General features: G+C 62.5%; 48 protein-coding genes. 25 read left to right on the plus strand and 23 right to left on the minus strand.

Annotated features, from left to right (window positions below; all coding sequences use genetic code 11):
• Positions 1-40 precede the first annotated feature (40 nt).
• Positions 41-2,788 (minus strand): DUF4175 domain-containing protein, encoded by a 2,748-nt coding sequence (locus B7449_RS13995; RefSeq protein WP_039735167.1) that lies wholly within the window; start codon positions 2,786-2,788, stop codon positions 41-43.
• The gene (gene lysA / locus B7449_RS14000) at positions 2,785-4,155 is read right to left on the minus strand and encodes a diaminopimelate decarboxylase (RefSeq protein ID WP_039735168.1); all 1,371 of its coding nucleotides are present in this window, start codon (positions 4,153-4,155) and stop codon (positions 2,785-2,787) included. Before lysA ends, B7449_RS13995 begins: the two co-directional genes overlap by 4 nt.
• Positions 4,156-4,233: 78 nt before the next feature.
• On the opposite strand from lysA, the gene B7449_RS14005 reads away from it, so the two are divergent.
• A complete protein-coding gene (locus B7449_RS14005) occupies positions 4,234-4,632 on the plus strand; it encodes a cytidine deaminase (RefSeq protein WP_039735169.1) in 399 nt (132 codons plus the stop codon).
• Positions 4,633-4,641: 9 nt separating this feature from the next.
• Here B7449_RS14005 and B7449_RS21365 read toward each other — a convergent pair whose 3' ends face one another.
• Positions 4,642-4,803 (minus strand): hypothetical protein, encoded by a 162-nt coding sequence (locus B7449_RS21365; protein WP_010514558.1) that lies wholly within the window; start codon positions 4,801-4,803, stop codon positions 4,642-4,644.
• Positions 4,800-6,239, minus strand: coding sequence for an argininosuccinate lyase (argH, locus tag B7449_RS14010; RefSeq protein ID WP_039735170.1), 1,440 nt, complete (start codon positions 6,237-6,239; stop codon positions 4,800-4,802). Before argH ends, B7449_RS21365 begins: the two co-directional genes overlap by 4 nt.
• Before the next feature lie 224 nt (positions 6,240-6,463).
• Here argH and B7449_RS14015 point away from each other — a divergent pair, with 224 nt between their 5' ends.
• From B7449_RS14015 to B7449_RS14060, 10 genes are all read left to right on the plus strand, one after another.
• The gene (locus B7449_RS14015) at positions 6,464-7,279 is read left to right on the plus strand and encodes an N-formylglutamate amidohydrolase (protein ID WP_039735171.1); all 816 of its coding nucleotides are present in this window, start codon (positions 6,464-6,466) and stop codon (positions 7,277-7,279) included.
• Between the two features lie 43 nt (positions 7,280-7,322).
• On the plus strand, positions 7,323-8,189 hold the full coding sequence (locus tag B7449_RS14020) for a shikimate dehydrogenase (RefSeq protein WP_039735172.1): 867 nt from the start codon (positions 7,323-7,325) through the stop codon (positions 8,187-8,189).
• Between the two features lie 11 nt (positions 8,190-8,200).
• The gene (gene coaE, locus B7449_RS14025; RefSeq protein WP_039735173.1) at positions 8,201-8,830 is read left to right on the plus strand and encodes a dephospho-CoA kinase; all 630 of its coding nucleotides are present in this window, start codon (positions 8,201-8,203) and stop codon (positions 8,828-8,830) included.
• A complete protein-coding gene (gene dnaQ / locus B7449_RS14030; RefSeq protein ID WP_039735209.1) occupies positions 8,827-9,510 on the plus strand; it encodes a DNA polymerase III subunit epsilon in 684 nt (227 codons plus the stop codon). The genes coaE and dnaQ overlap by 4 nt, the downstream gene beginning before the upstream one ends.
• Positions 9,511-9,608: 98 nt before the next feature.
• Positions 9,609-11,954: an adenylate/guanylate cyclase domain-containing protein gene (locus B7449_RS14035; protein WP_039735174.1), complete on the plus strand. Its 2,346-nt coding sequence runs from the start codon at positions 9,609-9,611 to the stop codon at positions 11,952-11,954.
• Positions 11,951-12,841 (plus strand): MlaE family ABC transporter permease, encoded by an 891-nt coding sequence (locus B7449_RS14040; RefSeq protein WP_039735176.1) that lies wholly within the window; start codon positions 11,951-11,953, stop codon positions 12,839-12,841. Before B7449_RS14035 ends, B7449_RS14040 begins: the two co-directional genes overlap by 4 nt.
• Before the next feature lie 2 nt (positions 12,842-12,843).
• Complete coding sequence (locus tag B7449_RS14045; RefSeq protein ID WP_039735178.1) at positions 12,844-13,539, plus strand: P-loop NTPase family protein; 696 nt, start codon at positions 12,844-12,846, stop codon at positions 13,537-13,539.
• Positions 13,539-14,492: an MlaD family protein gene (locus B7449_RS14050; protein WP_010514546.1), complete on the plus strand. Its 954-nt coding sequence runs from the start codon at positions 13,539-13,541 to the stop codon at positions 14,490-14,492. The genes B7449_RS14045 and B7449_RS14050 overlap by 1 nt, the downstream gene beginning before the upstream one ends.
• A complete protein-coding gene (locus tag B7449_RS14055; protein ID WP_039735179.1) occupies positions 14,489-15,376 on the plus strand; it encodes a hypothetical protein in 888 nt (295 codons plus the stop codon). Before B7449_RS14050 ends, B7449_RS14055 begins: the two co-directional genes overlap by 4 nt.
• Positions 15,377-15,514: 138 nt before the next feature.
• A complete protein-coding gene (locus tag B7449_RS14060) occupies positions 15,515-16,087 on the plus strand; it encodes a GNAT family N-acetyltransferase (RefSeq protein ID WP_244465763.1) in 573 nt (190 codons plus the stop codon).
• 234 nt (positions 16,088-16,321) lie between these two features.
• Here B7449_RS14060 and B7449_RS14065 read toward each other — a convergent pair whose 3' ends face one another.
• The 7 genes from B7449_RS14065 to sucC form a co-directional block, all read right to left on the minus strand.
• Positions 16,322-17,782: a SulP family inorganic anion transporter gene (locus B7449_RS14065; RefSeq protein ID WP_039735181.1), complete on the minus strand. Its 1,461-nt coding sequence runs from the start codon at positions 17,780-17,782 to the stop codon at positions 16,322-16,324.
• A 34-nt stretch (positions 17,783-17,816) separates the two neighbouring features.
• A complete protein-coding gene (locus tag B7449_RS14070) occupies positions 17,817-18,344 on the minus strand; it encodes a 6-pyruvoyl trahydropterin synthase family protein (protein WP_039735182.1) in 528 nt (175 codons plus the stop codon).
• The gene (queC, locus tag B7449_RS14075; RefSeq protein WP_039735183.1) at positions 18,337-19,074 is read right to left on the minus strand and encodes a 7-cyano-7-deazaguanine synthase QueC; all 738 of its coding nucleotides are present in this window, start codon (positions 19,072-19,074) and stop codon (positions 18,337-18,339) included. Before queC ends, B7449_RS14070 begins: the two co-directional genes overlap by 8 nt.
• Before the next feature lies 1 nt (position 19,075).
• The gene (gene queE / locus B7449_RS14080) at positions 19,076-19,711 is read right to left on the minus strand and encodes a 7-carboxy-7-deazaguanine synthase (RefSeq protein ID WP_039735184.1); all 636 of its coding nucleotides are present in this window, start codon (positions 19,709-19,711) and stop codon (positions 19,076-19,078) included.
• 85 nt (positions 19,712-19,796) lie between these two features.
• Positions 19,797-20,816 carry a biotin synthase BioB gene (gene bioB, locus B7449_RS14085; protein ID WP_010514538.1) on the minus strand — a complete coding sequence of 340 codons (1,020 nt, stop codon included), beginning with the start codon at positions 20,814-20,816 and terminating at the stop codon, positions 19,797-19,799.
• Positions 20,817-20,923: 107 nt separating this feature from the next.
• The gene (gene sucD, locus B7449_RS14090; protein WP_039735185.1) at positions 20,924-21,796 is read right to left on the minus strand and encodes a succinate--CoA ligase subunit alpha; all 873 of its coding nucleotides are present in this window, start codon (positions 21,794-21,796) and stop codon (positions 20,924-20,926) included.
• Positions 21,797-21,800: 4 nt separating this feature from the next.
• On the minus strand, positions 21,801-23,000 hold the full coding sequence (gene sucC, locus B7449_RS14095; protein WP_039735186.1) for an ADP-forming succinate--CoA ligase subunit beta: 1,200 nt from the start codon (positions 22,998-23,000) through the stop codon (positions 21,801-21,803).
• 184 nt (positions 23,001-23,184) lie between these two features.
• Here sucC and B7449_RS14100 point away from each other — a divergent pair, with 184 nt between their 5' ends.
• The 10 genes from B7449_RS14100 (at position 23,185) to mltG (ending at position 32,076) form a co-directional block, all read left to right on the plus strand.
• Positions 23,185-24,009: an acyl-ACP desaturase gene (locus B7449_RS14100; RefSeq protein ID WP_039735187.1), complete on the plus strand. Its 825-nt coding sequence runs from the start codon at positions 23,185-23,187 to the stop codon at positions 24,007-24,009.
• A 54-nt stretch (positions 24,010-24,063) separates the two neighbouring features.
• Positions 24,064-24,681 (plus strand): Dabb family protein, encoded by a 618-nt coding sequence (locus B7449_RS14105; RefSeq protein WP_048883736.1) that lies wholly within the window; start codon positions 24,064-24,066, stop codon positions 24,679-24,681.
• A 37-nt stretch (positions 24,682-24,718) separates the two neighbouring features.
• Positions 24,719-25,477 carry a glycine betaine ABC transporter substrate-binding protein gene (locus B7449_RS14110; protein ID WP_039735188.1) on the plus strand — a complete coding sequence of 253 codons (759 nt, stop codon included), beginning with the start codon at positions 24,719-24,721 and terminating at the stop codon, positions 25,475-25,477.
• Positions 25,478-25,486: 9 nt separating this feature from the next.
• Positions 25,487-26,761: a class I SAM-dependent methyltransferase gene (locus B7449_RS14115; RefSeq protein ID WP_039735189.1), complete on the plus strand. Its 1,275-nt coding sequence runs from the start codon at positions 25,487-25,489 to the stop codon at positions 26,759-26,761.
• A gap of 2 nt (positions 26,762-26,763) precedes the next feature.
• A complete protein-coding gene (locus tag B7449_RS14120) occupies positions 26,764-27,291 on the plus strand; it encodes a YdcF family protein (RefSeq protein WP_039735191.1) in 528 nt (175 codons plus the stop codon).
• Positions 27,292-27,356: 65 nt separating this feature from the next.
• A complete protein-coding gene (fabD, locus tag B7449_RS14125; protein WP_039735211.1) occupies positions 27,357-28,334 on the plus strand; it encodes an ACP S-malonyltransferase in 978 nt (325 codons plus the stop codon).
• A 74-nt stretch (positions 28,335-28,408) separates the two neighbouring features.
• Positions 28,409-29,164: a 3-oxoacyl-[acyl-carrier-protein] reductase gene (gene fabG, locus B7449_RS14130; protein WP_039735212.1), complete on the plus strand. Its 756-nt coding sequence runs from the start codon at positions 28,409-28,411 to the stop codon at positions 29,162-29,164.
• Positions 29,165-29,421: 257 nt separating this feature from the next.
• Entirely contained in the window at positions 29,422-29,661 is a 240-nt protein-coding gene (locus B7449_RS14135; protein ID WP_003618476.1) for an acyl carrier protein, read from the plus strand.
• Positions 29,662-29,731: 70 nt separating this feature from the next.
• Positions 29,732-31,015, plus strand: coding sequence for a beta-ketoacyl-ACP synthase II (gene fabF / locus B7449_RS14140; protein ID WP_082084886.1), 1,284 nt, complete (start codon positions 29,732-29,734; stop codon positions 31,013-31,015).
• 62 nt (positions 31,016-31,077) lie between these two features.
• Positions 31,078-32,076 (plus strand): endolytic transglycosylase MltG, encoded by a 999-nt coding sequence (mltG, locus tag B7449_RS14145; protein WP_039735193.1) that lies wholly within the window; start codon positions 31,078-31,080, stop codon positions 32,074-32,076.
• A gap of 26 nt (positions 32,077-32,102) precedes the next feature.
• Here the strand turns inward: mltG and B7449_RS14150 are convergent, their stop codons facing one another.
• The 8 genes from B7449_RS14150 to B7449_RS14185 form a co-directional block, all read right to left on the minus strand.
• Complete coding sequence (locus B7449_RS14150; RefSeq protein WP_039735194.1) at positions 32,103-32,927, minus strand: lipid-binding SYLF domain-containing protein; 825 nt, start codon at positions 32,925-32,927, stop codon at positions 32,103-32,105.
• 126 nt (positions 32,928-33,053) lie between these two features.
• Positions 33,054-33,842, minus strand: a complete 789-nt coding sequence (locus B7449_RS14155) for an inositol monophosphatase family protein (RefSeq protein ID WP_039735195.1) — start codon at positions 33,840-33,842, stop codon at positions 33,054-33,056.
• Between the two features lie 31 nt (positions 33,843-33,873).
• Positions 33,874-34,374 (minus strand): MmcB family DNA repair protein, encoded by a 501-nt coding sequence (locus B7449_RS14160; RefSeq protein ID WP_039735196.1) that lies wholly within the window; start codon positions 34,372-34,374, stop codon positions 33,874-33,876.
• Positions 34,375-34,390: 16 nt separating this feature from the next.
• Positions 34,391-35,158: a nucleotidyltransferase family protein gene (locus B7449_RS14165; protein ID WP_039735213.1), complete on the minus strand. Its 768-nt coding sequence runs from the start codon at positions 35,156-35,158 to the stop codon at positions 34,391-34,393.
• 8 nt (positions 35,159-35,166) lie between these two features.
• Complete coding sequence (locus B7449_RS14170) at positions 35,167-35,949, minus strand: sterol desaturase family protein (protein WP_039735197.1); 783 nt, start codon at positions 35,947-35,949, stop codon at positions 35,167-35,169.
• On the minus strand, positions 35,946-37,055 hold the full coding sequence (locus B7449_RS14175; RefSeq protein ID WP_039735198.1) for an LptF/LptG family permease: 1,110 nt from the start codon (positions 37,053-37,055) through the stop codon (positions 35,946-35,948). The genes B7449_RS14170 and B7449_RS14175 overlap by 4 nt, the downstream gene beginning before the upstream one ends.
• On the minus strand, positions 37,052-38,284 hold the full coding sequence (locus tag B7449_RS14180; RefSeq protein WP_039735199.1) for an LptF/LptG family permease: 1,233 nt from the start codon (positions 38,282-38,284) through the stop codon (positions 37,052-37,054). The genes B7449_RS14175 and B7449_RS14180 overlap by 4 nt, the downstream gene beginning before the upstream one ends.
• Positions 38,281-39,198 carry a metallophosphoesterase family protein gene (locus B7449_RS14185; RefSeq protein WP_039735200.1) on the minus strand — a complete coding sequence of 306 codons (918 nt, stop codon included), beginning with the start codon at positions 39,196-39,198 and terminating at the stop codon, positions 38,281-38,283. The genes B7449_RS14180 and B7449_RS14185 overlap by 4 nt, the downstream gene beginning before the upstream one ends.
• 159 nt (positions 39,199-39,357) lie before the next feature.
• Here B7449_RS14185 and B7449_RS14190 point away from each other — a divergent pair, with 159 nt between their 5' ends.
• Together B7449_RS14190 and B7449_RS14195 are read left to right on the plus strand one after the other, a co-directional pair.
• Positions 39,358-40,338, plus strand: a complete 981-nt coding sequence (locus B7449_RS14190; protein ID WP_039735201.1) for a diacylglycerol/lipid kinase family protein — start codon at positions 39,358-39,360, stop codon at positions 40,336-40,338.
• A gap of 12 nt (positions 40,339-40,350) precedes the next feature.
• Complete coding sequence (locus tag B7449_RS14195; RefSeq protein WP_039735202.1) at positions 40,351-41,319, plus strand: hypothetical protein; 969 nt, start codon at positions 40,351-40,353, stop codon at positions 41,317-41,319.
• Here the strand turns inward: B7449_RS14195 and spt are convergent.
• From spt to B7449_RS14215, 4 genes are all read right to left on the minus strand, one after another.
• Positions 41,303-42,505, minus strand: coding sequence for a serine palmitoyltransferase (gene spt / locus B7449_RS14200; RefSeq protein ID WP_039735204.1), 1,203 nt, complete (start codon positions 42,503-42,505; stop codon positions 41,303-41,305). The genes B7449_RS14195 and spt overlap by 17 nt on opposite strands.
• 6 nt (positions 42,506-42,511) lie before the next feature.
• On the minus strand, positions 42,512-42,763 hold the full coding sequence (locus B7449_RS14205; RefSeq protein WP_007400085.1) for an acyl carrier protein: 252 nt from the start codon (positions 42,761-42,763) through the stop codon (positions 42,512-42,514).
• A 199-nt stretch (positions 42,764-42,962) separates the two neighbouring features.
• On the minus strand, positions 42,963-44,702 hold the full coding sequence (locus B7449_RS14210; RefSeq protein ID WP_199858358.1) for a fatty acyl-AMP ligase: 1,740 nt from the start codon (positions 44,700-44,702) through the stop codon (positions 42,963-42,965).
• A 53-nt stretch (positions 44,703-44,755) separates the two neighbouring features.
• On the minus strand, positions 44,756-45,889 hold the full coding sequence (locus tag B7449_RS14215; RefSeq protein ID WP_039735206.1) for a hypothetical protein: 1,134 nt from the start codon (positions 45,887-45,889) through the stop codon (positions 44,756-44,758).
• Between the two features lie 379 nt (positions 45,890-46,268).
• Between B7449_RS14215 and B7449_RS24330 the strand changes: the two genes are divergently transcribed.
• The gene (locus B7449_RS24330; RefSeq protein WP_141654781.1) at positions 46,269-46,544 is read left to right on the plus strand and encodes a hypothetical protein; all 276 of its coding nucleotides are present in this window, start codon (positions 46,269-46,271) and stop codon (positions 46,542-46,544) included.
• A 37-nt stretch (positions 46,545-46,581) separates the two neighbouring features.
• The gene (locus B7449_RS14230; RefSeq protein WP_039735208.1) at positions 46,582-46,815 is read left to right on the plus strand and encodes a hypothetical protein; all 234 of its coding nucleotides are present in this window, start codon (positions 46,582-46,584) and stop codon (positions 46,813-46,815) included.
• Positions 46,816-47,021 lie beyond the last annotated feature (206 nt).

The following is a 47,021-nucleotide window of genomic DNA, read 5'->3' on the forward strand; positions in this document are numbered from 1 at the left end:
CAAGAACTCTGGATATGCATCAATCTAATCACAGAATGCTCTAAAAAGCGCGAAGCAGCCGGTCGAGATATTCCAGTTCTTCTGGCGGGCGGGTGCGGTCAGCATCGCGGCGGCGCAGTTCCTGCTCAATTTCACGCGCGCGTTCGCGGCTGACATTGTCAGGCACATGGGTGTCGTTATCCATGCCCGCATGGGTGCCACCGGTCTTGCGACCCAATGGGTCACGATCGCCCTTGCCTTCGGCCTGCTGGTCGGTGTCGTCCTCATCATCCTGGCCGCCGGGGTGGTTGCCGCCACTGCCATGGCTGCCCTTGCCATTCTCCTGCGACATCATGGGCAGGAACACGGTCATGCCGCCATGCGCACTCTGGCTGCGCATGGACTGGCGCATCTGCTGGTCGCCCTGCTGCAGGTCCGCCAGAACCTTTTTCTCGGCCGCTGCCGCATCGGGGTCCTTGCCCGCGCCAAGTGCTGCGCGTACGGCCTTCATGTCCGTCTGTGCCTTGTCCAGCGCGGGCATGTCCTTGCCGCTGGCCTGCCGGAATTCGCGTTGCAGTTCATGCAGCGCGCGGGACAGGGCGTGCTGCATGGCCCGGTCGGCATGCTGCTGCGCCGTGTGGGCTTCCGGCGTCATGCTTTCCGGTGGCGGGGGGGCGGCCTGCTGTTGCGGCTGGGGCGCACCGCCGGATGGCGTGATGCCAAGCTGGCGCAGCAGGTCGGCTGTGGACATGGAGGACAGGTCGCCGCCTTCCTCATCCATATCGGTCTGGCGGCTGGCGGCGTCACGGTCCTGCTGGCGCTGGGTCTGATCCATGCGGGACTGGGCGTGGTCCAGCAACTGGGACTGGCGGCTGATCAGATCACGCAATGCGTGGCGCAGTTCCTTCGCCTGCTGGCGGGCCTGCATCTGCTGCGCCAGCTGCATCATGTCCTGCGGGGTGGCGTTGCGGATGCCGTTGGCCATGTCCTCCATCTGCTGCAGCTTCTGCATTGCATCGGCATTGCGGCCATTGGCGGCGTCGTCCTGCAACTGCTGCATCATCCGGGCCATGTTCTGTTCACCGCGTGATGTCATTTCCGGCATGGCGGGAATGGCCGAATGCTCGCGCATTGCCTGTTGCGCCAGCGCCTGCATCTTGCGCGAAATCGCGTCCTTCAGCGCCTGCATGCGGTGCTGCAGTTCCGCCTGCTGTTCCGGTCCCTGTCCCCTGGGGCCCATGTCGCGCATGTGTTCAAGCTGTTCGCGTACGGCGTCCTGTGCCGCCTGAACGCCAAAGTCAGCCTGCTCGTTACTGATGTCCCGTCGGTTGTGTTCGATATCCAGCGCAAGGAACCACAGCCGTCCGGTGGCCTGCGTAATGGCGTAATCATCGGTCACGTCATCCGCGTCACCCAGCACGGCGGCCACGCTGGTCAATGCCAGCAGCAGGCCGACATGATGGGTCAGCATCGTGTCGGCCTGACCCAGCGCCAGCAGTTCACGCGCTGCCTGTGCCCGGTTTTCGCGGTGCAGGGCTACGCGCTTGCGGATATCCAGTATCGCCTTGGCCAGTGGATTGCTGAAGGGCCGTGCCCCCATGCGCAGCCGGATGGAGGCGGAGGTCGCGGTCATGCCGCTGGTGCTGGTGGCGACCAGGCGCGCGGTCACGTCCTCACCCGCCCACGGATTTTGTGACAGGTCGGGTGTTGCCACGTCATCTGCCACATGTGGGTGGCCATTCAGCGGGATCGGCACCGTCAGGACATCCTGTGGGCCGTCGGGCATGACCAGCTCCGCATGCATTGCGGCAATCCCGTAAGGCTGGGCCACGTGGTAGGGCAGGCGGGTGCGCCATTCACCTTCGCGGCTGCCGGGATCCTTGCCCCACGCGATGTCCGGCGCGGGATTGGGTGTTACGGTCAGGTTCCATTGCCCCAGCGTACGTCCGCGTCCGCGCAGGCGCAGCGTGCCACTGGCCAGAAGGGTCGCCTGCGCATTCCAGCTTGCATTGCCCAGGGCGTGAAAATCATGGGGACCGATCGCGGGGGATGGCCCGCTGGCATGCATGCGCAGGGCGGGACGGCCATTCAGCCCGTTCAGCGTTATGGTCAGTTGCGCGCCCGCGGGGACGGTGGCGCTGGTATGTGTTGCATCCAGAAAAACCGGCGCGCCGGGCGCGTAGTCGGGCATGGTGATCCATGCATTGATCTGGGGGGCAGGGGTATCGGCATCATCCGTGCCGGGCAGGAAGGCTGCCGTAACCCGGCTTGCGGCATGGTCGCCGCTCCATATCATGCCGCCAGCCAGCAGTAAGGCAAGGACCGGCGTGGCCGCCCACCATGTGGCGCCACGCAGGCGCGGGCGCGGCCACCCACCCCGCAGGCGGCCCAGTGCCGCCGTGGTGCGGTGCAGGTGGACCTGCCACAGATAGGTGGTTTCGGGCGTGATGGCGTTGGCGGGCCGGTCATGCAGCGTGCGGAGCGGCTGGCCGGTCAGGCCGGATGCCTGTTCCACCCGGCGGTCGGTTTCGGACGCGGTGGGGGGATGGATGCCACGCCACTGCCGCCACGTGGCATAGAGTGTTCCGGCTCCTGTCCCTGTCAGGAGGGCAGCATGCAGGCTGTCGGGCATGTGCTGGGGCAGGCGCGCAAGCCCCAGCAGCGCAACCCCCATGGTGGCATCAACCGCAGGCAGCATGAGCGGCCATAGCTGTTCCACCCACAGGGCACGGCGCGCCTGCTGGCGGGCACGGGCCAGGCGTCGCGGCAGGCTGCCGCCGGGCTGGGTGCTGTCCTGCCCGGCTGTCATAGGCCTCCGCCAGCGGGGAGGAGGGTTGCCTCCACCCAGTCGGGAATACGGTCGGAGGCCCACAGGTCCTCGGGCTGCTGGCGTTCACGGATGACGGACCAGCGGTTTCCATCCACCATGACCTGTGCCGCCAGCGGGCGGGCGTTGTAGGTGGAACTCATGACCATGCCATAGGCCCCGCAATCCAGCAGCGCCACGCGCGCCCCGGCATCCATATGCGGCAGGGTACGGTCATGGCCGAAGGTGTCGCCGCTTTCGCATACCGGCCCCACCACATGCACCTGTTCGGTGGGGGCCGTGGCGGTCGTGGCGGACAGGGGCACGATACCATGCCATGCATCATACAGGCTGGGACGCATGAGGTCATTCATCGCGGCATCCAGCACAAGGAACGGCGGCATGCCGTCATATCCCGTCTTGCGCAGGATCACGGTGGACAGCAGCACGCCGGCGGGGCCAGCCAGCCAGCGCCCGGGTTCAATGGCAAGCCGTGTGCCCAGGTCACCCAGTTCGGCATGGATGGCGGCGGCGAGGGCTTCGGGTGCGCCTTCGGTTTCATCACGATAGGAAATGCCCAGTCCTCCGCCACAGTCCAGGGCTTCAACCGTCAGCCCCCGCGCGCGGATCGCGCGGACAAGGTCAGCGAGTCTGGCATAGGCGGTGCGGTAGGGTTGCATGCGCACGATCTGGCTGCCGATATGCATTGCCAGCCCGACGGGCCGGATACCCGGTAAAGTGGCGGCGCGGGCATAAAGTTCAACCGCGCGGTCATAGGGAATTCCAAATTTGTTGGTGGCGAGGCCGGTCGTGATCTTGGCATGGGTGCCGGCATCGACATCGGGATTGATGCGCAGCGCCACGCGTGCTTCCAGCCCTTCGGCTTCCGCCACGGCGGAGAGAAGCTCAAGCTCCTCGGCGCTTTCCACATTGATCTGCGCGATGCCCGCCTGCAGGGCGCAGCGCATTTCCTCCAGCGTCTTGCCTACGCCTGAAAAGACGATTCTGGCCGCAGGGATGCCTGCCATCATGGCGCGGCGCAGTTCACCGCCGCTGACCACGTCGGCTCCGGCTCCTTCGGCGGCCAGCACGCGCAGTACCGCCAGGTGGTCGTTGGCCTTGACGGCAAAATGAATGGAAACAGGGCGGCCCGTGGCCGCAAGGGCCGCGGCAAGCCTGCGGTACCGTGCGCGCAGGGTCCCCGCACTCATGACCCAAGTGGGCGTGCCAAGCGCATCGGCAATGGCGTTGAGGGGAACGTCTTCCAGCACAAGTCCATCCATGGCATGCATGGATAGCGCCGGACGGACGGCCAGCAGGGCGGCAACGGATGGGTCCTGTCCACGACAGGTAGGGGTAGCATCAGCCATGATGTCCGCACGATACCGCCTTGCCCCGTTGCTTCCAAGGTGCTTGACGCATGAAAGAACGAGAAGGAGAAGCCGGTTATGAACAATGATCCCCTGATACAGGCTGCCGTTGATATCCGGCTGCGTGCCTATGCGCCGTATTCACGCTTTCTGGTGGGGGCGGCGGTGGAAACCACGGACGGCCAGATATATTCAGGCTGCAATGTTGAAAATGCGGCCTACCCCGAAGCCACCTGTGCCGAAGCCGGGGCCATTGCGGCCATGGTGGCGCAGGGCGGTCGGCATATCCGCCGTGTCGCAATATCTGGCGGCGTGGATACCGCCTGTCCCCCATGCGGGGGATGCCGGCAGAAAATCAGGGAATTCGCAAGCCCTGACACGCCCGTCACCATGGCGTCGCCCACAGGGGAGATCCTGCTGGTCCGCACGCTGGCGGAACTGCTGCCAGACAGTTTCGGGCCCGATAATCTGGCCTGAATGCAGGTATCAGCGCTGCGGGTTGGGGTAGGTCATGTAATAGTTCCGCGAACCCGCAGGCTGGTGCGGCGGCCCGATGCGCCCGCACGCGCCAAGCGTGGAGGCGGCAACCAGGCCGAGCAGTGTCAGCAGCATGATGCTGCGCCCGCGCGTGCGAAGGTGGATGTTCATCTGTCGTTTCCTTCCGTCCCCAGGGTATCAAGCCAGCGCGTGGCCTGCGCACGCACGTTGCCCGACGCCGTACCGCCATGGCTGGTGCGCGAGGCGATGGAGGAATCGACATCCAGCACGGTGAAGATGTCGGCGGTGATGCCCGGCTCTTCCGCCTGCATTTCCTCCAGCGTCAGGTCAGACAGCCCGACGCCCTTCGCTTCCGCCCTGCCAACCAGGCGGCCGGTCACATGGTGGGCCGTGCGGAAGGGGACCTTCAGCACCCGCACCAGCCAGTCGGCCAGGTCGGTTGCGGTGGAAAAGCCCGATCCGGCATAGGCGCGCATCTGATCCGCATTGACGCTGAGGTCGCGGATCATGCCATCCATCGCCGCAAGGCTGAGCGCGGCGGCATCGGTCGCGGCGAAGACGGGTTCCTTGTCTTCCTGCATGTCCTTGGCATAGGCCAGCGGCAGGCCCTTCATCACGGTCAGCAGGCCAACCAGCGCGCCGGTAATGCGTCCGCCCTTGGCGCGGACCAGTTCCGCCGCGTCGGGGTTGCGCTTCTGCGGCATGATGGACGACCCGGTCGTGAAGGCATCGGACAGGCGGATGAAGGAGAAGGGGGCGGAACACCAGATCACGATTTCTTCCGCCAGCCGCGACAGGTGCACGGCCATGATGGACAGCGCGGACAGGTATTCCAGCGCGAAATCACGATCCGACACCGCATCGAGCGAATTGGCCGTGGGGCGGTCGAAGCCCAGCGCCCGTGCCGTCATGTCCCGGTCGATGGGGAAGGACGTGCCCGCAAGGGCTGCCGATCCCAGTGGGGATTCGTTCAGCCTGCGCCGTGCATCCGCCAGCCTGCCACGATCACGCGCCAGCATTTCCACATAGGCCAGCAGGTGATGGCCAAAGGTCACGGGCTGCGCGGTCTGCAGGTGGGTGAAGCCGGGCATGGGGGTCGCGGCATGTTCCGTCGCCCGCCGCGCCAGCGCGCGCATGAGGGACGCCGCCTGCTGGTCCAGCCCGTCGATCGCGTCGCGCACCCACAGGCGGAAATCGGTCGCAACCTGGTCATTGCGCGACCGTGCGGTGTGCAGGCGCTTTCCCGCCTCGCCAATCCGGTCGGACAGGCGGGCTTCGATATTCATGTGAATATCTTCCAGCGCGGTGCTGAATTCAAAGGTGCCAGCCGCGATTTCACGCCCGATCTGGTCCAGCCCTTCGGTAATGGCGCGGGCATCCGCATCGGAAATGATGCCGGTTTTCGCCAGCATGGCGGCATGGGCCTTTGATCCGGCGATGTCCTGCCGCCACAGGGCCCTGTCAAAACCGATCGAGGCATTGATGTCCTGCATGATCGCCGCCGGTCCCCCGGCAAAGCGGCCGCCCCATTGTGCGTTCGCCTTCTGCGCGTCGTGATCGGTCGGCGTTTTTGCGTTCCCCGGCATCCTGTGTTCCAGCTACCCCAAGTGTGAAAAGGATCGTGTCTCGTGCATTGTGGCATGACGCCATCACATGCGGCGCACCCTACCCATCTGGCGCGGCAGATACAATCGTTCGCGTGGCGGGCAGTCCGTCCCATGCGATGGATGGGCGGCAGGGGTCTTTCACTCCCGCGGCGGGACCTGTAACATCGGGGCGAACCCGCCCATGGCACAGGATGTCCCGCACAATGCAGCATACAGCCCTTGCGCAGGAGCCGTTACGGTTGCTGACGCAGGATGATCCGGCTCCCGTCATCCAGTATGGCACCTCCGCGCTTGATGGCGTCATGCCGCCCGGCCTGCCGTTCGTACTGGTCAGCGATCATGCAGGGCGCGGCATCCCGTCCGCGCTGGGGGATATGGGGGTCAGCGCCGCTGATCACGCACGCCATATCGCCTGCGACCTGGGAATGGCCGAAACCGGGCGGCTGCTGGCGCGGGAACTGGACTGCGTGCTGATCGAACAGGCCTATTCACGCCTTGTGATCGACTGCAACCGCGCGCCGGGGCACCCGACATCCATCGTGCGTGAAAGTGACGGCACGCGGGTTCCGGCCAATATCGATATCACGGCAGCGGAAGAAGGCAGCCGGGTGGAGGAAATCTTCCTGCCATACCACGACCGGATCAGCCGCGAGATCTCGACACGGCTGGAGGCCGGGCGGCCTGTGGTGCTGGTGTCCCTGCACAGCTTTACCGACCGCATGAACGGCATGGCGCGGCCATGGCATACGGGTGTGCTGCATAATCGCAACCCGGCCTTCGGCCTGCGGGTGCGTGACCTGCTGGCGGCGGAAGACGGGCTGGTGGTCGGCAGCAATGAACCCTATGCCCTGACGGATGTCAGTGATTATACCGTGCCGGTCCATGCTGAAGGGCGCGGGGTGCCCTATCTGGAAATCGAGATACGCCAGGACCTGATCGCCACCGCGCAGGGGCAGGCGGAATGGGCGCAGCGCCTGGCCCGCATCCTGCCGCAGGCATGGGAAGATTTCAGGCACTAGCCACCCGTATCAACATATCCGGCATTTGATGGATTGGAAGACAATGGAACGCAGGCCACGCATTGACGGGCATACCCTTCTGGCCGGGGTGATCGGCTGGCCGGTGGCGCATTCGCGCTCGCCGCTCATGCATAATTTCTGGCTGGGACAGCGTGGGATCAACGGGGCATATGTTCCATTGCCCGTGGCGCCGGGTGCGTTCGATGTCGCGGTGCGGGGGCTGCAGGCGGCAGGATTCCGTGGCGTGAACGTGACCATTCCGCACAAGGAATCGGCCTACCGGATCGTGGACCGCCTGGACCGTTCGGCCCGACGTTCGGGATCGGTCAACACGCTGGTTTTTGCATCCGATGGCAGGATCGAAGGATATTCCACCGATGGCGACGGGTTCGTGGCCAATGTGGAGGCGCATGGAATTCCCGTTACAGGTGGTCGCGCCCTGCTGCTGGGGGCAGGCGGGGCGGCGCGCGCCATTGCCGCAAGCCTGCTGGACCGGGGGGTGGATGTTGTCGTGGCCAACCGCACCCGCGCACGGGCGGATGCACTGGCGGCACAGCTTGCGGGCATTACCGTCATTGACTGGGTCGCAGCAGGAGAGATGCTGTCATCGTGCCAGTTTCTGGTCAACACCACGTCCATCGGCATGGAAGGAGGGGCGGACGCCACGCTTCCGCTGGATCTGGCGCGTGCGGATGCCGGGCTGGTTGTCTGTGACATCGTTTATGTGCCGCGCCAGACCGCGCTGCTCAGGCAGGCGGCGGAACGTGGGCTGCGTACCGTCGACGGGCTGGGCATGCTGATCCATCAGGCCGGGCTGGGGTTTGAAAAATGGTTTGGGGCGACACCGGATATCGGGCCGGAGGTCGAAGCCCTTCTGGATGCCGACCTGCACCGCACGCACGCGGACTGAACGGGGCCGCCATGCGCGTGCTGGGGCTGACAGGCGGGATCGGCATGGGCAAGTCCACGACGGCCGCCCTGCTGAAACGGGCGGGCATACGGGTGTTCGATGCCGACGCCACTGTTGCCGCCCTGCAGGCCCCGCATGGGGCGGCCCTGCCTGCCATCGGGCGGCTGGTGTCCGGTTCGGTGCATGATGGCGTGCTGGACCGCGCGGTATTGCGGCAGGCGGCGCTGTCCGATCCTGTGGTCATGCGTGGTCTGGAGGGAATTATCCACCCGCTGGTGCGCCGGGCGCGTCAGCGGTTTCTGGCGCGCGCCCGGCGCGATGGCTGCCGGTGGATCGTGCTGGATGTCCCGCTTCTGTTTGAAACCGGAACCGACCGGATATGCGACCGCGTGGTGGTGGTCAGCGCGCCCGCGGCCATACAGCGCCAGCGCGTGCTGCGGCGGGGGCGGATGACGCCGGCCCAGATCGATGCCGTCATCGCCCGGCAGATGCCCGATGCCGTAAGGCGGCGCCGGGCCGACGTGATTATTGAAACCGGCCTGTCGCGCCACGAAACGGTGCGGCAGGTCAGGCGTTTGCTGTATGCACTGCGCGAAGGAAGTCCCGCCGCATGGGCGGCAGCCGGGGGGAAGCGAGCATGAAACGTACCATCCTGTTTGATACGGAAACCACCGGCCTTGATCCGCTCAAGGGGGACCGGGTGATTGAAATCGCGGCCCTTGAACTGGTGGGTGACCTGCCCACGGGGCGCAGTTTCCATGTCCTGATTGACCCGGAACGCGACGTGCCGGAAGAAGCGTCGCGCGTGCATGGCTTCACGCGGGCGGATCTGGAAGGGAAGCCGAAATTCGCGGAAATCGCCCCGGATTTTCTGGAATTTGTCGGCACTGATCCCCTGATCGCGCATAATGCCCGCTTCGACTTTGGCTTCATGAACGCGGAACTGTCGCGCGCGCGCCTGCCGGAACTTGATATGGGGCGGATGGTCGATACGCTGGATATGGCGCGGGAGCGTTTCCCGGGCATGCCCAACAGTCTCGATGCCCTGTGCCGCCGCTTTTCCATCGACCTGTCGGAACGTACCACCCATAACGCGCTGCTCGACTGCAAACTGCTGGCGGCGGTCTATCTGGAACTGACCGGCGGCAGGCAGCGCGGATTCAGCCTGGCGGTGGATGATAATGGCGGCGGGGGGATCGCAACCTATACCTATGCGCGTCCCGCCGGGCATGTTCCGGTGCGCGTCAGGCCCGATCCGGTGGAACTTGAAGCCCATCAGGCGTTTGTCGGACATCTGTCGGACCCGCTGTGGCTCGCCTGAATGGGCGGTATGTAACAATGGGAGTGGTCCCGCCGGGACGTTTGGTCTAACCTGCCACGTATTATTCGTACCTGACGTATTGAAACAGGAAGAGAGCATTGGCCACGGACGAGATTGTCGATCCCACGATTGCCCCTTCCGACCAGTTCAGACGCTTCCTGTTTCATATCGGCATTCCGGTGGCCGGTGTGGTTTCGGTCATTGCCGTCATTGCTGGTGTGGGGTGGCATTCCTACCGGACTGTTCGCACTGGCGCATTGACCCTGACGCATGACCTGCTGGTCAGCCAGCAGGATTATGTCGCCAAGGAAGTCAGTTCCTTCCTCATGCCAGCCTCTGCCGGGGCGATCGTGGCGCGCGACATGCTTGAACATGGCGCGCCAGAGGTGGAGCAGAAGATCTTCACCGGCTACAGCAGCACCATGATGCGGAATGTTCCGCAGATCCAGTCCTTCTACATTGCCGACAGCGACGGCAATTTCAGCACGCTGGAACATGGGGAAAAGCAGGGCGAGACCGCGCTGACCACCCTGCATGGCGTCGGCACGCCCCAGGCCAGCTTCAGCCATGAACTGCGTGACGACAATGGCAAGCTGCTGAAACAGTGGCAGACCCCGGCGGGCACGTACGACCCCCGCGGGCATGGCTGGTTTGCCGATACGGTCAAGGCGGGACAGGAATTCTGGACCCGTCCCTATATGGTGGAGGTGACCAAGCAGGTCACCATTACGGCGGCGGTTCCGTACAAGGGCAGTAATGACAAGACGTATGTCTATGCCATCAACATGTCCCTCAATCATCTCAACAGTTTTCTCAATTCGCTGAAAATTGGTGAAAGCGGTACCGCGATCCTGCTTGATCAGGACGGGCATGTCGTCGCCGGCCACGGCATGCAGGAAACGCAGACCAAGGCGCATGGCGATCCGTCAAAGATGACGCTGGACCCGGGGAAATTCCCGGTCATGACCAAGGCGTTCGATGAATATCGCGTCCATGGTTATGGGGCCCGTACGGTCAAGGTAAAAGGCCGGCAGTATGTCACCATCACCGCCAACCTGCCGGTTGGCAAGGATAGCTGGGTTCTGCTGCTGGTCGCGCCCGAAGACGATTTTTCGCGCTTCGCCATGGCGGACGGGCGGCAGAACCTGCTGTTCTTCGTCCTGGTGGTGATCATGGCGCTGGGCTTCGGGCTGCTTCTGTTCCTGCAGGCGCGGCGCAGTGACCGCCTGCGCAACAGGATCCGTCAGAGCGAAGCCGTCGCCAATTACGAAAGCCACGCCCTGCAGTCGGTCGCGGCCTATCCTGACCTGTTCAATCCGGAGGACAACGCCCTTGTCCTGACCGAGACACTGGCCGACCAGTCCCATGCCCGCCGCGCCGCCATATGGCGTATCCTGCATGACGGGCATACGCTCATGTGCATTGATTCCTATGACAGGCAGCAGGACGTGCATTCCGGTGGCTTCGAAATGGCCACCACGGACCTGAAGAAGTTCTTTGATGCCGTTTCCCATGGTGATGCGCTGGTCGCAACCAATGCATCGACCGATGACCGAACGACAGCCTTCTACCGCGTGTACATGCGGGCCTTTGGCAGCAGTTCGCTGTTCTGCAACCCGATCCAGGGAAGTAGCGGTCCCGTAGGTGTCATTACGCTGGAAGACGCCCCCCGCGCGGAAATGGTCTCCCACTTCGTGGACATGATCGCAGGTGTCGCGGCGGCCCGTTTCTCCGCGCAGCATTATACGGCGGTGGCCGCCGCGCGAGAGGAACTGGAATCAGAGCCCGCCACAGGCGAAGAGGAACCCCAGGACCCCAGTCAGGGTTTCCTGCTGTCGCCCGGTGCGCTGTCCATTAACGGGCAGGCCGGCAGCGTGGACCTGACGAAGCTGGACGGGTTCTATCCCGCCGTCACCATCATGGTCATCAGCCTGTCTGACATGATCATGACGGCCCAGAATGATCCGGCCGCGAATATCAAGCTGATCGATACGATGGCCGGCACGCTGCAGGATATCGCCCACCAGTGCGGGCTGTATTCCATCCGCATGCTGGGGCACCGGGTCGTCTGCGTCGCGGGGTGTTCGCGCACGCCGGACAAGGGGGCGGTGTTCCGTATGGCGAATGCCGCGCTCATGATGCGTGAAAACGTGCTGGCCATGCTGTCGCAGGCCGATCTTGACCCGGTCTTCCGCATCGGCATTGACGTGGGGCCGGTATTCGGCGGCATGCTGGGCAAGAACCCACAGGCATTCAACCTGTGGGGCGATGCGATGGGCATGGCCGAGATGATGGCGCAGGGCGCGCCGGATGTCGGCACGATCCAGGTGTCGGAAAATGTCTATCAGCGCCTGCGTCAGTATTTCCTGTTCCGTGAACGTGGCCGGTTCTTCATTCCCGGCATGGGGCTGACACGGACCTATGTGCTGGCCGGACGGCGATGACCGATACGCCACCCCTAGCCCCTGATCACACGGCACCGCAGACGAACCCGTTTTCCGGCCCACAGCCGGACGATGCCGGTCGCTTTGTCCATCTGTTGCGGCGTTTCGCGCCGTGGCTTGCCGCCATCGGGCGCCTGACGCGCCATCAGATCCGGTTCACCCTGCTGGTGATCGGGGCCGGATGGGGCACCATCCGCGAAAGCCTGCGGCCCAATTCATGGCGCAGGCCGGTTATCTATGAATTCCGTGCATCACTGAGGCAGGTTGTCAGTGGCGGGTTCCTGAGCATCGTGGTCACCGCGACGCTGACGGGTCTCATGGTGGTGTCGCAGGCCGCGTACTGGCTGGGGTTTGCAGGCATGGCGCAGATGACGGGGTCTATCCTCGTATCCGTGCTGGTGCGTGAAATCTCGCCCATCCTTGTCGGTATCATCCTGATGGGGCGGAGTGGCATGCTGTCCCTGACGGAAATCGGCATGATGGTGCTGGGTGGGGAAGTACGTGCCCTGCAGGCGCGTGGTATCGACCCGTTTCTGGCGCTGGTCATGCCGCGTACGTTTGCCTTCACGCTGGGCGGCTTCACGCTGGGCATGATCTTCGCGGTCGTGTCGCTGCTGATGGGGTTTGTCATCGCGCATTCCACGGGGGCGATCACGACGTCAGTCTGGACGTTCTTTTTCAATGTCCTTGCGGCGATGACTACGTGGGATTACCTGATCATTCCGCTTAAATTCGTGCTGGTTGGCTTCTTCGTCGGGCTGGGGTCCTGCATTTCGGGGCTGACCGTCAGCAGTAATGATACGATGGCCACCATCATGCCACGCGGGTTCGCGCGCGGGATCATGCTGGTGCTGGTGGTCAACGTCCTCTTCATGCTGGATTTCTGACCATGACAGCCAACGCTCCCCTGCTGGAACTGCGTGATGCCGTCCCGTCATTCGAGGAAAGCGGCCTGATGCCCGCGCCCTATAACCTGCGTATCATGCCCGGTGAGTGCGCGGTGATCGACTGCCGTGATTTCGAACGCGCCGCCATGTTCGCGGACCTGTGCTCGGGCATGATTTCGCTGACGCAGGGCAGTATCAAGTTCATGGGGCTGGACTGGAGCACGCTGCGCGACCGGCAGCTGAACGCGCTGCGGGGGCGTATCGGCCGCATTTCACGCAGCAGCAGCTGGCTCAACCTGTTTGGCACGCATCTCAATATCATGCTGCCGCACCTGTACCATACAACGGACCCGTTTGATCGTGTGGTCCTGTCCGCCACGGAACTGGGGCACCGGTTTGGTTTTCCCGGCCTGCCCACCTCGACGCCTGACCGGCTGTCGGGGGCGGATCTGGCGCGGGCGGCATGTGTGCGGGCCTTTGTGGGGCGGCCGGACCTGCTGGTGCTGGAGGATATATCCGACACGCTTCCAGAGGAGAATATCCTGCCGTTCCTTGAAATGATGACCGCGGCGCGGGATCGCGGCTGTGGCGTGTTATGGTTCGTGCGGTCAGCAGCAGCGTGGCATGAATATCGCAAGGCGGTGAATATCCACATGCGCCTTCTTGATGAAGGTCTTTTTCCCATGCGGGTGGTGTAATGGTCCAGAAACAACAGTCAGACGGAATCCGGCAGCTTGTGCGTGTCCGTTACGCCGATGAATGGGTGGGGATACTTGTCCTTGTGTCCCTTGTCATCCTGCTTGGGGCGGTGATAGAAGCTGGCGTGCTGCGTGACTGGCTAACCCCTGCGGGCAAGCTGCGGATTGTGCTGCCTGAAAACGGGGTCAGTGGCCTGTCGGTCGGTGATGACCTGCAGGTGATGGGCATCCATGCCGGCACCGTGCGGCGCGTGCGGATCAACCCGGCGGGCGGCATGTACGCCATTGCCGAAATCGATCCCGACATCGAACCCTATATCCGCCGCGACAGCACGGCCATCATCCGCAAGCAGTTCGTCGTGGCCGGGGCCAGCTACATCGATATTTCACGCGGGACAGGGGACAAGCTGGACTGGAGCTATGCGGTGCTGAGCGCCACCAACGCCCCGAACCCGGCTGATACCATTACCCAGACCTTCAGTGACATCCGTGACCGTGTCATTCCGGTTCTGGATAATGCCCAGCATATGATGGCGACGCTGGACGCCACCATTACGGACATGCATGCGGGCAAGGGCTCCATCGGGCGTCTCATGACCAATGATGACCTGATCCGCCAGGCGGAACAGATGATCACCAGCCTGAACGCGACGGTCAGCCAGCTGACGCCGATTGAAAAACAGCTTGCCGGCGTCATGGACAAGGCCAGCGCCAGCATGACCAACGTGCAGAAGGCGACAGGTGATCTGAGCAACGCCTCCCCGGCCATTACCCAGAACCTGAAGGATGCCAGCCAGCAGTTGCCGGTGCTTCTGGTGCAGGCGCAGACGACCGCCAGCAGCCTGCAGAAGCTGGTCGATCAGATGCGTGGTCTGTGGATACTGGGCGGCAACGGCAACAAGACGGCGAAGCATGCCCATGCCCGTCTTCCGGCGCAGAAGGTGCAGCCATGAGAATGAAGAAGGAATACGCCACCCTCGGCCTTGCCCTGGCGCTGGCAGGATGTGGCGGGGGGCAGGCTGTCACTCAGCCGAGCGACACCACCCTGTCGCAGGACATGGATACAGCGAAGGATGCCGTGGGGCTTGAGCGTCTTGCCGTGGCGGAGCAGCAGTACCGTGCAGCCGGGCAGCGGGCCATTGCACGCGATGATGTGACGGCCATAGGTGATGCTGGCTACAACCTTGCGACGGTGCAGTTGGATGAAGGCAAGCCGCAGGATGCGCTGTCCACGGTAACCGCGACGCGTTCGGCCCTGGCGACGCGTGGCCAGACGGGCGATGATGCCGGTCTGGATCTGGTGCAGGCAGGCGCGCTGCACCGGCTGGGGCGGGAGACCGAAGCGGCTGCGGCTGCAGCACGCGCCGCAGGCGCGCAGGACACCGATATTGTCGAGAAAGCCCAGCTGATCCGGGGGCTGATTGCCGATGACAGCGGGGATCAGGCCACGCTGGCTTCTGTTGATGCCTATTTTGCCAACCTGACCGGAAAGCTGCCGGATGGCTGGACGGCGGACGCGAAGGAAATCGCCGCCCGTAACCTGCTGCTTACTGGTGGCAGCACGCAGACCGCGATGCAGGACGCGATGCAGGCGGCGACCATTCGCCAGACACAGGTGGATTACCGTGATATGGCCCGCGCCCTTGGCGTTGCCGGTCGTGCAGCGGCCAAGGCAGGAAATACGCAGGCTGCCGCACAGCTTTATACCCGCGCCAGCCAGAGCTCGCTGCAGGCGGGAGACAAGACGACAGCCGATCAATGGGCGAAACTGGCGGGCACCACCACTGCCGTTGATCCCTTTGCGCTACCTGCGACAGCAACGACGAAGAAAAAATAAAGGGTCACGCCGCGCATGTGCGGCCGACCCGGCTGTAACACTTTTCCGTATGATTCCATCCACAGGGTTCAGGACACATGGGCTGCGTCTTGACCCGTTCCGTATCCCGATCAATGCTGGGATATGGAACAGGAGCAGGTGAAAGGCGCGGGGTTGCCGATCCTGGAAACCCCACGCCTGTATTTACGGCCGCTGGGGGTGAAGGATGCCCCTGCGCTGCAGCAGACCTTTCCCCGGTGGGAAATCGTGAAGTATCTGTCCCGTCGCATTCCCTGGCCTTATGGCCCGGATGCGGCGCTGACCTACATACGGGATATTTCCCTGCCCGCCATGGTGCGTGGCGAACTGTGGGAATGGTCGATCCGGCCGCGTGAGGCCTCTGACACGCTGATTGGCGTGATCACCTTGATGAAAAGTGAAAAAAAACCGCAAGGGGATAACCGGGGGTTCTGGCTTGCGCCGGAATGGCAGGGACAGGGCCTGATGACCGAAGCGGTCGAGGCCGTGACCGATTACTGGTTCACCGTACTGGCGCAGCCAGTCCTGCGCACTGCCAAGGCCGAGGAAAACCGGGCCTCGAGCGCAATCTCACACAAGACGGGCATGCGGCTTGTCGAGCGGTTCCACCGTGATTTTCTGTGCGGCGATCAATTGCCAGCTGAGCGATGGGAAATAACTCGTGAGGAGTGGCTGGCCCGGAAAATCGCCTGAAGACTGTCTGACTGTGAATCTGATAAACGTTTTTGGTGACGTTTTTTTTTCAAAATGCCTCGGGAAACGGCACTTTTTTAAAAAAGTGCCATCCAGAAACTTTTATTATTTTTTATCAATTCTTTATTCGGAATTAGCCACTCAGTTTCCTTCCGCAGGGGGGCTGGTCCTTGCAGCAACCACACCCACTGAACGCCTGATCGGTGGTCGCCTGATACGACCACCATCGCGTTTTCAGTCCGCTGGTTGCAGGCGTGTATGGCGTGCCAGCAGTTTTGTGCTGGCACCGTTCAGGCCGATCAGCTGTACGTCCATGCCCTGCGCCTCCATCTTGCCAATCAGTTCTTCCAGCATGCCGGCAGCCGTCATGTCCCATATATGGGCATGCGTCAGGTCGATCGTGATGTGACGGGCCGTATCATGCAGGTCGAACGCATCGGCAAACCCGTCGGATGATGCGAAAAAGACCTGTCCGTTCACGATATAGGTGCGTCGCGTGCCGTCATCGGACAGCGTGCTGCTGACCGACAGCATGCTGGATACCTGAAAGGCAAAGAACAGTCCGTTCAGCAGCACGCCCACGGCCACCCCGGCGGCAAGGTCATGCGTGCCAACGACAACCGCCACCGTCGCCAGCATGATGACGCTGGTGGTGCGCGGGTGATGGACAAGGTCACGCAGCGAGGACCAGGAGAACGTACTGGCCGAAACCATGATCATGATGGCCACAAGGGCGGCCACCGGCACCTGTGCAACCCACGGACGCAGCACCACCATAAGCAGCAGCAGGAACGCGCCCGCAACAAAGGTGGACAGCCGCCCCCGTCCGCCATAGCGCAGGTTGCCCACTGTCTGTCCGATCATGCCGCAGCCCGCAATCCCGCCAAACAGGCCGACTGCGATATTGGCGACCCCCAGCCCCATGCATTCCTGTCGCTTGCTGCTGTGGGTTTCCGTCAGGTCGTCCACCACGCGCGCCGTCATCATGGATTCCAGCATGCCTACGCTGGCCATGGCCAGTGCGTAGGGGGCGATGATGTTCAGGGTATCCAGTGAGAACGGCACATCCGGCCAGACCAGATGCGGCAGACTGTCAGGCAGGCGGCCAAGGTCCGCCACCGTGTGCAGCGGCATGGGGCACAGGACCGATACCACGGTCAGCACCAAAATGCAGATCAGCGGCGACGGGATGGCCGAAAAAAGACGCGGCAGGGTATAGATGATCACCAGCCCCAGCGCGATCATGGCATAGGTATGCCATGTCACATGCAGCATGTGCGGGACCTGTGCTGAAAAGATCAGGATTGCCAGCGCATTGACGAATCCGGTCCGCACCGGGCGCGAGACATACCGCATCAGCACATGCAGGCGCAGGACGCCGAAGACGACCTGCAGCAGCCCACACAGCAGGGTCGCCGCCAGCAGGTACTGAACTCCGTGTCCACGCACCAGGGCTGCCGCCACCAGCGCCACGGACCCGGCTGCGCCCGAGATCATGCCCGGCCTGCCACCGGTAAAGGCAATGACCACGCTTATGACAAAGGACGCATAAAGCCCGACTGCGGGATCGACCCCGGCGACAAAGGAAAAAGCAATGACTTCGGGGATCAGCGCAAACGTGCCGACCATACCGGCCAGAGTGTCACGCGTAATGTTGCCGAACCATTCCTGACGGTAGCGGGCGAGTGCAGACATGAAAAAGACGGGGCCTTTCGGGGCAGAAGGATAATCAGGTATCGGAAATGGTCGTGTCCGCACGTCGCCACCAGCAGTGCGGGGCAGTGCGGGGCTGGGGCAAAACTGCCAGCGGGTCGCCACTGTAACGGACCGTGTTGGTGGGCGTTTCCTCGATTTCGATGCTGGCGCAGGTCAGCGCCCCGCCATCAGCCGCAAGGAAGGCGTTCAGTTTGGCCATGAGCAGACAGGCCAGCAGTTCGGTCGTGGGATCGCCGGGTGTGACCAGTATGCGCCGTGCACGCTGTGGCTCATTCCCGGCAAACCATGCAAGTAGCGGATCGTTTTCCGCCAGTTGCAGGGCATGATCGACATGGTTGTCAATAAAACCATGCCACACACCCTTCGCGCGCTGGAAGGGCATGACCATGTTGGCGTGGCCATCCAGCGCTGTGGGGTTCGTGGCGCGCAGGTGTGCACGGATATATTCATTATGGCCGTGGGGCAGGGCGCAGCGTTCGCTATCACCGGACAGCAGCCGGTGCGCCATGGAAAAGCGCCGGGTAAAAACCAGTTCAAACATGCTGGCGCGCCGCCATGAACTGCTCCCACCCCGCCTTGCGCAACTGGCAGGCGGGGCAGGTGCCGCAGCCATGTCCCCATGCATGCAGCGTGCCGCGCGTGCCAAGGTAGCAGCTGTGGCTTTCACGGTTGATCAGGCGGACAAGCGCATTACCGCCCAGCTGGCGGGCCAGTTCCCATGTCTGCGCCTTGTCGATCCACATAAGCGGCGTGTGCAGCACGTAATGGCTGTCCATACCCAGGTTGAGCGTGACCTGCAGGGATTTGATCGTGTCGTCGCGGCAGTCCGGGTAGCCGGAATAATCCGTCTCGCACACGCCGGTCACGATATGGCGGATATGGCGGCGCGCGGCCAGGGCTGCCGCAAATGTCAGGAAAATCAGGTTCCGGCCGGGCACGAATGTATTGGGCAGGCCGTTTTCATTCATCGTGATTTCGGCTTCGCGCGTCAGCGCCGTGTCCGAGACGGTGCCAAGGGCCGCAAGGTCGAGCGTATGGTCCGCGCCCAGGCGCTGCGCCCACTGGGCATTTTCTGTCGCCATTCCATCACGCAGCGCGTCACGGCATTCCAGTTCGACTGCATGGCGCTGTCCGTAATCGAACCCCAGCGTTTCCACCCGGCCAAAACGCGACAGCGCCCATGCCAGACAGGTGGCCGAATCCTGTCCACCGGAAAACAGCACCAGCGCCGCTTCGTTTTCAGGATGGGAAGGGGGAGGGGAAACGCTCATGTCAGGGGATCCCGATCAGCTTGTGGGTCTGCAATGACAGTCGCCATTGTGGATGGTGCATGCAGTATGTGACCGCATCATCAGTGTTCTGGGCACGGCGGGCGTTATCCATGGGCTGGAGCCAGAACTGCCGGAAATCAAGCCCGGCCACCTGATCGGGCATCAGGTCGGGCTGGGGAAAGACCAGCTTCAGTTCATGCCCGCGCGTCTGGACCAGTGGCGCGCCCGCTTTCGGACTGACGCATATCCAGTCGATACCATCGGGCGCGGGCAGGGTGCCGTTGGTCTCCACCGCAATTTCAAAGCCACGCGCATGAAGGGCCGCGATCAGCGCGTCATCCAGCTGCAACAGGGGTTCGCCGCCGGTAAAGACGACAAAGGCGGCATTTCTGTCCGGTGTCGGCCACTGCTGTGCAATGGCGTCAGCCAGATCGTCAGGACTGGCGAAACGGCCCCCACCGGCGCCATCCGTGCCAATAAAATCCGTATCACAGAACCGGCAGGTCGCCCGGTCGCGGTCGCGTTCCAGGCCGGACCACAGGTTGCAGCCTGTAAACCGGCAGAATACCGCCGTACGGCCCGCCTGCGCGCCCTCACCCTGCAGGGTGGGGAATATTTCCTTTACGGTATAGGACATGTTCCAGATTTCATACTGCACGCGGCCAGCAGCGGGCCGCGCGTGGGAACTGCCCCAGCCGGTCCCGCGCCCGGCTGCGTCGGGTTCAGCCCTGTCTGTGTGATGTATGCATGCCAAGGCGGTCCAGCAACTGCCGGTCGCGCAGGGCGGCGGGATTGGGGGTTGTCAGCAGGCGTTCGCCATAGAAAATGGAGTTGGCGCCAGCAAGGAAGCACAGCGTCTGGGCCTCATCGGTCATGTCCTCGCGGCCTGCGGCAAGACGCACGCGGCTGGCGGGCATGGTGATGCGGGCGGCGGCAATGGTGCGGACGAATTCGATCGGATCGACCGTTTCGTCCGACCTGTCCGCAAGCGGCGTGCCCTCCACCCGGACCAGCATGTTGATCGGCACGCTTTCGGGGTGGCGGGGCAGGCTGGCCAGCGCCGCGATCATGCCGGCGCGGTCCGTGCTGTCTTCTCCCATGCCGACAATGCCGCCACAGCAGACATTGATCCCGGCGTCGCGCACGTTTTCCAGTGTGTCCAGCCGGTCCTGAAAGGTGCGGGTGGAAATGATGTCGCCATAATATTCGGGCGAGGTGTCGATGTTGTGGTTGTAGTAATCCAGCCCCGCGGACTTCAGCTTATGTGCCTGCGTGTTGTCGAGCATGCCCAGCGTCACGCAGCTTTCCAGTCCCAGCGCCTTGACGCCCTCGACCATGGCGCACACGGTGTCCAGATCATGGTCCTTGGGGCTGCGCCACGCGGCCCCCATGCAGAAGCGCGCGGCCCCGGCAGCCTTGGCCGCACGGGCTTCCTTCAGCACTTCCTCCACCGCCATCAGGCGGCTGGCCTTGACGCCGCCATCTTCATGCATGGCGCTCTGCGGGCAGTAGGCACAGTCTTCGGGGCACCCGCCGGTCTTGATCGACAGCAGGGTGGAAATCTGCATTTCCGTGGGATCGAAGCGGGCGCGATGCACAGTCTGCGCCCGGTAGATCAGGTCCGGGAATGGCAGGGCCATAAGGGCCGCAACTTCATCACGCGTCCAGTCTGTCCTTATGGGGGGCAGGCTGGTGGCCCCGGCGTGCATGGACAGGGTGTCCGGGCTGCTCCCATCGGGCATCGGTCTGGATCCTCTGGTGGTCAGGTGGAAAACGCTTCCGGCTGTGCCATACAAAGCCGACGATGACCACACTTTTATTGTTATGGGGCCATCGCCGGAAGCTGGGGTCAGCCCAGCACGCGCGCCAGTGTCGTGCCCAGTTCGGCCGGGCTGGGGGCGACATGGATGCCCGCTTCACGCAGGGCCTCGATTTTGGCTCTGGCGGTTTCGTGGCCGCCGGTAATGACGGCGCCCGCATGGCCCATGCGGCGGCCCGGCGGTGCGGTGGCGCCTGCAATGAAGCCCACCACCGGCTTGCGCGTGCCGCTGGCACGGATCAGTTCGGCGCCATCAATTTCGGATGTGCCGCCGATTTCACCGATCATGACGATGGAATGCGTGTCCGGGTCCGCGATCATGCGTTCCAGCACATCGGTAAAGTCCATGCCCTTGACCGGGTCGCCACCAATGCCGACGCAGGTGCTCTGCCCCTGCCCGATGGCCGAGGTCTGCGCCACGGCTTCATAGGTCAGGGTGCCCGAGCGCGAGACGATGCCCACATGGCCCCGGCGGTGGATCGGACCGGGCATGATGCCGATCTTGCATTCATCGGGGGTGATGATGCCGGGACAGTTCGGACCGACCAGCAGGCTGTCGGAGCGGTCGAGGGCAGCACGCACGCGCACCATGTCCTGCACCGGAATGCCTTCGGTAATGCACACGATCAGCGGGATACCGGCGGCGATCGCCTCAAGGATCGCATCCGCCGCACCGGCGGGCGGCACGTAGATGACGGAGGCGTCGGCCCCTGTGGCCTCACGTGCCTGCGCCACGGTGTCGAATACCGGCAGGCCAAGGTGCAGGCTGCCGCCCTTGCCCGGCGTGACGCCGCCGACCATGCGGGTGCCATAGGCAATGGCCTGTTCGGTATGGAAGGTGCCCTGCGCGCCGGTAAAGCCCTGCGTGATCACCTTGGTGGACTGGTTGACAAGAATGGACATTCACTCAGGCTCCCGCATTACGGACGGCGGATACGATCTTGCGGGCGGCATCGCCCAGATCATCGGCGGGGATGATGGTCAGGCCGGATTCAGCCAGCAGCGCCTTGCCGCGTTCGACATTCGTGCCAGCCAGACGCACGACCAGCGGCACGTTCAGCCTGGTTTCGTGCGATGCGGCGATGATGGCCTCCGCAATCACGTCGCAGCGCATGATGCCGCCGAATATGTTGACCAGGATGCCACGCACCTTGGGGTCGCCAATCAGGATGCGGAAGGCTGCCGCCACCCGTTCCTTGGACGCGCCGCCACCGACATCAAGGAAGTTGGCGGGTTCCTCGCCTTCCATCTTGATGATGTCCATCGTCGCCATGGCCAGGCCCGCGCCGTTGACCATGCAGCCGATATTGCCGTCCAGCCCGACATAGGCCAGCCCGTATTCGGCGGCTTCACGCTCACGCGGGTCTTCTTCGTGCACGTCGCGCAGTTTTGCGATGTCCGGGTGGCGGAACAGCGCGTTCTCATCGAACGACATCTTGGCGTCCAGCGCCAGCAGGTCGCCCGTCCCGGTCACGACCAGCGGGTTGATTTCCACGATCGCGGCATCAAGCCCGGTAAAGGCGCTGTAGGCGGAACGCACGACGTTCTGGAACGCTCTGATCTCGCGACCTTTCAGGCCAAGGCGCACGGCCACGTCACGTGACTGGTAATCACACAGGCCCTTGGCCGGGTCGATATATTCCTTGAGGATACGTTCAGGCGTGCGGGCCGCCACGTCCTCGATCTCCATGCCGCCATCGGGGGAGGCAACAATGACGATCTGGCCCGTGCTGCGATCGACCAGCATGGAAAAATACAGTTCGCGCGCGATATCGCAGCCGGATTCGATATACAGCGTACGGACAAGGCGGCCCGCGGGGCCGGTCTGCTTGGTGACCAGCACTTCGCCCAGCATGGCCTGTGCCGCGTCAGTCACGTCGTCCGCGCTGCGGGCCAGGCGCACGCCGCCCTTGCCCCCGGGCTTGCCCGCGAAATGCCCGGCGCCGCGGCCACCGGCGTGGATCTGCGCCTTGACCACGGTAACGGGCGCGTTCAGGGCGCTGGCGGCGGCAGCAGCTTCCGCAACGGTGGTGGCGGCACGTCCTTCAGGCACGGGCATGCCGTAGGAGCGCAGAAGCGCCTTTGCCTGATATTCGTGAATATTCATTTGGCGACCCAATCTGTCGTTCTTATTGGCGGTGTCGGGCTACGCCCCTAGCACGATATGGCCCCGGAATGACAGGGGTGGGATGGATGCGGGATTGGCGTAATCATGAAACATGTGTCATGTCCTCTCCAGCAGTGGCACGCGCGGCGCGCCGTCATGGAGAAAATGCAGAAGACAGGTAGCGATGAAACACTGGCGCATTGAACAGATGAACTGGGACCGTTTCGATCCGCGACGTGTGGACCCTGACATTGTCCCCTTGGTCAAGGCCGCATCGGTCGTGGAACGGAATGGCCTGGATTATGCCTGTTACCTGAAAAATGTGTTCGCCGATGACCCCGATTTCAGCAGGGCGGCGGACAACTGGGCGCAGGAAGAAGTCCAGCATGGTGACGCGCTGGGCCGGTGGGCCATGCTGGCGGACCCGTCATGGGACTACATGGCGGCGTTTGACCGGTACCGGCAGTCCTACCGGCTGGATCTGGATGTCGATGCCTCCATCCGCGGGTCGCGCACGGGGGAACTGATCGCGCGCTGCATGGTGGAAACGGGCACATCGTCATTCTATACCGCACTGGCCGATGCGACGGACGAACCGGTGCTCAGGGCGATATGCCGCCAGATCGCGGCGGATGAATACCGCCATTTCAAGCTGTTCTATGACCACATGCACCGCTACCTGCAGCGCGAACACCTTGGGGTGTGGCAGCGCACGCGCATCGCGCTGGGGCGGGTGACGGAAAGCGAGGATGACGAACTGGCCTCTGCTTTCCATACCACCAATGAACCCAGCACCGTGCCCTATGACCACAAGCGCTGCATTGCCGCCTACATGTCGCGTGCGCTGCGGTTTTACCAGCCGCGCCATGCCGTGCGGGTGACGGGTATGATCCTCAAGACCATCGGCTGGACGCCGCACGGGCGGCTGCATGCGCTGATCGCGCGGGCGGTGTATCGCCTGCTCATGATGCGCCAGCGCAAATTTGCGCGGGTCATGGCCGTAGCCTGAGCGCATCCCACACGACAGACAGGAATGAAGACAGACATAATGAAGGTTCGGGACATGAAGACGGGGTATCTTGCCCTTCTGGCGGCAGGCTGCCTGCTTGTGGCGGGCACGGCGCGGGCCGACGCACCCGCCGCCCCCGATGCGGCGGGGACGGATACCCCGCCCGAAGCCCAGATCAGCGACGCCGCCCATGCCGAGCGGCTGATCGCATCCCAGGTCGGGCTGCTGCACTTCACGGCCCCCACGTTCCATCCGGGCACGGTGCGGCATATCGTCATGTTCCGTTTCCTGCCCACCATTACCGACGCCCAGCGCGCGGAGGTCGTGCGCCGCTTCATGGCGCTGCGCCAGATTTCCCGGCGCAGCGATGGCAGCCCGGTCGTCACTTCCATCGAGACGGGCGCGCAGATGAGTGGCGAGGGTCTGGATGAAGGGCTTCAGCAGGCCTTCGTGGTCACATTCCGTTCGGAAGGCGACCGCAATTATTATGTCGGTCGTCCCGTCGTGACCGATCCGGCCTATTTCGATCCCGCGCACGAAGCCTTCAAGAAATTCGCGGCCCCCTTCATCGTCAGCACCCTCGTGTTCGATTATGCCCTTCCTTCCGGGCATCCCCAGCCCAAGGCCCCGGTCCGGACCGGTCGCCTGCGCGTGCCCCTGCAGCAGGGCTGACACGCCGGGCGCATTCCCATTAATGGAGTAAGATTACATGACAACCGTGACCCTGGGTCATCTGGACAACACCCTGCAGCAGGCATCGGCGGCGGCGGTGGCGCGCGTGCTGGAAGCCTACGAACTTGAAATCGAATACGTCGTGGCCACCCGTGACGACATGGTGGAACACATGCGCCGTGGCGATGTGGACCTGTTCGTGTCCGCATGGCTGCCCGATGTGGATGCGGCCTTTCTTGCCCCCGACCTGGGCATGGAGGCGTTTGGCCAGCTCTACCGTCCCGCCTTTGGCTGGTGCGTGCCTGAAGCCGCGGCGACCGGCATCGCGTCGGTGGCCCAGCTGGCGGGTGAGGGCTGCCCCATCGGCCGTGAGATCGTGACCCCGGAATCCATCCTTGACCGCGTGCGTCAGGTCGTCGCCGCCTACAACCTGACGGAAGCGGGATACACCATCGCCAGCCGTCCCGACGCGGAAGCCTGTGACCACGCGGCCCATGTCCTTGCCGGTGGCCTGCCTGAAATCATCCCGACCTGGCAGCCGTCCTTCCTGCATTACGGGCAGCGCCTTGTGCAGCTGGATGATCCGAAGGGGGCATTCGGGGCCGAACAGGACGCCCGTATCCTGCTGCGTTCCGCCATCAAGGGGGACATGGATCAGGATCTGCTGGATGAACTGGATGAACTGACGCTGGGCAACAAGGTGGTCAGCGCGCTGGATCACGCCATGCGCTTTGACGGCATGAGTGCCGATGACGCGGCCGAGGCATGGCAGCGCGGCAAGCTGCTGCCGCGCTGAGGCCCCGCCATGAGCCAGCATGAAACCGACGCCCTGCCCGCCCATGATGCACGTGACGCAGGCCTTCAGGCCCAGTACGAGCAGTATCCCTATCCCGCCCGCGACCCGCGTGAGGAAAAGAGCCGCCTGCTGATCGGCAGTCCCAGCCACCTGCGCGAAATCGATTACTGGGTGTTCGGGGCGACCCGACCGCAATCACTGCCGCTGCGGGTGCTGGTGGCCGGGTGCGGCACGGGGGACGGGGCCATCATGCTGGCCACCCACATGGCGCGCGCGGGACGGGCGGGGGAGGTGCTGTGCCTTGACCGTTCCACCGTTGCGCTGGAAACGGCGCGGGCGCGGGCACAGGTGCGTGGTCTGGAAAACATGCGCTTCGTGCGCGGTGACCTGACCTGCCTTGCTTCGGTGGCGCCCGGACCGTTCGACTATATCGACTGCTGTGGCGTGCTGCATCACCTGCCGGACCCGGATGCCGGGCTTGCGGCGCTGGAGGGCGTGCTGGCCCCCGGTGGGGGGATGGGCCTCATGGTCTATGCCCCGTACGGGCGCACGGGCGTGTACATGCTGCAGGACGCGCTGGAGCGGCTGGCCCCGGTGGGGGATGCGCCGGGGCAGCGGCTGGACGTGGCGCGCCGTGTCATGCGGCACCTGCCCGCCACGGCATGGCTGCGGCAGAATGGCAATTTTGGCGATCACCTGACCGGGGGGGATGCGGGGCTGTATGACCTGCTGCTCAACCCGCGTGACCGGGCGTATGACATCACGGCCTTCCACGGCCTGCTGGACCGCGCGGGGCTGGCTGCCACATGCCTGATGGAACCGGCCCGTTACGATCCCGCCCTGCTGCTGCCCGACCCGCGCCTGCGCGACCGGATCGCAGCCCTTCCCGAACGCGTACGTCAGGCCGTGGCGGAGGACGTGGCGGGCAACATGGCCACCCATGTCGCCTATGTCCGCCGCGCGGACGAACCCGTGACCCGCGCCGACGCCATGGCGCCGGATGCGGTGCCCATCATGCGTGAAATCCCGGGCGTCGAGCTCGCCCGCATGATCGGCGGCAATGATCGGTTGCCCTTCGCTTTTGGTACGTTGCAGGTCGCAATCGCCGTGCCGCCGCAGACACGCGGCATCCTGCCCCTGATTGATGGGGAGCGCACGGTGGGCGAAATCGGTGCGATCATGGAAACGCGTGGCCTGTCCGCCAGCCGGTTTGCAAAGGTCTGGGAACAGGTCTTCACCACGCTGGAATCACTGAACCGGGTGCTGCTGCGCGCGCCAGGCTGACCATGGCGGGCCATACGCTGCCGGTCATCATATTCGGCGCGAGGCTGAAACCTGATGGCACGCCCACGCGTACGTTGCGACTGCGGGTGGCGGCGGCGCGCGCCTTTGGCGCGCGGCAGGGCAGGGTGGTGTACGTGCCCACGGGAGGGCCCTCACAGCCCTCGGGGCGGAGGGAGGCAGCCGTCATGGCCGATATGCTGCACGCTGCCGGCGTCCCGCCCGATGACGTGATGGTGGAGGATACGGCACCGGATACGCTGGCCTCGGTCATCCGGTGTTCGACGCTGTTGCGGCGGCGGGGATATGCGGGGCCGGTGGCCGTGGCCAGCAGCGCCTACCACCTGCCGCGCTGCCTGCTGCTCATGCGCATGATGGGTTGGCGGGTGGTGCGTGTGCCCCCGCCCCTGGTGCCTGCGGCCCGTGGGGTGGGCAGGCGGTGGTTCTGGCGCCTGCGCGAAGGGGCGGCGCTGCCGTGGGATGCGCTGCTGCTGGCCTGTCACCGGCTGCGCGCATGGCGGGATGGTGATTGACACTGCCTGCCGCAACCCGCATCACGCGGATGAACCGAAAAACAATATGAGTGTGGATGGAAGTCATGCCTGTGCAAGCCTTTGTTTTCCCCGGTCAGGGAAGTCAGTCTGTTGGAATGGGACGCGATCTGGCCGAGGCATTCGCCCCTGCGCGGGAAGTGTTCCAGGAAGTGGATGACGCGCTGGGACAGCATCTCTCGAAGCTCATGTTCGATGGCCCGATGGAGGACCTGACCCGCACCGACAATGCCCAGCCCGCGCTCATGGCGGTCTCGCTTGCCGTCCTGCGGGTGCTGGAGCGTGAGGGAGGCGTGGATCTCAAACGTGACGTGGCGCTGGTTGCCGGTCATTCGCTGGGCGAATATTCGGCCCTTGCGGCGGCGGGCGCGCTGGGCGTTGCCCAGACGGCTCGCCTGCTGCGTCTGCGCGGCAACGCCATGCAGAAGGCCGTACCGCCGGGTGTGGGGGGCATGGCGGCCCTGATCGGTGTGGGCATGGATATGGAACGTGCCACCAGCCTGTGCGCAGAAGCCGCGATCTTTACCGATGACGCGGGCAGGACCCATACGCAGGTACTTGAGGTCGCCAACGACAATGGCGGTGGCCAGGTGGTCGTGGCGGGGGAAATGGCGGCAATTGACCGCGTGATCGTGCTGGCCAGGGCGCAGGGCGTCAAGCGCGCGCTCAAGCTGCCGGTGTCCGCCCCGTTCCACTGTTCGATGATGGCCCCCGCTGCAGAGGAAATGCGCGTGGCCCTTGCCGACACGGACATAAAGGCCCCGCTCGTGCCCGTGGTGGCGAACGTGACGGCGGCCAAGGTCACGGACCCGGCCACGATCCGCGACCTGCTGGTGCGTCAGGTGACCGGCACCGTGCGCTGGCGTGAAAGCGTGGATGCGATGGTGGCCATGGGCATCGACAGCTTTGTCGAAATCGGGTCGGGCAAAGTACTGTCGGGTCTGGTGAAGCGGATCAATGGCGATGTGGCCACCCGTCCGGTCGGGACCCCGGCCGATATCGAGGCCTATCTGGCCGCGCGCTGAAAGAGGCGTCTGTCCCACGGCCCCGGCCGTGGGATCGTGTTTTGTTGATGGATACCGAAGGGAACGGACAGGTCATGTTCAGGCTGGACGGAAAGGTTGCTCTGGTTACCGGGGCATCGGGTGGAATCGGGCGCGAGATCGCGCGTGCGCTGCATGCGCAGGGCGCAGTCGTGGTGCTGTCGGGCACCCGGCAGGCGGTGCTGGAAGACGTGGCGGCGGCCATCGGCGCGGAAGGTGGCGCGGAGCGGCTGCATGTGTGCCCCGCCGACCTGTCGGACGCGGCCGCTGCCGATGCGCTGGTGGCCAGTGCTGAGGACAAGGCCGGCGCGCCACTGGCCATTCTGGTCAACAATGCGGGGCTGACACGCGACACGCTTGCGATTCGGATGAAGGATGACGACTGGAACCGCGTGCTGGATGTTGACCTGGCCGCCCCCTTCCGCCTGTGTCGCGCGGCGCTGAAGGGCATGCTGCGCCGTAGGGCGGGGCGGATCGTCAACATTGCCTCGGTCGTAGGGGTGACGGGCAATGCGGGGCAGGCCAATTATGCCGCCGCCAAGGCCGGGATGATCGGCATGGGCAAGTCGCTGGCGCAGGAAGCGGGCGCGCGCGGCGTGACCGTCAATACCGTGGCGCCGGGCTTCGTGCAGACCGCCATGACCGATGTGCTGCCTGATGCGCAGAAGGAAAAGCTGGTGGGTTCCATCCCGCTGGGGCGCATGGGCCAGCCTGACGACATTGCCCCGGCCGTGGTTTACCTTGCGTCAGACGAGGCCGGGTGGATCACCGGGGCCACGATCCACGTCAACGGCGGCATGGCGATGGTCTGACAGATGTGATATTTTGCTGGACAGCAGGCCGGAAGTGACAAAAAAGATAGTCCTGACAGCCGCGCTGTCCCCTTAATTGCGGGGCAGGCAGACAGGAAATGCATTCGCCGCCTTGGCGATCGCATCAAAACCGTGCTAATCGCCCGCAGCTTCGTCCGAAGCGGGCTGGTGTGCAACACTGGTTTGCAGGGACGTTACACGACGAACACGTTTCGAACCGCCCGTTTCTTTCAGGGGCAGACAGGAAGCAGAGACAGATGAGCGAAATCGCCGATAAGGTTAAGAAGATCGTAGTCGAGCACCTTGGTGTGGACGAAAGCAAGGTCACCCCCGACGCCTCTTTCATTGATGATCTGGGCGCCGACAGCCTGGACACGGTTGAACTGGTCATGGCGTTCGAGGAAGCGTTCAGCGTCGAGATCCCCGAAGACGCAGCCGAAAAGATCACGACCGTGAAGGACGCGATCGACTACATCGAGAAGCAGAAAGCTGCCTGATCGGTCTGTTTCCGATCATAGTTACACGAATTCAGTCAGGTATCGTTACTTTCAGGAGCAGGACGGGTTGATGCAGTCTACCGGATTAACGTCTGGACAGCGGCGCGTTGTCGTAACCGGTATGGGCATTGTCAGCCCTCTCGGACTGGGTGTGGAGCGGAACTGGTCACGCCTTGTGGCCGGGGAAAACGGCTTTGGCCGCATTTCTTCGTTCGACGCGTCCGACCTGCCGGCACAGGTTGCGGGTGAAGTGCCCGCAGGGCCAACGGAAAGTGGCGGCCTGACCCTTTCGGACTGGATACCGGTCAAGGACCAGAAAAAGATGGATCGTTTCATCCATCTTGGTCTTGTCGCCGCGACCGAGGCGGTCGAGGATTCGGGCTGGAAGCCGGAATCGGAAGAAGACCGCTGCCGCACCGGCGTCATGATTGGCGCGGGTATCGGTGGTCTCCAGACCATTTACGAGGCATCCGTGACGGTGAAGGAAGGACGGGCGCGTCGCCTGTCGCCTTTCTTCATTCCGTCCGCCCTGATCAATCTGGTCTCGGGGCATGTCTCCATCAAATACGGATTCAAGGGACCGAACCATTCGGTTGTTACGGCCTGCGCCACGGGCGTGCATGCCATTGGCGACGCTGCCCGCATGATCATGCTGGGTGATGCGGATGTCATGGTTGCCGGTGGCGCCGAAGCCGCCGTGTGCCCTCTGGGCATTGCGGGATTCTGCTCCGCCAAGGCGCTGTCCACCCATTTCAACGACACCCCGGAAAAGGCATCCCGTCCGTGGGACCGTGACCGCGACGGTTTCGTAATGGGTGAAGGCGCCGGTATCGTGGTGCTGGAAGAATACGAACACGCCAGGGCCCGTGGCGCCAAGATCTATGCCGAGGTCATCGGTTACGGCATGTCAGGTGATGCGCACCACATCACGGCCCCGGCAGCAGGGCATGAAGGTGCCTTCCGCGCCATGCAGAACGCCATGCGCAGCGCAGGCCTGACGCCTGCTGATATCCAGTATGTCAACGCCCATGGCACATCGACCATGGCCGATGACCTGGAACTTGATGCGGTTGAGCGCCTGTTCGGTGATGACGCGCGCAATCTGGCCATGTCGTCCACCAAATCCGCCACGGGGCACCTTCTGGGTGCGGCTGGCGCTGTGGAAGCGATCTATTCCATCCTGGCCATTCGCGACAATGTCGCGCCGCCAACGCTCAATCTGGATAATCCGTCGCGTGAAAGCGTGATCGACCGGATTGCGCATACGGCACAGGAACGCAGGATCGATACGATCCTGTCCAACAGTTTCGGGTTTGGCGGAACCAATGCCAGCGTAATCCTGCGCGGCGTGTGAAACCGGGGCGCCTGCAAGGCGCCCTTTTCATTTCAGGAACATCTCAGGGGTAAGGAGAGGGCGTGCGCAGGGTTCTGGCTGCACTTGGACTGGCGTTTCTGGTGCTGGTCGTGTCTGCTCTGGGTATCGCCTTCGTCGGGATGCGACAGTATGAAGCCCCCGGTCCCCTGACTGAACAGCGCACGGTCGTCATTCCGCACGGGGGCACGGAACAGGTCCTGCTGACATTGCAGCAGGCGGGTGTTCTGGATCCCGGAATGCTGACCCGGAACGTGTTTGAAACCGCAACCGCCCTGACCCGCGTGGATGGGGCATTCCATGCCGCCGAACTGGTTTTTCCTGCCCATGCATCCATACAGCAGGCATTGTTCGTGCTGCGCCATGGCAGGCCGGTGGTGCACAGGCTGACGGTACCCGAAGGCCTGTCCGCGATCCAGATCGCAAACCTGCTGGAACATGCACCGTATATGGATGGCAGCTTTCCGTTTCCTGCCGAAGGGTCGGTCATGCCGCTGACCTATGATTATGAATGGGGCATGCCGCGCGCGCAGATGCTGGCCCGCATGCAGCATGCCATGGATCATGCGCTGGATCAGGCATGGGAGGGGCGGGACGTGGACCCCACCATCATGAACCGCCATGACCTGCTGGTTCTGGCATCCATGATCGAACGGGAGACAGGAAACCCGGCGGAACGACCAATGGTGGCGCGCGTATTCCTGAACCGTCTGCATCAGGGCATGAAACTGCAATCCGATCCGACCGTGGTGTATGGGCTGAATCAGGGGGCCGGGCCGTTGGGTCATGCCCTGACACATGCCGACCTTGCACAGCCTACGGCCTATAACACGTATGTGATTACGGGACTGCCGCCGGGACCGATCTGTTCACCGGGGCTGGCTGCACTGCAGGCAGCAGCCCACCCGGCTCCCGGTGAACAGCTGTATTTTGTAGCGAATGGCCATGGTGGCCACGATTTCGCGGCGACGCTGGGGGATCATAACCGCAACGTATCCGCATATCGGGCCGGCAGGCATCTGCAGGCGGCTCCCCCCCGGTAAAGGGGGGGGCGGCCTGTTGCGATCCGTTACTGGGGCGGCAGGCTCTGGCTGCTGACCGATCCGGACGGGGCCGTGGCAACAGGCTGTGTCTGGGTGGTGGTTGTATTTGTGGTGGTGGTCTGGCCGCTGCTCTTGTCCGGGCGGCTCTGGGCCGTGGTCAGGACTTCACTCAGGGCGGAGCGCAGCGGGTCTGCACCGGAATTGTTGACACGCATGGAGATCACAATGTCTTCCGGCCCGACAATCTGGTTGTAATAGGCCCGGTTGGCGGCACTGTTGACCCGCATCTTGGACCCGCCCAGTGCGGCACCTGCGAACAGGCCCTTGGATTTCTGCACGCCGCGGATGGACGTGTTATGTTCACCCGCCGTGCCAGTTTCCAGCCCCGACCCGGAGGATGCGAAGGACGTGCCGACATCCGCGCTCAGCTTCATCTGGCTGTCCAGCAGGGACTGCACGCCATCATCAGTCATGACGAACAGCATGACCTCGACATCCTGCATGCCCAGCTGGAGACCGAAATTGGCCGAGGACATGCGATAGAACGCCGGATCGGACCATGACCCATGGGCATCACGCGTCAGGAAAACACAGCCGCCGCCGCCGCCGCCAAAGGCGATCGACATACGGAAGACGGACGGGCAGACAATGACCCCGCGCGCTTCGGCCAGGTAACGGGTCACCTTGCTGCCTGCGGTTGCGGTGGAAAACATGTCGCGAACGGTCAGGGTGGCGCGGTCCACCAGGCTCTGTTCTTCTTCCATGCTGGCGGCCATGGCCGTGTGCAGCGGTATCATCAGGGCCAGGGTGGCGAGTGATGTCCTGATGAGATGAAACTTGTGCAAACCCATGCTCCCTTTCCGATTCGTAACGGCAGATCCACCAAAACGGCCCGTGCCTTGGAGTGGTCCGTTTTCATGGCTGAATCATGGTCCATAAGGCAAGCCCGTGTGGCGCGATACAGCCATATATTGCGGTTATTTAAGGGAGACCCCGACCGCGTCCGACAGCGCATCGGCAATGCCCGGCGCGGCGGCGAGGATACAGACGCCCCCCGTCAGTCCACCGTCACGCAGGAAGGGCGATACACGCGCCCCTGCTTCATCCAGTAGCACGAGGGCCGCGGCCACATCCCACAGGTTGATGCAGATTTCCAGATACCCGTCCTGACGCCCGCAGGCGACTTCCGCCAGGGCAATGGCACCGGACCCGCCCGAACGCGGCATGGCGCCAAGGTTCAGGATCGCGTCGATTTTCTGCTGGAATACGCCGGGGGGCACGCGGTTGCTCCATCCCATCTCGATCAGGGAGGATGTGGTGTCGGTAACCGGGGAGGCATGGATGCGCTGACCATTGAGGAACGCGCCATGCCCGCGCACTGCCGTATAGGTTTCGCCCAGCATGGGGGCTTCGATAATACCGGCAACAGGTGTGTCGCCATCCATCAGGCCAAGCGAGATGCACCACCGGTTGCGGCCACGCGCGTAATTGGATGTGCCATCAATCGGGTCCACCACCCAGCGCAGGCTGCCGGTGCGGGTGCGCCCCTCCTCCTCGCCCTGGAAGCCGTCTTCGGGGAACAGCATGCCGATTCGTTCGGATATGAAGGCTTCCACCGCGCCGTCGGTTTCCGTCAGCCAGTCCTGCGCGCTTTTCTGCGTGCCCTTGGGGCCGCCGGGGGCGGGACGCATTTTCATGGCGAGGTCTGCAGCATCGCGCACGACCGAACGGGCGGCTTCAAAACGGGTCAGAATGGCCTGTGTCATCGGTTCACCTTACTTTCAGGGTCTGAAAATCCTAGTCCACGCGTAACGCCGTTTTCACCGCGTGTTCCACCTGGGGCATTTCCATCCTGCCTAACCGTTCAGCGGCCTGCATGGCAAACTGTAACGTAAGCTGCTTTCGTCGCGCCGGGGCCAGCATGGCAAGCGGGGAGGGGCGGATGATGGCACAGTCAACGCATGCGGCCATCCCGTCCACGCCGTGATCCGTTGCCGCCATGATCAGGCCAGTGGCCTGTGGCAGGACGGTCTGGGGAAAGTCCTGGTTGACGGCAAAATATATCTGGTCGCACCACGGCACGTAATCCTGCCATTTCTGGTCGGCACGGAAATCGGGCAGGCCGGATTTGATCTCGATACAGATGAAATGGCCTTTGGGCGTCAGGGCCATGATATCGGCGCGCCTGCGGTCCGGCAGGGTGAATTCATGCAATATCGCCCAGCCATGCAGCCTGCACATCCGGCTTGCGCCGGTGCGGATGGCGGACTGGACCTGTGGCGCAGGCGGGCGGGACATGGGATGCCCGAACGGGTCAGGCAGCGGGGGTGGCGGATAGCAGCCGGGTCACCAGCTCCAGGTCGGCAGGTTTATCCACATCGACTGCGGCACGCCCGTCCGGCAGGGGAATCATGGCGACCCGCGCATGCGACAGTTGCCCGATGCGTCGGCAGACATCTGCGCGCGTCAGGCGCCTCAGGATGAACCGCAGCAGGATTCCCGCCCCCAGGGTGCGCGCCATCCTGAACGGGTGCTTGCGGTCGGCTTCCAGTTTCTGCCACAGCCGGATCACGCCACAGGCGGCAGGCGTGCGGAACAGGAACATGTTGCAGCCCGAAAATGCGCCATCCGCCAGCCGGATCATGGTGCGTCTGGTACCCGGCACATCGCGCAGGATATCCGGCTCCATCGCGATACCGGCGGCGACGTCACAGCCGCTGTCCTGCGCCCCCTGCACGAAGGCACGGACCCAGTCGGGCTGCAGCAGGGCATGGTCGGCGGTGGTGACCAGCAGCGGGGTACCCAGTGTGTCCAGCGCCCGCATGACACTGGCGCTGGGGCCTGCTGCGGGGGGGATGAAGGTCACATTGTCCGGCACAGCGCCGGACAGCACCTCAGGCCGTTCGATACAGACGGCAATCCTGCCGATGCCCGCCACTGCCTGCAGGGCCGTAATGACCCGACTGATCATGGGAACGCCGCATACCGGCAGCATGGCCTTGTGGGAAATCCCTGCCGCCTGCGCCATGGGGTCGGGGCGCCCCGGTCGGCTGCCTGCCAGTATGAGAACATTCAGCCCCATCTGCGCGTTCACGCCGCGTTACGGGTGGTGTTTGCGCCATCAGGCCGGTCGCGGGGGGGGGAACCGGTTTCCTCCATCACCCACGGATACTGCTTGGCCTCTTTTACGTCATAACCAAGATTGAACACCGTCGGGCTGCGGGGGCAGCCACGGGCATCAGTATAATAGCTGCGGAACAGGCGGTCCGCCACAAAGCTGGTAATGCCGTAATTGCCATTTTCGTTATGAAAATGATGCAGCACGTGGCGCTGCTTCATCCGCTGGATCCAGCTCATGCGCGGCTTGTAGTTCAGGTGCTGGATGCAGTGGAAGAATTCATAGATGCACGTAATGGTCAGTCCCGCGCCAAAGGCCGCCGACGCCCCTGCCGCGCCGCCAATGGCGTAACCGATGGGAATGGTGACGATGGCAATCGTGGGAATGGTGTTCAGCGGGGAACCGAACAGCACGTCAAGCAGGTGGGGATCCTGGTGATGATCGAAGTGGATGCGCTTCCACAGCGTGGCGCTCCATTTCATGCGATAGAGAAACCGTCCGTGCAGGATGAAGCGATGAATGGCGTACCACACCAGCGGGTAGACCAGTATGACGGACACGATGCTGATCGCAACCGGTGCCAGCGAGGTGAAATTATAGACCATCAACGCATAACTGGCGATTGCCAGCGCAAAATACAGCAGGATGGTGGGATAGGTCAGGTAGGCAATCCAGAGCTGACGCAGGTTCATCTTGCCCAGGTCGAAACTGCGTCCTGTTCGGATGGAACTGTTTTTGAGGGTATTCGTAATCATCGCTCTTCGATCCTCAGTAGCACGGTGATGACGCCAAGGATGAAAATCAGGATCCCGACGAATATCGCCATAAGCGAGGGCAATGTTCCCGCATTTCCCAGTGCGCGCAATAGCCCCTGAAATACGATAAATAGCAGGCCCGCGCCCAGACACCAGATTGGCAGCCAACTGCGCGTTCCGGCCCGCGGTGGGATATAGACCACCGGCACGGCCAGTAACAGCATTACCGTGAACGTCACGGGTAACATGATGCGTCCCAGTATTTCCGTCAGGAAAAAGGACGGGGACTGGCTGGAAGGCAGCGCGCCACGCTGTTCCTCCAGCATTGTGTTGATGGACTGTGTATAGCTGACCGTCAACTGGATGAGGTATTCTGGCGTCAGGGACGCAGGCCAGTCCAGACGTATGCTCTGCCCGGGCGGGGTGTCCAGCAGGTCCACGCGCGTGGGACTGACCACGCTGAGGACACGGGTCGGCGTGCCATACCAGCGACCATGGATATAATGCACGTCCGCCAGCGTCGTGACTTTCTGCAGCAGGTTGCGGTGATCGCGGTGATAGACGGTCACCTGCTTCATCATTGCGCCGCCAGCACTGAGAAAGTTTATGTTTATCAGGTCATTATGAGCCCTGATCCAGTAGTTGCGCCAGTCATTCGGCGCATTGGGGGACGTGGCGTTCCACCATTGCGCCAGGGCCTGTTCCGTTCTGGGGGTGATCTGGTCATCGACAATGCCGCACAGCACGCCCAGGGCGATGACGGTAGGCAGCAGCAGCTTGATCAGTCCCGGCGTGGACAGGCCGGCCGCGCGCATGATCGAGATCTCGTTCGAGGTGGTCAGTTGCAGCAGCGTCAGCAGTGTGCCGATCAGCACGGCAATGGGCATGGCGTTGCCAAACAGCAGCGGCATGTGCATCACCGCGTAGTAAAGCACCCCCGTCAGGCCAAGGTGGCGGTGCATGATTTCCGTCACCTGCTCCAGCAGCGCGAGGATTTCCATAAGCGCCACCACGATGATGGTGGTTGTCATCACCTTGGACAGCAGTTCACGCGACAGATAGCCCAGCAGGACCGTGCCGCTGGCCAGGCGTAGCCGGAATTTCATGCTCCGGCTTCCGTAATGCGGCGCGGCAGTCCATCGGCCGACAGTTCGCGCGGCGGCAGGGCGGGACCACGGGTCAGCAGGATACGGATGCCACCGGCCTGATGGATCAGCATGCAGATACAGATCACGGCGAACGCCAGCGTGGGCAGCCAGATCACCAGCAGCGGGGACGTATGCATGTTGGCGACAAAACTCATCCCCATCTGCAGCGTATGGTCAAAGCCGACCAGCGTGATCGCGGCGATGGCCAGGCCGGGGTTGCCCTTCTGTCGCTTGCGCACACCGGCCAGCGCACAGGCAAGGATGGGGATGAACGGGATCGCCGCCGTACGGGCCAGACGGAAATGCAGTTCGGCAATCATGTAGGAATGGCTGATGGTCGGGTTGCCGTGCCGTATGCCGTAATACAGTTCCGGCACGGTCAGTTCGCGTTCAGTTTCTCCCCGGCGGCGATAGGCTTCGTCATCCAGCTTGGCTTCAGGGGAAATGAGGCGGGTGGTGCGCGTGAATTCCGTAATGGAGGGAGATTTGTCGGCGCTATCCGTCACGATCGTGCCATCGACCAGGTCAAGGCGTATCTTCGAGCCATCCGCAGGGATATAGATATACCCTTTCTGTGCAGAAATAAGACGGACATGCGCCTTGTCCGTCTGGTCACGGATAAAGACATTCCACATGCGTGATCCGGCGTGATCGACCGTTTCAGCGGTCAGCAGGATATTGTCCGATTCCGCGAACATCTTGGACTGCAGGTGCGGTGTCCAGCCCGCATGGCTGGCGAAATAGAAGGCCGAGCGGTAATCGTAACGCGCGTATGGCTGTATGAATCCATACAGCGAAAAGGCCAGAAGGCCGAATATGGCCCCCGTCAGGACAAAAGGCTGGCATATGCGGAAGATCGAGACCCCGCCCGCGGTCAGCGCGTCGATTTCGTGGTTGGCGCTCATGCGCCGGATTACGGAAAAGACGCTGACGCACATGGCGGCAGGCAGTGCCAGGCCCAGATAATGGGGCACGAGATCGCTGAGTAGCGCGACGAAGGTTTTCATCGAACTGCCATTGGCCGCCAGCAGGTCGAACAGGACCAGCAGCCGCTCCAGCAGCAGGGCCGCCATGACCACGCCCAGCGCAATGGCAAAGGGCGGCACGACCTGGCGCAGCAGGTAGCGGTCCATTGTGTTGGGACTGAGTTTCCCCACAATCCGATGTGGCAAGGACATGCGACTCATGCAGGCGTGCTTACACCGGAACCACACTGTGATGGAGAGGGCAGGTCAAAAATAGTTTCCTGCCCCGTGCCTGTCGTCGCATCCGCCATGAAGAAACGACGCACGACATGCAGGGTATAACCCGCGTCATGCGGGGTGATCGAAATACGGTTCCACCCCGCCGCGCGCAGCGGGTTACACGCACGTGCGGAAGCCGATGCGATCCCGACGACCGGCACCGGTCCCATGCGACCGGGAAGGGAGGACAGGGTGGATGTATGGGTATGGCCGTGCAGGATCATCTCCGCACCTTCATCTGCGATGCAGGCGTCAAAATCCTGTATATCCGTCAGGGCTTTACGGCGTATGGCCAGTCCCGATACCGGCGGATGATGGATCATGATGATGCGGCACAGCCCCTGTCTGCCAGTGTCGCGCAGGATATTGCGCAGCCGGGCTGCCTGCCGTGCGCCAACGGTTCCGGTCGCCATGAACCATGGTGTAGGCACTGCCGAACTGACCCCGATCAGCGCCACGTTTCCTACCCGCCGGACGAAGGGAAATGGCAGGGGCCCCATCCACGGCTGCCACAATCCCACGGTCTGGGGCCATCTGTCATACACAAGGGTGTCATGATTCCCCGGAATGACTGTGCATGGTGCAGGCATCTGCTCCAGCCAGCGCAGTGCCTGCCTGCATTCTCCCGGCAGGCCCATATTGGTCAGGTCGCCCGTTACGGCGATCATGTTGACCGGACAGGTCGCGATATCCGCCATGACCCTGGCCAGGATTTCCGGGCGATGGAGATGGCGGCGGCGGCCTTTCCACGAAAAATAGCTGAACATGCGCTTGTTGAGTCGTTCCCCCACACGGGGCGGCACCATTTCGGTGGGCAGGTGGGGGTCGGACAAATGCGCGATGGTGATGGTGTTCAAGCTGACCTCTTTCCTTGCCTCATGCCTGCCGGTAACGCTGTCGGCATGTGTTATGGCTGCGTGCGCGGGAGGGCGCTCCATCTTTTCGTGCCTTGCAATAGAAGGCAGATGGTTGCTTATGGCCTGTAAGTCAAATTTCAGACAGGGATGGAATGATCAGTGACCGGACGATTTGCGCTTGTTTATAACCCGCGCAGCCGGCGGAACATGGGCGACAGGAGCTTATACGCCCAGACAGCCCGTGATCTGCTGGGAGAAAACTTCGTTGATCCGGCTGACCGTTCCCGTCTGGATGCCAATATTGCGGAATTCGCGTCACGCGGGACCGATTGCATTGTCATAGATGGAGGGGACGGGACCGTCAGTGACGTCCTGACCGCCATACACCGGCATTATCCATCGGACAGGCTGCCTGCCCTGGCTATCCTGCCATCCGGCAATACCAACCTGATTGCGGGGGATGTCGGTTTCGGGCTGCGGGGCATCAGGGCGCTGGAACACCTGCAGCGGCTTGATGCGTCGGGCCTGTTGCGTCGGAACGTGCGCCGGCGCTGCGGGCTGGTTGTGGAATGGCCGGAACCCGATGGTCGCGCGCCCGTCGTGGGCATGTTCCATGGGGCGGCCGCGTTTACGCGCGGCATCGAACTGGCCCACCAGCCAGCCATCCTGAACAATTATTCACATGAAATGGCGGTCGTCGTCTCGTTCCTGTCATCGGTAGCGCATCTGCTGACGCGGCGGTCCCGGCAGGAATGGATGCGCGGCAACGCGCTTGTCATGCGGGCCGGGGCGCGCATTCAGCGTCAGGGCAACTGCTTCCTGTTCCTGTCAACGACGCTCCAGCATCTGCCCCACGGCATATGGCCGTTCTGGACCGCGCCTGGCGCGCGTGATGACGTCATCAACTTCCTTCATGTCGCAGGCCAGCCGTCGCGACTGGCGGCGGCGGCATGGGCGCTGCTGCGGGGGCGACACCCGGCATGGCTGCGACAGAATCCAGATTATTGCAGCGGGTGTGAAGACCGTATTGAAATGCTGCTGGAATCCGATTTCGTGCTGGATGGGGAGGTGTTCTCACCCGGTCCCGCTGGCCGGATCGTGCTGTCCGCGACTGCCCCGATAGATTTTATTCACGCGTAAGGAAGGGTGACCATGCCCCAGTCCAGTCCTTCAGACCGTACTGCCGCAGCCGGTCGGGTCGCCCGCCTGCTGGCCCATGATCTGGTTCAGCCGGTCGCCCCCTTTGTGAGCGGGTTTGTGACGCGCCTGCTGGGCGGGACGCAGCCACTGGGCGTGATTTTTTATGGTTCCACCCTGCGCACGCCAGACCCGGAAGGCATTCTGGATTTCTATGTGATTGTTGAACGGCTGGAAGACTGGACTGCTGGTACGCTGTCGCGTGAAGCCAACCGTATCCTGCCGCCCAATGTGGAATATCACGAAATTACGATTGAGGGACGCATCATCCGGGCCAAGGTGGCGATCCTGTCGATTGCACAGTTCCGGCGCATGACAGGGCGCGCCACGCTGGATACGACGGTCTGGGCACGCTTCTGCCAGCCCGTGCGACTGGTATGGGTAAGGGGGCCGGAGGCGGCGGATGCCATTCTGGCCTGCATCATCCGTGCGGTGGCACAGGCCGGGCGTTGGGCTGCGGTACTTGGTCCTGCGCACGGGACGGCGGATAAATACTGGCTGGCCCTGTTTGCGCATACCTATGGCGCGGAACTGCGTGTCGAGAACGGACGCAGGCCGAAGAGCCTGCTGCAGGGGCAGGAGACGCGGTACAGGACCCTGTTACCCGATATATGGCGGGCCGATGGCCTGCCCTTTACATGCACGGGGGATGAACTGTCGCCCAGGCTGACACCAGAACTGCGTCAGACCATGCGTAAAGGCTGGTGGCTGCGCGGCCGCCTGGGCCGTGTGCTGAATGTCAGCCGCCTGTTCAAGGCCGCCTTCACGTTTGAAGGCGGGGCACGCTATATCGCGTGGAAGATCAGGCGCCATTCCGGGATTGAACTGCCACTGGGGCCGTTTTCGGAACGGCATCCGCTTATCTGCCTGCCGTATCTGTTATGGAAGCTACGGCAGGCAGGTTTTTTCAGGCGGCGCGATTGATACCCATCTCGCCCGCCACTACGGCGAAGATCTCGACCGCCCTGTCTATCTGCTCCGGCGTGTGCGTCGCCATGACGGACGTCCGCAGCAGCGGATGCTGGTCAGGCGTTGCGGGCGGCAGGCTGAGGTTGACGTAAACCCCCAGATCCAGCAGTCGGTTCCAGAATGCAACCGCAACCGCCACATCATCCAGAATGACGGACACGACAGGGCTGGCCTGGGGGCCGGTGCGCAGCCCGGCAGCCTGCAGTCCGGCATGAAGCCTGCGGGCGTTATCCATAAGCCGCACACGCAATTCGGGCCTGTTCTCCAGTTCCGTCAGTGCTGCCATGGTCGCAGCGATGACTTCTGGCGGCAGGGACGCCGTGAACATGTAGGGACGCGAACACAGCCGGATCAGGTCCAGCCCGTCATGATTGGACACACAGTAACCGCCAACCGTGCCAAGGCTTTTTGAGAAGGTGCCGACAACGAAATCGACATCATCCTCCACCCCGTCGGCTTCCGCCACGCCACGGCCATGTTCGCCCATTACACCAACGGAATGCGCTTCATCCGCCAGCAGCCACGCACCGGTTTCCCGCTTGACGGCCGCGAATTCCGCCATGGGCACGACATCGCCCATCATGGAATAGATGCCTTCAACCACGATCAGCTTCGATCCCGGCGTTCCTTCAAGGCGGCGCAGGCGTTTATGCAGGTCATCGGCGTCGTTATGACGGAAGCGGATGACCTGTGCATGGCCAAGGCGGCTGCCATCGTAAATGCTGGCATGACTGTCGGCATCGAGCAGGAGGTAGTCGTCCTTGCCCGCAAGCGCGGAAATCGTGCCCAGATTGGCCTGGTACCCGGTGGAAAACACCATGCAGTGCCGGCGGCGGAAGAAGGCGCACAGCCGTTCCTCCAGCTGACGGTGCAGCCCCTGCGTGCCGTTGGCGATGCGCGAACCGGTCGTGCCGACACCATACGCCCTGACAGCGTCCACTGCGGCTTCGATCGCGGCGGGGGACTGGCTCAGCCCGAGATAGTTGTTTGTACCGAACAGAAGCGTCTCACGTCCTTCGATCAGCCCGACCGTGGAGGAAATGGGCTTTTCGATCACGACGTTGAAAGGATTGCGTCCGCCGCCAGCCGTCACGGCCGACAGGGCGGACGCGAGACCTTCATATTTCGAGAAAATTGACATGGTGTATCAGGATGCCTGCTTGAGAGAGACGATGCAGGCCGCCAGATCATCAATCGTGCGGATATCCGCCAGCCGGTCAAGCGGCACGGAAACGTCGAGGGTGTCCTCGATTTCCATGACAAAATTCATGACGGCCAGTGAATCAAAGGCCAGATCTTCAACGATCTTGCTGCTGCCATTGATATCACGGGGAACCTTGGGGTTCGCCAGCAGCGTCTTCACGATCAGCGCGGAGACGCTCGCTACCGTTTCACTCATTCCTACATCCTTATGGCATGTCCTGCCTGCTTACAGGCAGGGGATCAGCATGAATGGCCTGCCCCACGATCCATGACCGGGGGAGCGGGGACTGCAATCGGTCCCCTGATCGGAAGTCTTATGATCGAAAAACAGGTTTTTGGCCAGTCCTGCTTTACAGTCTTGCCCGACCGGGCGGGAGCCGTGCGGCTCCGCTCCATCAGGCCACGGAAACCGATGATGTTTCCAGCGGCTGGAACGCACCCGACAGCAGCATGGCCTTCGCGCGCGCGCGCGTCAGCTTGCCCGAGGACGTCTGCGGCAGCGTATGGGGCGGCACCAGAATGACGGAGACATCCACCCCGTGCTGCCGGCGGAACAGGCTGGCTGTTTCGGTTTTAAGTGTTTCACGCGCTTCTGGGGAGGAGGCGCGGCACTGGACCAGTGCTACGATTTTTTCGCCTTCATCCTCATCAACCGAAAAAACAGCGACATCGCGGCTGCGCAGGCTGCTGATTTCGGTCTCGGCAGACCATTCCAGATCCTGCGGCCAGATATTGCGGCCGTTGATGATGATCAGGTCCTTGGCGCGGCCGGTTATGACAACCTGCCCATCCAGCATATATCCCAGATCGCCGGTATTCAGCCAGCCATTGGCATCCACCACGCGGGCGGTTTCCTGCGGGCGGCGGAAATATCCCTGCATCAGGCTGGGACCGCGTACGAATACGGCCCCGATCTGGCGGTCATGCAGCACGTTGCCCTGCGGGTCGCGTACTTCCAGTTCATGGCGCGGCAGGACTTCACCGCAGATGACAAAGGTGCGCAGGGCGCGTGTGGGATCATTGGAAGGAATGGCTTCCCCCCGCGTTTCAAGCGCGCGCAGGTCGATCGTATCCGTCCGGATGCCCGAACCCAGCGGCGCGAAACTGATGGCCAGCGTGGCTTCAGCCATGCCGTAGCTGGCGGTAAATGCGCCGCTGTCAAACCCGACCGATGCAAAGCGCTGGGCAAAATCCTCAAGGATATGATAGCGGATCATGTCACCGCCAATACCCGCCACGCGCCATGATGACAGGTCAAGCTCGATCGAGGTGGCGCGACGTGCGCACAGTTCATAGCCAAAGGACGGGCTGTAGGAAATTGTGCCACGATTACGGCTGATCAGGTCCAGCCAGACATGCGGGCGCCGCGCGAATTCGCGGGTGGGCAGCATGTCGACGCTCAGCTGGCAAGTCATGGGGGTCAGGAAAAACCCCACCAGACCCATGTCGTGATAAAGCGGAAGCCATGAGACGCAGCGGTCGCCCGTTTCACGGACTTTCAGGCCGTTCAGGGCGATGGCATGGGCATTTGCCATGCCGGAACGCTGGGTGACCGCGATTCCCATGGGGAAACGGGTGCTGCCCGAGGAAAACTGCAGATAGGACAGGTCATCAGGCTGGACCGCCGGCAGCGTTTCGACCGTAATGGGCGTTTCCAGCAGTTCAGCTGGCGTGCCGGAGAATTTCAGATCCAGCCCGGCGGTGATTTCATCCGTCCATGATGAAATGATGGAGGCGATGACCACGGCGGAGGCCGCAGCCCCTTCGATCATTCCACGCAGCGTACCCACATAACCTTCACGCCCGCCAAATGCGACAGGTAACGGCAGGGGGGCAGGAACAAGGCCCGCATACTGGCAGCCAAAGAAAATACGGGCGAAATCCCCATCGCTTTCGGCGACGATGGCGACACGGTCACCCGGCTCCAGACCCAGGGACAGCAGGCGCCTGCCGGTCTCGATCGCCTGCGCGCGCAACGTGCTGTACGGCAGCGTTTCGAGCAGTACGCCCTTGCCAGAGTAAATATTGAAACCGCTCTTGCCCTGTGCGGCATAATCCAGCGCTGCCGGGAACGTCGGAAAATCGCCGTAACGACGCGGCAAACCAGAATCGGAGGGGGTCGGGAGGCTTATCATTTCCGGTAATGTGACTTCCACAGACGTAACTTGAAACGGCGAATGGGCGGTGTTCAACCAATTACCCTCAAAAAGTCAATAATCGATTTCGCGCCTTTGGCCGCCGTATCTTCCGGAGCCGCAAACCCGAACGTATCGCGTATATACTCTTTTTGTCGATCAAGGAAATTTGCATGCGTGAGGAAGGCCCTGTCAAGGGTGGGGGCGAAGTCATCCATGCCTGCAACAACAGGGCCAAGGGTCCAGTTTTCATAATTCGGGTCGCCACGCCATTGTACCCGATGTGCATTCAGAAAGACGCAGGGGCGCGGTTTTGTCAGGAATTCGCTGACCTGGCTGCTGACATCTCCAAGATACAGGTCTGCTGCCAGCGTATAGCTCATATCCACGCTGCGGTCGCTGCCTGGATCAATGATCATATGCGGGTACATCCCATATCGCGCCAGTATGTCATCACTTTTGAGGCGATGGGTATCAAATAAACGGTAATGCGGCGCGAAGATCAGGTTGTATTTTTTCTGTTGGGCAAAATGATCAAGAATTGCCGTGCCAAACCGGTGCCATGATGACAGACGCGGACTAAAATGGGGATTGTAGAGAATGGTCGGGCGGATATTGGGGAATAATGGCGAACCATGGGCGTGCAGTCGACGCACCATGTCGAATTTTGCATATATTCCAGTGGCATAATGGCCGGGGCGTAAAACGCCAGCCCGGTTCAGTCGTTCCTCTATCTTGTGTCCCGCCATAAGAATGAAATCGAACTGCCGCGTATCATGGGTGAATCCAATGGCCCGGTCACCTGCACCGTGACGGGTCCAGATCAGGCGGGGGGAAGAGACGCCCATTTTGCGTAAATACAGCGATGTACGTTCCGGTACGACAATCGCCTGAAATCTGTTGAAATAATTTCTGTTCAGCAAAAGGACTGCCATTTTACCCAGAGGGGTCTGTCCGTGCTGTCTGATATGGTGCCGGAGCCACCGGGGCATCTGCAAAATATCGAAGATGACCGAAGATTCGGGGTACAATTTGCAAAGAGCGCGGATACGGGAGTCGCGTTCCGGGGTCAGGCTGGCAATATGAACCTTAATTTCCGGATAAAGCCGCGCCATTTCCAATGCGATTGGAAGTGAATGGAATTCCTGATGCGGCTGGGCAATATAGGGAAACAGGATATGAAGCATTTGCGGTTGGCCTGGTGATCCTTGGTAGACCGTGCCATGGGAAAATATCTCATCAGAATTTACAATAAATTTAAGGAAATAACACTGTGATATATTGTATATGAATCCTGTATATTCATGAACCCGTCTTGGGATTATCTCATGTTCTTTTGAAATACATGGGTAATGAAGAAGGGGGGATGGCTCCCTCCTGTATGGCCTGTTCCCTTGGGCGGATTGAAACGCCCAGCGTGCCGACACATGCGTAGGGGGGCGGGACCTGCCGACGTATTTCGGGTATTGGAACTCGGTTTTCCCGCGCTACAGTGACTGGGCGAAAGCCGGTGTTTTCCAGAAAATTTTTGAGGTCGTCTCTGATGATCCCAACATGGAATATGCGATGATTGACGGCACGGCGGTGCGGGTTCATCTCCATGGTCAGGACGCAAAAGATGAGGGCGGAAAACAGGCGATAGGACGCAGCTTCACGCCGATCCCCGGCCAGCATTACAGCGGCGATTTCATCCAGGAGAGGCCCTGCTTCAGTAATGTTGGCCCTTTGCCCGGGTGTCAGGGAAAGAGCTACGGTCTTGCCCGCAGCATCGATAACGGTGTGGATTTTCGTGGTCAGTCCGACACGGGACCGTCCGATGGCCTGATCTGTGGTCCTTTTTAACGGGCGTCCGCACTATGACTGGTGAGCACGAACAATCGTGCTGTCGATACATTATGTAGCCATTGGCGTGATCGGCGGCCTGATGCCGGAAAATCCATTCGATACGGTTATCCGCAGTCGTGCCTTCGACATGACCGTCACGATCAGGGAGAAAATCCTTTATCCGCTCCCGCTGGCTGTCACTCAGGTCATGCCGTCGCATCCACGTCTCTCCCCGTTCCAAAAACACGGATCAGACGGAAGTGCAGGCATCATGCACATCATACGCTAACTGGCGACACGCCCAGACTGCCGACGGAGACTGGCGGAGGTGGTATCGGAGGACAGGTTAATCCTTATGTCATGGTATCCGGTGACCTGTCCTGACTGTCACGATAATGATCGTGCCTCGAACAGCGACGAAAATCGTATCTGAACATTTTGACCATATATGCCGACTGATTCCGGCGATCGGGACTGTTTATGAGGAAAGGAGGG

The sequence above is a fragment of the Komagataeibacter intermedius TF2 genome (genome assembly GCF_000964425.1).
GTDB classification, from domain to species: domain Bacteria; phylum Pseudomonadota; class Alphaproteobacteria; order Acetobacterales; family Acetobacteraceae; genus Komagataeibacter; species Komagataeibacter intermedius.

What these genes read in the sequence shown, in the direction of transcription:
- B7449_RS13995 (WP_039735167.1), bottom strand. Translation starts at nt 2,788, where the DNA reads ATGACAGCCGGGCAGGACAGCACCCAGCCCGGCGGCAGCCTGCCGCGA.
- lysA (WP_039735168.1), bottom strand. Translation starts at nt 4,155, where the DNA reads ATGGCTGATGCTACCCCTACCTGTCGTGGACAGGACCCATCCGTTGCC.
- B7449_RS14005 (WP_039735169.1), top strand. Translation starts at nt 4,234, where the DNA reads ATGAACAATGATCCCCTGATACAGGCTGCCGTTGATATCCGGCTGCGT.
- B7449_RS21365 (WP_010514558.1), bottom strand. Translation starts at nt 4,803, where the DNA reads ATGAACATCCACCTTCGCACGCGCGGGCGCAGCATCATGCTGCTGACA.
- argH (WP_039735170.1), bottom strand. Translation starts at nt 6,239, where the DNA reads ATGCCGGGGAACGCAAAAACGCCGACCGATCACGACGCGCAGAAGGCG.
- B7449_RS14015 (WP_039735171.1), top strand. Translation starts at nt 6,464, where the DNA reads ATGCAGCATACAGCCCTTGCGCAGGAGCCGTTACGGTTGCTGACGCAG.
- B7449_RS14020 (WP_039735172.1), top strand. Translation starts at nt 7,323, where the DNA reads ATGGAACGCAGGCCACGCATTGACGGGCATACCCTTCTGGCCGGGGTG.
- coaE (WP_039735173.1), top strand. Translation starts at nt 8,201, where the DNA reads ATGCGCGTGCTGGGGCTGACAGGCGGGATCGGCATGGGCAAGTCCACG.
- dnaQ (WP_039735209.1), top strand. Translation starts at nt 8,827, where the DNA reads ATGAAACGTACCATCCTGTTTGATACGGAAACCACCGGCCTTGATCCG.
- B7449_RS14040 (WP_039735176.1), top strand. Translation starts at nt 11,951, where the DNA reads ATGACCGATACGCCACCCCTAGCCCCTGATCACACGGCACCGCAGACG.
- B7449_RS14045 (WP_039735178.1), top strand. Translation starts at nt 12,844, where the DNA reads ATGACAGCCAACGCTCCCCTGCTGGAACTGCGTGATGCCGTCCCGTCA.
- B7449_RS14050 (WP_010514546.1), top strand. Translation starts at nt 13,539, where the DNA reads ATGGTCCAGAAACAACAGTCAGACGGAATCCGGCAGCTTGTGCGTGTC.
- B7449_RS14055 (WP_039735179.1), top strand. Translation starts at nt 14,489, where the DNA reads ATGAGAATGAAGAAGGAATACGCCACCCTCGGCCTTGCCCTGGCGCTG.
- B7449_RS14065 (WP_039735181.1), bottom strand. Translation starts at nt 17,782, where the DNA reads ATGTCTGCACTCGCCCGCTACCGTCAGGAATGGTTCGGCAACATTACG.
- B7449_RS14070 (WP_039735182.1), bottom strand. Translation starts at nt 18,344, where the DNA reads ATGTTTGAACTGGTTTTTACCCGGCGCTTTTCCATGGCGCACCGGCTG.
- queC (WP_039735183.1), bottom strand. Translation starts at nt 19,074, where the DNA reads ATGAGCGTTTCCCCTCCCCCTTCCCATCCTGAAAACGAAGCGGCGCTG.
- queE (WP_039735184.1), bottom strand. Translation starts at nt 19,711, where the DNA reads ATGTCCTATACCGTAAAGGAAATATTCCCCACCCTGCAGGGTGAGGGC.
- bioB (WP_010514538.1), bottom strand. Translation starts at nt 20,816, where the DNA reads ATGCCCGATGGGAGCAGCCCGGACACCCTGTCCATGCACGCCGGGGCC.
- sucD (WP_039735185.1), bottom strand. Translation starts at nt 21,796, where the DNA reads ATGTCCATTCTTGTCAACCAGTCCACCAAGGTGATCACGCAGGGCTTT.
- sucC (WP_039735186.1), bottom strand. Translation starts at nt 23,000, where the DNA reads ATGAATATTCACGAATATCAGGCAAAGGCGCTTCTGCGCTCCTACGGC.
- B7449_RS14100 (WP_039735187.1), top strand. Translation starts at nt 23,185, where the DNA reads ATGAAACACTGGCGCATTGAACAGATGAACTGGGACCGTTTCGATCCG.
- B7449_RS14105 (WP_048883736.1), top strand. Translation starts at nt 24,064, where the DNA reads ATGAAGACGGGGTATCTTGCCCTTCTGGCGGCAGGCTGCCTGCTTGTG.
- B7449_RS14110 (WP_039735188.1), top strand. Translation starts at nt 24,719, where the DNA reads ATGACAACCGTGACCCTGGGTCATCTGGACAACACCCTGCAGCAGGCA.
- B7449_RS14115 (WP_039735189.1), top strand. Translation starts at nt 25,487, where the DNA reads ATGAGCCAGCATGAAACCGACGCCCTGCCCGCCCATGATGCACGTGAC.
- B7449_RS14120 (WP_039735191.1), top strand. Translation starts at nt 26,764, where the DNA reads ATGGCGGGCCATACGCTGCCGGTCATCATATTCGGCGCGAGGCTGAAA.
- fabD (WP_039735211.1), top strand. Translation starts at nt 27,357, where the DNA reads ATGCCTGTGCAAGCCTTTGTTTTCCCCGGTCAGGGAAGTCAGTCTGTT.
- fabG (WP_039735212.1), top strand. Translation starts at nt 28,409, where the DNA reads ATGTTCAGGCTGGACGGAAAGGTTGCTCTGGTTACCGGGGCATCGGGT.
- B7449_RS14135 (WP_003618476.1), top strand. Translation starts at nt 29,422, where the DNA reads ATGAGCGAAATCGCCGATAAGGTTAAGAAGATCGTAGTCGAGCACCTT.
- fabF (WP_082084886.1), top strand. Translation starts at nt 29,732, where the DNA reads ATGCAGTCTACCGGATTAACGTCTGGACAGCGGCGCGTTGTCGTAACC.
- B7449_RS14150 (WP_039735194.1), bottom strand. Translation starts at nt 32,927, where the DNA reads ATGGGTTTGCACAAGTTTCATCTCATCAGGACATCACTCGCCACCCTG.
- B7449_RS14155 (WP_039735195.1), bottom strand. Translation starts at nt 33,842, where the DNA reads ATGACACAGGCCATTCTGACCCGTTTTGAAGCCGCCCGTTCGGTCGTG.
- B7449_RS14160 (WP_039735196.1), bottom strand. Translation starts at nt 34,374, where the DNA reads ATGTCCCGCCCGCCTGCGCCACAGGTCCAGTCCGCCATCCGCACCGGC.
- B7449_RS14165 (WP_039735213.1), bottom strand. Translation starts at nt 35,158, where the DNA reads ATGGGGCTGAATGTTCTCATACTGGCAGGCAGCCGACCGGGGCGCCCC.
- B7449_RS14170 (WP_039735197.1), bottom strand. Translation starts at nt 35,949, where the DNA reads ATGATTACGAATACCCTCAAAAACAGTTCCATCCGAACAGGACGCAGT.
- B7449_RS14175 (WP_039735198.1), bottom strand. Translation starts at nt 37,055, where the DNA reads ATGAAATTCCGGCTACGCCTGGCCAGCGGCACGGTCCTGCTGGGCTAT.
- B7449_RS14180 (WP_039735199.1), bottom strand. Translation starts at nt 38,284, where the DNA reads ATGAGTCGCATGTCCTTGCCACATCGGATTGTGGGGAAACTCAGTCCC.
- B7449_RS14195 (WP_039735202.1), top strand. Translation starts at nt 40,351, where the DNA reads ATGCCCCAGTCCAGTCCTTCAGACCGTACTGCCGCAGCCGGTCGGGTC.
- spt (WP_039735204.1), bottom strand. Translation starts at nt 42,505, where the DNA reads ATGTCAATTTTCTCGAAATATGAAGGTCTCGCGTCCGCCCTGTCGGCC.
- B7449_RS14205 (WP_007400085.1), bottom strand. Translation starts at nt 42,763, where the DNA reads ATGAGTGAAACGGTAGCGAGCGTCTCCGCGCTGATCGTGAAGACGCTG.
- B7449_RS14210 (WP_199858358.1), bottom strand. Translation starts at nt 44,702, where the DNA reads ATGATAAGCCTCCCGACCCCCTCCGATTCTGGTTTGCCGCGTCGTTAC.
- B7449_RS14215 (WP_039735206.1), bottom strand. Translation starts at nt 45,889, where the DNA reads ATGCTTCATATCCTGTTTCCCTATATTGCCCAGCCGCATCAGGAATTC.
- B7449_RS24330 (WP_141654781.1), top strand. Translation starts at nt 46,269, where the DNA reads ATGATTGACGGCACGGCGGTGCGGGTTCATCTCCATGGTCAGGACGCA.